The sequence below is a fragment of the Nonomuraea sp. NPDC003707 genome (genome assembly GCF_053587055.1).
This window is the reverse complement of the sequence record NZ_JBSFNK010000023.1, coordinates 1-55341: the sequence shown is the minus strand read 5'-3', so window position 1 is coordinate 55341 and position 55341 is coordinate 1. Positions and strand designations below refer to the sequence as shown.

Below are 55341 nucleotides of genomic sequence, written 5' to 3'. Positions count from 1 at the left end.
GCGACCAGGCCTGCTCGTAGGGGACGTCGACGCCGAGGCGGACGATGGCGAGTGCGTGGGGATCGTCCCCGTCGATGGGGCGCATGAGCCTATTGTGCCGGTCCCGCCCCCGCGAAGGGTAATCAGGGGGTAAGGAGTCGAGGCTCGATCCTGAACTCCTTGACCCCGCCGGCCCCGTCGCTCTCCACCCGGTACGCGTAGCCACCCGGCTCGACGGTCACCGCCTGGATGAACTCGGTGCCGACGTAGTGGAGCCCCACGCCCTCGTCGGCGGCGTATCCGGACGGGAGCTCGCCGCCGGCCACCGACTCCTGCAGCAGCGGCCGGCGCTGCGGGTCGGAGTCGTAGTGGACGCCGCACGAATAGGGGAGCAGTGCCATGCCCTCGGCCCACACACGCAGGTCGGGTCCGAAGGAGTCGGTGTTGCCGCCGACGTGCCAGCACAGCGCGCCCGCGCTCTGGCCGGAAAGCACCACCCCGGCCCGCCACGCCTCCTCGAACGCCTCGTCAAGGCCGTGCAACCGCCACAGGGCCATCAGGTTGGCCACACTGCCGCCGCTCACGTAGATCATGTCCTGTTCGAGCATCCACGCCCGGGGATCCTCGACATTGGGCATCGGGAACACGGTGAGATGGCTCAACTCGACGTCCCACCCGGCGAAGGCGCCGTACATCTTCAGGATCCAGTCGTCCGCGTCGCCCACCGCGGTGGCGACCAGGCCCAGCTTCGGCCGGTCCTGCCCGGTCAGGTCGAGGCCGTACCGCAGCAGCGCGCTGGCCTCGAGGAAGCTGTAGCGCCTGCTCGGGCGGAAGGATCCGCCTCCGATGGCGAGGATGTGTGACTGTCCTGACCGGCTCATGTCAAGATTCTCCCACCTGTTGAAGACGGACGGTTCACTACAGTACGGCGCTCAGCGCCTCGTCGAGGCGGGTATGGGCGAACACATAGCCGCTGTCGAGCAGCTTCCTCGGCTCGACGCGGTGGCCGGGCAGCAGCGCCTCGCGGGCGAACTCGCCGAGCCCCGCGGACAGCGCGAAGCCCGGCACCGGGATCGGCACTGTGCCCTTGCGCAGGGCTTTTCCGAGGGTGCGGGTGAATTCGGCGTTGGTCACGGGCGAGGGCGAGGTGAAATTGACTGGTCCTGTAATGTCACGATTTTTCAAGACATGCACCGCGGCCCCGACCCAGTCGTCCACGGCGATCCACGACCAGTACTGTTTCCCCGACCCGAGCGGCGCCCCCAGCCCGATCCTGAAGATCGGCAGCATCCGGCCGAGCGCCCCGCCCTTCTCGCTGAGCACCAGCCCGGTCCGCATCTGCGCGGTCCTGACCCCGGCCTCGCCCGCCCGCCTGGCCTCGCCCTCCCAGCGCCCGCACAGATCCGCCAGGAAGCCGCTGCCCTTCCCCTGGCTCTCGTCGATCACCCGGTCGCCGGTGTCGCCGTAGAAGTCGACCCCGGAGGCGGACAGGAGCACTTCAGGCTTGCCGGACAGCGCGCCGATCGCGTCCACGAGCACCCTCGTGCCCTGGACCCGGCTGGCGACGAGCTCCCGCTTGTACGCCGGGGTCCACCGCCGGTCGCCCACGGACGCGCCCGCCAGGTGCACGACCGCCTGCGCCCCTTCGAGCGCGGCCTGGTCGATCTCCTGCTCGGCCGGGTCCCAGAAGGCCTCGTCGGCTTCGCGCGGGCGGCGCCGTACGAGCCGGACGACCTCCCACCCCTCGGCCCGCAACGCCGGCACCAGCGCCGACCCGAGCAACCCCGACGCCCCCGTCACGATGATCGCCATAGCCCCACAGTACGCCCGCCCCACGTCACCGAGGCGGCAGCCGCGCCAGGCCCAGGGCAGGCAAACGGCCGGGCGGCCCCGGAAGGGGAGCCGCCCGGCCGCAAACGCCAGGATCAGGCGAGGCCGAGCTGGGCCTCGAAGCGGCCCTCCTCGAGACGGCGCTTGACCGTCGTGAGGAAGCGGGCCGCGTCCGCGCCGTCCACCAGACGGTGGTCGTACGTCAGCGCCAGGTAGACCATCGACCGGACCGCGATGACCTCGCCCTCAGGCGTGTCGATCACGACGGGCCGCTTGACGACGGCGCCGGTGCCCAGCATGCCGACCTGCGGCTGGTTGAGGATCGGCGTGTCGAACAGGGCCCCACGGCTGCCGGTGTTGGTCAGCGTGAAGGTGCCGCCGGTGATCTCGTCCGGGGTCACCTTGTTGCCGCGCGTGCGCTCGGCCAGGTCGGCCGTCTTGCGGGCCAGCCCGGCGAGGTTGAGGTCGCCGGCGTTCTTGATGACCGCCGCGATCAGGCCGCGCTCGGTGTCGACCGCGATGCCCAGGTGCTCGACGTCGAAGTACGTGACCTCCATGGTCTCGTTGTTGATCGTCGCGTTGAGCTTCGGGTGCTGCTTGAGCGCCTCGATGGCGGCCAGCTCGAAGAACGGCATGAACGACAGCTTCACGCCCTCGCGGCGCAGGAAGTCGGCCTTCGCCTGGTCGCGCAGCCGCGCGATCTTGGTGACGTCGACCTCGACCACGGTGGTGAGCTGCGCGGCTGTCTGCAGCGACTCGACCAGCTTCTTCGACATCGTCTGGCGCAGCCGCGTCATCTTCTCCGTGCGGCCCCGCAGCGTCGTGTCGACCTCCACGGGCTCGGGACCCGCGGCGATCGGCGCCTGCGCGGCGGGAGCGGCGGCGGGCGCCGGCTGGGCGGCGGCCGGAGCCGGAGCCGCGGCGGGGGCGGCCTGGGCCGCGGCGGCCTTCTCGCGCTGGGTCTTGGCGGCCTCGAGCACGTCCTGCTTGCGGATGCGGCCGCCGACGCCGGTGCCGTTGATCGCGTCGAGGTTGACACCGTGCTCGTTGGCCAGCTTGCGCACCAGCGGCGTCACGTACGGGCTCTCACCCGACGGCAGCGGCGCGGGCTCCGCGACCGGGGGAGCGGCCTGCGCGACGGGAGCGGGGGCCGCGACCGGGGCGGGCGCCGGAGCCGGGGCCGGAGCGGGCTGCGGGGGAGCCGGCTGCGGGATCGACGAGACCGGCGGAGCCGGGGCGGGCTCGGGCTCGGGCTGCGGAGCCGGCGCGGGGGCCGCCGCCGCCTCGGGCGCCGGGGCGGCGGCGGCCGCCTGGCCCTTCTCGTCGATGACGGCGAGCTCGGCCCCGACCTCGACCGTCTCGTCCTCAGCCACGACGATCTTCGTGAGGACACCCGCGGCCGGCGACGGGATCTCGGTGTCGACCTTGTCGGTCGACACTTCGAGGAGCGGCTCGTCGGCCTCGACGCGCTCGCCCTCCTTCTTCAGCCAACGGGTTACGGTGCCCTCGGTCACGCTCTCGCCGAGCTGGGGCATTTGTACGGAGACCGGCATCGTTATTCTTCTCTCGCGTTCTGATCTCGAGGGCTTGGACTAGTTGTGTACGTGCAGCGGCTTGCCGGCCAGGGCCAGCATCGCCTCACCCATGGCCTCGGACTGGGTCGGGTGTGCGTGGATGAGCTGGGCGACCTCTGCGGGCAGCGCCTCCCAGTTGTAGATCAGCTGCCCCTCCGTGACGAGCTCGCCGATGCGCCGGCCCACCATGTGGACACCGACGACCGGGCCGTCCTTCTGGGCGATGACCTTCACGGCGCCCGAGGTGCCGAGGATCTGGCTCTTGGGGTTTCCCGCGAGGTCGTAGACCTGCTCGACGATCTCGATGCCGCGCTCGGCCGCCTGCGCCGACGTGATCCCCACCGAGGCCACCTCGGGGTCGGAGTAGGTGATGCGCGGCACGCCCGCGTAGTCGATGGGCGGCGGGTTGAGGCCGGCGATGTGCTCGGCCACCATGATCCCCTCCGCGAACCCGGCGTGGGCGAGCTGCAGGGTCGGGATGAGGTCGCCGATGGCGTAGACGCCGGGCACGGAGGTCTGGCAGTGCTCGTCGACCACGACCGCGCCGCGCTCGATGGCGATGCCCTGCTCCTCGAAGCCCATGCCCGCCGACACCGCGCCGCGGCCGACCGCGACGAGCAGCAGCTCGGCGTCGAGGGTCTTGCCGTTGGCCAGCGTGACGACCACGCCCGTCTCGGTGGTCTTGGCGGTGTCGAAGAAGACGCCCAGCTCGTACTTGATGCCGCGGCGGCGGAAGGCCCGCTCCAGCAGCTTGGAGCTGGACTCCTCCTCGGTCGGCAGCAGGTGCGGCAGCGCCTCGACGATCGTGACCTCGGCCCCGAACGAGCGGTAGACGCTCGCCAGCTCGACGCCGATCACGCCGCCGCCCAGCACGATGACGGACGTGGGCACGCGGCCCATCTTCAGGGTGTGCTCGCTGGTGATGACGCGCTCGCCGTCGATCTCCAGACCCGGCAGCGACTTGGGCGCCGAGCCGGTGGCCAGGACGAGGTTGCGGCCCTCGACGACCTCCGAGCCCACCTGGATCCGGTTGGGGCCGACCAGGCGGCCCTCGCCCTCGACGATCGTCACGCCCGCGGACTTCAGCAGGCCCTGCACGCCCTTCCAGGCCCGCGTCACGATCTTGTCCTTGAACGCGTGCACGCCCTGCACGTCGATGCCGTCGAAGCGCGCCTTGACGCCGTAGGACTCGCTCTCGCGGGTCTCGTCGGCGACCTCGGCGGAGTGCAGCAGGGCCTTCGTGGGGATGCATCCCCTGTGGAGGCAGGTGCCGCCGATCTTGTCCTTTTCGATCAGCGCGACCGACTTGCCCAGCTCAGCCGCCCGAAGCGCGCAGGCGTAACCGCCGCTGCCGCCACCTAGGACGACGATGTCATAGGCCACAGGAAGGCTCCTTGTCGGGGTGTTCGTGATGCCGTCATCTTTTCATTTGTTTCAGATGCTCGCGTGCCGCTCTGCGAGTCCGATGAGGGTACGGGTGATGGCACCCGTGCCGCCCTTCGGGGTGTAACCGTACGGCTCGCCCTTGTTGAAGGCGGGGCCGGCCATGTCGATGTGGGCCCAGCGCACGCCGTCGGGCACGAATTCCTTCAGGAAGATGCCCGCCGCCAGCATGCTGCCCCATCGCTCCGGCTGGAGGTTGGCGATGTCGGCGATCGGCGAGTCGAGGCCCTTGCGCAGCTCCTCCGGGAGCGGCATGCCCCACGCGCCCTCGCCCGCCGCCTTCGCGGCCTCGACGACCAGCTCCCTGGCGGCGTCGTCGTTGGCCATGACGCCGGCCGTGCGCCACCCGAGCGCGACGATCTGCGCCCCGGTGAGCGTGGCCACGTCGACGATCAGGTCGGGCTCGTCCTGCGCGGCCCTGGCGATGCCGTCCATGAGCACCAGGCGGCCCTCGGCGTCGGTGTCGAGCACCTCGACGGTCTTGCCGCTGTAGCTGTGGATGACGTCGGAGGGGCGCTGGGCGGTGCCGCTCGGCAGGTTCTCGGCCAGGCAGAGGTAGCCGACGGCGTTGACCGGCAGGCCGAGCCGGGCGATGCCGATCATGGCGCCGAGCACCGCGCCCGCGCCGCCCATGTCGGACTTCATCCAGTCCATCGAGGCCGACGGCTTGAGCGACAGGCCGCCGGAGTCGAACGTGATGCCCTTGCCCACGAACGCCAGCCGCTTGCCGGCCTCGGGGTGGGTGTAGGAGAGGCGGACCAGGCGCGGCGGGTTGGCCGAGCCCTGGCCGACGCCGATGAGGCCGCCGTAGCCGCCGTCCTTGAGCTGCTTGTCGTCGAGCACCTCGACGCTCAGCCCGGCCTTGTTGCCCTCCTGCTCGGCGATCTCGGCGAACTTCGCCGGCCACAGGTCGGACGGAGGCGTGTTGACCAGGTCGCGGACCAGGGCGACCGAGTCGGCCAGCACGCCCGCGCGCTCGGCGACGCCGTCGGGCTGGCCCGAGACCACGGTGAGCTCGGCGACCGGGGCCTTCTGCTCGCCGTTCGTGCGGTAACGGGCGAACGCGTACGCGCCGAGCAGGCCGCCGAGCGCGACGGCCTCGGCCTCCTCGGGCGTGCCGGTGGGCAGGGCGAGCGCGGCCCTGGAGGTGCCGGCGAGCGACCGTACGGCGGCGCCGGCGGCGCGGCGCAGGCCTTCGGCGTCGGGCGAGTCGCCCAGACCCACCGCGACCAGCAGCGGGGCGGCGATGGCGCCGAACGTGGGAAGCTTGGCCACCTCGCCGGCCTTGCCGGTGAAGGCGACGGCGCGGAGGGAGTCGGCGAGCTTGCCGCCGAAGGCGGCCTCGAGCGACTCGGCGCCCGTGGCGGCGCGTGGGCCGTCCTGTCCTGACCTGAAGCCGACGATCAACGCGTCGGTCGCGATGGAGACTGGATCTGCTGAGTTCAGCCGCACAGTGGTCACGTAAACCGATGCTATCCAGGTCTTCTGCGTACTCACAAACAGGGGTTCATCCTACCAATCGCGAGCCATGCGGAATGGTGCTAGTGTCATTAGCATCATGCTGCTGACGCTCGATCTCAACGACGCCCGGCCCCTGCACGAGCAGGTGGCCGGCGCCATCCGCCGCGCCATCGGAGAGGGCTCCTACCGGCCCGGCGACCGCCTGCCGCCGGCCCGCGACCTGGCCCAGGTGCTCGGCATCAACCCCAACACCGTGCTGCGCGCGCTGCGCGACCTGCGGGACGAGGGGCTGCTGGAGTTCAGGCGGGGCCGGGGGGTCAGCGTCGCGGGGCGCGCCGACGGTCGCGCCCTGCTCGCGCAGCGGGCGCGCGAGCTGCTGGACGAGGCCCGCAAGTACGGCTACGGCCGCGACGACCTCATCGCCATACTGGAGGACCTGCCGTGAATCCCCGAATCACCGCCGTCATATGGGGGCTGTTCATCCTCGCCGCCCAGATCGGGCTGCCGCTGACGCTGCGCGACCGGCTGCCCGACCCCCTGGCCACGCGCTGGGGTCTGGGTGGACTGGCCTCCCGCTCGATGTCCTTGACCACGTACATCGTGGTCACGTTCCTGCTCTGGGCGGTGCTCTGGCTGGTCGCGCTCGCCGCGGCCGAGCGGGCCACGGCCCGCAGGCCGAGCCGGACGGTGTGGTGGGGCGGGCTGTTCGGCCTGGGCGCGCTCGCGCTCGGCGTCAACGTCACGACCGTGCTCGCCAACCTCGACGCGCCTGACTGGGCCGCGGCCCGGTTGCCGGGCTGGCAGGTCCTCGCGGTCATCGCGGCCGGGACCGGCGTCGCCGTCCTCGTGGGTTATCTGCGCAGGGGCGCGGCCGACCAGGATGCCGCTCACCGGATCCCGCCCCTTCTGCGGCTCAGGCCCGGCCGGCGCACCGTGTGGGTCGGCCACGCCGCCAACCGGTGGCTGGCGCTGCTCCCGATCGCCGCCCTGGTCGCCGCCCTGGTGCTGGGCCTGCTCTACGTCACCGGTCTGGTGCCCGGCGGGCAGGCGACGTCGGTCCTGCCCGGGCTCGTGCTCGTGCTGGCGGCCGGGGTGCTGACCTCGTCCGTGTCCGTGCAGGTCGGCGACGGCCGGGTGGCCGTCCGGTTCGGGCCGCTCGGCTGGCCGGCGCGCAGGATCCCCCTGTCGCTGATCGAGTCGGCCTGGTCGGAGACGCGCCATCCGGCCGCGGTCGGGGGCTGGGGCATCCGCGGGCTGCCCGGCAGCTCGACCATCATGCTGCGTGGCGGCGAGTGCCTGGTCATCCGCTACCGCTCCGGCGGTCGGCTCGCGATCAGCATCGACGACGCCGAACGCGGCGCATCCCTCATCAACGCCCTCATCGCGGAGCGAGTGGAGCTATGAAACGACCTCTCCTCATCTTCATCGTCCTGGCCTTCGGGCTCTCATGGGCGGCGGCGCTGCCCCTCTGGTTCGCCGGCGGGATCGGCTCGCCGCTGCTGCGGCCGCTGGCCACGCTCATGATGTTCACCCCGTCGGTGGGGGTGCTCGGCGTCTGGGCGGTCACGCGCACGCCGTTCCGCGAGTGGGCCAGGCAGACCGGGCTCACGCTGGGCGAGCGCAAGGGGCGCACCGGCGTCCTCATCCTGACCGCCTGGCTCGGGGTGCCGCTGCTGCTGCTCCTGGCGGCGTTCCTCAGCGCCGCCGTCGGGCTGTTCTCGCTGGACCTCGACCAGTTCAGCCTGTTCAGGGCGGTGCTGCGGGCCCAGGGCGTGGGCGTGCCCGAGAGCCTCACCACGGCGGTCGTGCTGCAGATCGGGATCGCCGTGGTCGCCGGGCCCGTGCTGAACGCGATCCCCGCGCTCGGGGAGGAGTGGGGCTGGCGGGGCTGGCTGCTGCCCCGGCTCGTCTCCACCAACGGCATGCTCCTCGGGCTGGTCTACACCGGCGTCATCTGGGGCCTCTGGCACGCCCCCCTCACCCTCCTGGGCTACAACTACGCGCGGCTCAGCTCCTGGGCGGCGCTGTTCTTCGTGGGGTTCTGCGTCCTGTTCGGGGTGCTGATCGGGTGGCTGCGGCTGCGCACGGGCAGCGTGTGGCCGGCCGTCGTGGCCCACGGCTCGCTGAACGCCGTCGCCCAGTCCGTCATGCTGCTCGGCGACGCCGCCGCGCCGCCCAACGAGGTGCTGGCCGGCCTGACCGGCCTGGTGGGCTGGGCCCTCATGGCGATCGTCGGCGCGGCCCTGCTCCGCTTCTATCCGGTACGCGTGCCGCAGCCGGTCGCCTCACCCTCCTGATCCCGGGGGCGCTCAGCCGAGGATCGCGCACACTGCCAACGTGGTGGCCGTGGCCGTCTCGACCAGCGCCCCCAGCACGTCACCGGTGATCCCGCCGAGGCGCCGCCGCGCGTGCCCGAGCAGCAGCAGGGCGGCGCCGAGCCCAGCGACCAGGCCGAGCGGCAACACGGGCTCCCTGGCGAGGCCCAGGCAGACGGCGGCGGTGCCGAGGAGGGCGGCCAGGGTGACGAGCAAAGAGGCGGGGCGGCGTACCGTGCCCGCGACCATCGCGCCGAGCCCGTCGGGCCGGGCGGCGGGGACACCCGCCCGGCAGGCCCAGGTCAGCGCCAGCCGCCCGGCCACGCAGGCCGTCACCAGCGCCGCGTACCCGGCTCCGGCCGCCGCGGCGACCTGGACGAGCAGCGTCAGCACCAGCGTCATCACGCCGAACGGCCCGATGTCCGACTTTTTCATGATGTCGAGCGCCTGAGCGGCGGGCTTGCCGCTGCCCAGCCCGTCCGCCAGGTCGGCGAGCCCGTCCAGGTGCAGCCCCCGGCTCAGGACGGCCAGCAGCCCGACCGCCAGCGCCGCCCCCAGCAGCGGCGGCCCGGGCAGGAACAACGGCAGCCCGGCGACCAGCCCGAGCGCGAGCCCGACCACCGGGGCCAGCGTCATCGCCCGCCCCGCGACCTCCCGGTCCACCCGCTCGACCCGCACCGGGAAGACGCTGAGAGTGCCGATCGCCAATGACAGGCCATGCGGAAGGCGCATATCGGACGATCGTAGGCCCACTAGTGTGGCGGGATGCACGTGGTTGAACTCGAAGGCGTAGGTGTCCGAGTTGTCGGCAAGGCGCTGCTGGACGGCGTCGATTGGCAGGTGGACTACGGCGATCACTGGGTGATCCTCGGCCCCAACGGCGCGGGCAAGACGACGCTGCTCTCCCTGGCGGGCGCCGTCCGGCATCCCAGCGAGGGCGCGGTCAAGGTGCTCGGCCACAAGCTCGGCCGGGTGGACGTGCGGGAGCTGCGCCGCCACATCGGCCTGGTCGCGGCCAGCCAGCGGCTGATCGACGAGGAGCTGATGGAGGAGGAGGGCGCGACCGCGCACACCGTGGTGCTCACCGGGCACACGGGGACGAGCGTTCCTCTGTGGGACAAGTACGGCGAAGGCGAGCGCGACCGGGCCCACCGGCTGCTGGCCGACCTGGGGTGCAAGGACCTGGCGGACCGGCCGTTCCGCGTGTGCTCGCAGGGGGAGCGGGCCAGGATCAGGGTGGCCAGGGCGCTCATGGCGGACCCGGCGGTGCTGCTGCTCGACGAGCCGTTCGCGGGGCTCGACCTGCCGGCCAGGGAGGACCTCATCACCGCCGTCGAGGACCTGGCCACGACCCGGCCCGTCCTGACCACCGTGACGGTGACGCACCACCTGGAGGAGGTGCCGGCGACGACCTCCCACGCGATGCTCATGCGCGACGCCAGGGTGCTGGCCGCGGGGCCGGTGGAGGAGGTGCTCACCCCGGACAACCTCTCGGAGTGCTTCGGCCGCCCCCTCCACGTGGACCGGCTCGACGGCCGCTGGTACGCCCGCGCCGTCCGCCCGTAGCGGTCACAGCTCCAGCAGGCGCCCCGCCACCACCAGCGCCACGTACTCGGACTCGGCGGCGAGGCGTTCGTTGAGACGGCCGAGCGCGTCCCGGAAGGCCCGCCCGCTCGGCGTGGCGGGCACCACACCCATCCCCACCTCGTCGGAGACCGCCACGAGGCGCACGGGTGTCTGCCGCCAGGCCGCCACGAGCTCGTCGCAGCGTTCGCGGACGGGCGCGCGGTCGCCCTCCCAGGCCCCGTGTTCGTCGAACACCGCCGTCAGCCACGTCCCGAGCCCGTCGATCAGCAGCGGCGCGGTGGCCTGCCCGATGGCCGAGACGAGGTCGGCGGTCTCGACGGTGGCCCAGTGCGCGGGCCGCCGCTCGCGGTGCGCCCGCACGCGGGCCGCCCACTCGCCGTCCCCCGCGCCGCTCGGGCCGGTGGCCACATAGGTGACGTACGGCTCGGCCGCCAGCCGCAGCTCGGCCTCGGCCGACTTCCCTGACCGCGACCCGCCCAGCAGCAACGTCCGCCACGGCGCCGTCACGCCACCGTCGCGGGGTTGCCTCCCGATGGCCGTCCCGGGGAGCGCCCGGCCGGTCTCCAGCACCGTCCCGTCGGGAACGGCCGACGCGCCCCACAGCCGCAGGAGCCTGGCCAGCTCCTCCGCCGAGCGGACCCGATGGTCCAGCCCGACGGCCACCACCGCGGTCCGGTCGTCCGCCAGCCCCGCCCGCCGCAGCTCCCCTAGCCGCTCGGGCCGGTCGAGCAGGTCGATCAGCACCACGTCGTAACTGGCGGGCCCGTCCACCGGCACCGGCCGGCCCCGTGGGAGGCAGAGCAGCCGGGAGCCGTCAGGGCCGGCCAGCCCCAGCCCGCCCGCGCGGGCCCGGTAGCCGCTCGGCGGATCGTCGAAGGGGAAGCGGGCCACGCCGTCCACGACCAGCTCGAACGGGCGTCGGTGGCCGGACGGGAGCCCGGCGCACGAGGCGCACCGGCAGCCGGGCTCCGGCCATCCCGCGCCGCCCGCCGTACCGGAGACAAGGATTTTCACCGCGCCGAGCGTAGCGTCATGGGCCGGTCGGTGGATGGAACGTTCCAGGTCAGACGCGGGTCCTGGAGCGGCGGCGGGTGGCCGCCACGGCGCCGCCCGCCAGCAGGGCGATGGCGCCCGCGCCGGCCGCGGCCAGCGTGATCGGCAGGCCGCTCCCGGACGGCGCGGCGGACGTGGCGGCGGCCGTCAGGTCGGTGCCGCCTCTCTCCCTGAACGGATAGTCCGCGACCGCCACGACGGCCCCCTGGGCGTTCACCCGGACCTTGGCGGTGGAGGCGAGGAGCTGGGCGGCGGTGGCGTTCTCGGTGCCCGCGACGCACTTCGGCGCGCTCTGCCCGGGAGTCCGCTCGCCGGGGTAGGCGTCGGCCTCCCCGTCGCCGAAGTCCACCGCGACCACCACGCGCTTGTGCCCGGATCCGGCCGCGTCCCGGCCGCACACCGCCTGGAACGACGGCAGGTCCCCGCCGGGAGACTCGCCCCTCGCCCCGTCCGGGGCCACGGAGAAGCGCCATCCGATGACGGAGCCGTCCGGCGGGGCGGCGTCGGCCGTCACGGCCAGCCAGGCCGTCCCGTCGCTCTGCCACGCGCTCCATGTCCGCGGGACCCCGGGGTCGGCGAGGGCGGAGGAGGAGAGCGAGAGGAAGGCGGCCGCCCCGAGGGCGACCCCGGCCGCAACACGATACGCGCGCAGCATCGATTGACCTCCAAGCTCGGGAGTAGGGTTCCAGTGCCTGCGGAGGGTGCGCCGGCGAACCCGCGGAAAAGGAGCGTATGGCATGACATGGCGGTGGCGTTATGAAAATGCAAATGGTGGTGAGGTAACGGATCGCCCTTTGCCGCGAGAAGTTTTTCCGAGCCAGGCGGACGCGGAGTCCTGGCTTGGCGAGAACTGGCGTGACCTGCTCGAATCGGGAGTTGAGCAGGTCGCCTTGCTCGAAGAGGACCGCGTGGAGTACACGGGTTTGTCATTGCGCCAGGAGTGATCTGCGGTAAATGAAAAGCCCCTTGAGCGCCATTGTGGCTCAAGGGGCTGTTTCTCGGGTGGGGACGGGTTACGGGCGGGTGCGCGGGCTCTGCGTCTTGGCCGGGTCGCGCTCCACGACCGGGTCCAGCACGTCGTCGATCCGCTTGAGCACGTCGGCGTCCAGCTTCACGCCCGCGGCCTTGACGTTGTCACGCACCTGCTCGGGGCGGCTGGCCCCGACGATGGCGCTGGAGACGTTCGGGTTCTGCAGCACCCACGCGACGGCCAGCTGCGCCATGCTCAGCCCGAGGTCGGCGGCGATCGGCTTGAGCTCCTGGACGCGGGTCAGCACGTCGTCGTTCATGAACCGGGCGATCATGGCGCTGCCGCTGCCGTCGGTGGCCCGGGAGCCCTCCGGCGGCTGCTGCCCGGGCAGGTACTTGCCCGTGAGCACGCCCTGGCCGATGGGCGACCAGACGATCTGGCCGATGCCCTCCTTCTCGCTCAGCGGCACGATCTCGCCCTCGATGATCCGCCACAGCATCGAGTACTGGGGCTGGTTCGAGACGATCCGGTCGAAGCCCATCTCGTCGGCGATCTTCAGCGCCTGGGCGATCTGGTCGGCGCTCCACTCGCTGACGCCGATGTAGAGGACCTTGCCCTGGCGTACGAGGTCGTCGAACGTCTTGAGCGTCTCCTCCAGCGGCGTCTCGTGGTCGAACCGGTGCGCCTGGTACAGGTCGACGTAGTCGGTCTGCAGGCGGCGCAGCGAGCCGTTGATGGACTCGGTGATGTGCTTGCGTGACAGGCCGCGGTCGTTCTGGCCGGGGCCGGTCGGCCAGTAGACCTTGGTGAAGATCTCCAGCGACTCCCTTCGCACGCCCTTCAGCGCGCGGCCGAGCACCTCCTCGGCCTTCGTCGCCGCGTAGACGTCCGCGGTGTCGAACGTGGTGATGCCCTCGTCGAGCGCCGCCTGCACACACTGCTTGGCGGCGTCCTCCTCGACCTGGGAGCCGTGGGTGAGCCAGTTTCCGTAGCTGATCTCGCTGACTTTGAGACCACTACGACCGAGGTGTCGGAATTCCATGGATCCGACCTTAATCCCGGTCCATGGGGTGATTGGTTTCGGGATAGGGTGCGCGACGTGCTGAAGCTCGTACGGCTGGCGCTGACGGCGGCCATCCTGACCGCGATCGGGGTACGGCTGCGCCGCCGCGCCCGGATGCCCGTCAAGCCGCCCGCGCCTCCGGCCCCGCAGGCGGTCGCACACACGCGGATGGACCTGGCGTGGGTCGCCATCGCGGGAGTGGTGGCGCTGGCACTGGGCGCCGCCCTCATCCCCACGGGGCCGCAGGCGGCGTCCGAGGTGCGGTCGGCCGTCTACCAGATTCAGCAGTCGGTCATGGGCGTGACGATGGGCGCCGACGGAAAGAGCCCGGCGCCCACGCCCACGCCCACGCCCGTCGCGCCCACGCCGGCCACCACGGCCCCGGTGCCGCCTCCGGGCATCCCGGCCGCGTGCATGTTGAGCGGTCAGGCGACGGTACGCCCGATCAGCCCCCGCGTGCGGGCGGCGGTGAACCGGCAGTGGCGGCGCATCGAGCGGTGGCTGCGCGAGCACGCGCCCCGGACGTACGCCTCGCTGGGCGCCCCCGGCAGGGCCGGCACCGTCGCGCTCGCCGAGGCCCAGACGGGCCTGGAGTTCCCCGACGACCTGAGGGCCTCGCTGCTGCGCCACAACGGCATGTCCGGCCCGCCCGGGGCCCGCTTCAGCTTCGGCGAGGAGCGGGTGCTCGGCGTGCGCGAGATCCGCGACCAGTGGCGGGAGAGCTGCGCCGCGCGGGTCGGCAGGGGCGACCCGATCGGCCGGCTGATCCGCGTCGGCACCCTGATCGAGGTCGACGCGGACAGCGGCCACGTGGTGGCGTCGATGGTGGGGCCGGAACCGATCTGGCCGTCGTACCACGCGATGCTGCGCGACATGGCGGACGCGCTGGAGAAGGGCCGCCCCATGTTCGGGGCGCGGGCCACGGTCAAGGGCGGCCTGCTCCGCTGGTCCGACGCTCTGTGAGCGAGCCGTCCCCGGAAGTCGGGGACGGCTACTTCTTGAGCACCGGCTTGCCGCCCGGCAGCACCGTGGGCGGCGGGAAGCGCAGCTTGCGGATCTGCAGCGCCCGCATGGCCGCGTAGAAGCCCACGCCCCGGGTGCTCTCCTGGGGCAGCTTCTCCGCCACCAGGCGCTTCACCTTCCACGCCACGTAGACGGACGTGAACAGCACGCCGATCATCATGATCGGCCAGCCGATGGTGACCGTGTATCCCAGCACCGCGGTGCGGATCGACATGGGCCACGGGATCCACGTCGCCAGCAGGATCAGTAGCGAGAACGGCAGGAAGTACTGGCTCGGCAGCCGCCGGGAATCGACCCACTCACGCGCGAACTTGCGCGCTGCGCCCTTGTCACGAGCAGGAAAATACCGCTCGTCACCTGCGAGCATGCCCTGGCGGGCCCTGTCGCGCTCGGCGGCCTGCTTGGTCCGCATCTGCCGATAGGCCTCTTTGCGGTCTTTCGGTGCATGGACCGGCTGGCGCCGTTTGCTCTCCTGATCACGGCGCTTGGGAGTGGGACGACCTTTACCCTGGGGCTTAGGATCGTCATCGGGGACGGGGGTGTCGTCCACGGAGGTTTGGGAACGGCGTCGCAACACGACGTCAACCCTACCTGGACTGCAACTTAGTGACGCCCTCGTGCGTTATGCGTAGGGTAATCCCAAGGCGGCTGCGCTGCATTGGGTGAACACCAGCACGACCTAGAAGGGGACGGCCGACGCGCATGAGCGTGATGAAGAGACTTTCGATGATCTTCAAGTCCAAGGCCAACAAGGCCTTGGACAAGATGGAGGATCCGCGCGAGACCCTTGACTACTCCTATCAGCGGCAGCTCGAGCTGCTGCAGAAGGTGCGCCGGGGTGTGGCCGACGTCGCCACGTCGCGTAAGCGGGTCGAGCTCCAGGTAACCGGCCTCGAGAAGCAGGCCCAGCGCCTTGAGGAGCAGGGCCGCAAGGCGCTGTCCGTCGGGCGCGAGGACCTCGCCCGCGAGGCGTTGCAGCGTCGCTCCAATCTGCAGACGCAGATGGCCGACCTGAAGCTGCAGCACGACAACCTGCAGGCCGAGGAGGAGAAGCTCACCACTGCTTCCCAGCGGCTGCAGGCCAAGGTCGACGCCTTCCGTACGAAGAAGGAGACGATCAAGGCCACCTACACCGCCGCCGAGGCGCAGACCCGGATCAACGAGGCCTTCTCCGGCATCTCCGAGGAGATGGGCGACGTCGGCCTGGCGATCCAGCGCGCCGAGGACAAGACGGCGCAGATGCAGGCCCGCGCCGGCGCGATCGACGAGCTGCTGGCCAGCGGCGCGCTCGACGACTACACCGGCTCCCGCGGCGACGACATCCAGGCCGAGCTCGACCGCATGGGCGGCGGCATGGACGTCGAGCTGGAGCTGGCCAGGATGAAGGCCGAGCTGGGCCAGGGCCCCGCGCCCAAGAGCGCCATCGAGCAGGGCCAGCCGCAGCAGCAGCCCCAGCCTCAGGCGCAGCCGCAGCAGCACGGCGGGACCCAGCAGCTTCGTCAGCCTGGGGAGCCGGCATGATTGTCAGGATCATGGGCGAAGGCCAGGTACAGATCTCCGCCGACGACATCGCGGTGCTCAACGAGCTCGACACCGAGCTCGAGGCGGCCATCGAGGTCGGCGACGAGCCGATCTTCCGTACGAAGCTGCACGCGTTGCTCGACAAGGTGCGCCAGGTGGGCAAGGCGCTTCCCGACGACAGCCTTGAGCCGTCAGAGCTGATCCTTCCCCCCGCGGACGCCTCGATCGAGGAGGTCCGGGAGATGCTGGGCGACCAGGGCCTCATCCCGGGCTGAGCCGTGGGTACGCGGTTCGCGTCCGACCGCGGGCTGACCACCCGCATGGTCGTGACGATGTTCTTGCTCGGGCTGCTCTATGTCGTGTTCATCGGCGTCCTGATCGCCCTGGGCGTACGGGCGCTGAGCGTGCTGGTGATAGCCGGGGGCCTGCTGTTCGTGCAGTACTTCCTGTCCGACCGCATCGCGCTGTTCGCGATGCACGGGCGGGAGGTCTCGCCTCAGGAGGCCCCTGAGCTGCACGGCATGATCGACCGGCTGTGCGCGCTCGCGGACATGCCCAAGCCTCGGGTGGCGATCGCGGATTCCGACGTCCCCAACGCGTTCGCCACCGGCCGCAACCAGAAGAAGGCCGTCGTCTGCGTGACGACCGGCATTCTGCGCCGCCTGGAGCCCCAGGAGCTCGAAGGGGTTCTCTCGCACGAGTTGTCGCACGTCGCCCACCGCGACGTCGCCGTCATGACGATCGCCTCGTTCCTGGGCATCGTGGCGGGGCTGATGACCAGGTTCGCCCTCTACGCGGGGCTGGGCGGCCGCCGCAACGGCAACCAGGGCGGGGTGCCCGTCGGGCTGATCATCCTGCTCGTCTCCGTCATCGTGTACGCGATCAGCTTCCTGCTCACCCGCGCCCTGTCGCGCTACCGCGAGCTGGCGGCCGACCGCGCCGGGGCCCTGCTCACCCAGCGCCCTTCGGCCCTGGCGAGCGCGCTGGTCAAGATCACCGGCGACATGGCCAGGATCCCGACCCAGGACCTGCGCGAGGCGGCGCCGTTCAACGCCTTCTACTTCGCCCCGGCGGCGGCCCCGGGCCAGACGCTGGCGAACCTGTTCTCCACCCACCCGCCGCTCGAACGGCGGCTGGCACAGCTGTCGGACATCTCCCGGCAGCTCGGAAGGGGCTGAGCCTCGGCATGGGCTGGCTGGACGCCCTGCTAGGCCGGTCGAAGCCGGTCAAGCCCAACCTCGACGCGCTGTTCGCGCTGCCGTCGGCGGCCGTGACGCTGCAGGCCGCGACCGGGCTGGTGCCCACGGGCCTCGGCTCGGTGGCCTTCAGGGCCGCGGAGGGTGGGGCGTTCGCCACGCTGGAACGCGACGTCAAGGAGCTGCTCGGCGAGCGCGTGGAGGAGTCGCGCGACTCCTACGGCTACACCTGGCTCCTGGTGCGCCGCGAGCCCGACGCGCTCGGCGACCTGGTCACCGAGCTGCACGCCGTCAACTCGTCGCTGGAGTCGGCCGGGTTCGGGCCGTCGCTGCTGTGCTCGCTGGTGTCGTTCCGGTCCGAAGGCGACGGCCGCCGGCTGGCCGTCGTGTACCTCTACAAACGCGGGACCTTCTACCCGTTCGCCCCGCTCGCCGCCCAGAGGCGGGACAACGCGCTCGAACTGCAGGTCAGGGGCGCTCTCGAGGGCGAGCTGCCGCTGGAGAAGGATCTCGGCCGATGGTTCCCGGTCTGGGGCGCGCCCGGCCTCTGACCGGACACCCTGGGTGATCTAATGATCACGTGGAGCGAAGGTTGTACGTCCTCGCGGCTTCCGCGTTCATCGTGGCGGCCGTGCTGGGCAGTGCGTGGATCACCGGCCAGTTCACCACGCCGGAGGTCGACAGGACCGACGGGTACGTCAGCGAGCTGGCCGCCCGCGACCAGCCGTGGACGCGGCTGTTCCGCACCAGCGACGCGCTGGCGGGGCTGGCCTGCGCGGCCGGGGTGGCGCTCGTGCCGAGGGTGGCCCGCGAGTGGCAGGCCTGGCTGGCGCTGGCGGCGTTCGGGGTGTTCACGTTCGCGGCCGGGCTGTTCCCGCTGGACTGCGCCACGCTGAGCGACCCGTACTGCGGGCGGCGGGTCATGTCGTCCGCGCACCACGTGCATCAACTGGCCGGGGCACTGGGCACGGCCGCCCTGCTGGCCGCGATGGTGCTGCTCAGCGCGCGCTGGCGGTCGTGGGTGTCGTGGCTGTTCACGTGGCTGGGGCTGGCGGCCACGCTGCTCACCGCCGCCGCGCTCGCCGACCGGCACGGGGTGGGGCTGGCCCACCGGGCGCAGCTCACGCTGTTCGCGGTCTGGCTGGTGTACGTGGCCGTCCACCTGCTCATCACCGACGACCCGCCCGTCCCGCCGATCACGGCCGAGGCGGTCGATCACGACGGCGGATACGCCGGGCCGCACGTGGTCGAGCAGGGGGCCGGGCCCGTCGTGCTGATCACGGCCGAGCTCGGGGGCGCCTGGTTCCACTGGGGCGCGGTGGCCGGGCTGCTGGCCGGGACCCGTCACGTCATCCGCTTCGACCGCTGCGGCCTCGGCCTCAGCCCGCACGCGACCGCCCCGCCCACCCTGTACACCGAGGTGGCCCGCCTGGCCGCGCTGGCCCCGTCCCATCCCGAGCAGGTGACCCTCGTAGCCCACGGCGTGGCCTGCTGGCACGCGGAGGCGTTCGCCAGGCTGCACCCGCTGCGCGTGGCCAAGCTCGTCCTGGTGGATCCGGCCCCGGTCACGGAGCGCAAGCCGTCCGCGCCGGCCAGGACCGCCGGCCAGTGGCTGCCCGCCCTGGGCGGCACGTGGGGCGCGACCGCCGTGGCCCGCCTCGCCGGGCCCGCCGCCCACCGGCTGCTCGTCGGCGTGCCCGACCCGTACGGCGTCTACCGCACGGGCAAGGTGCTCACCGCGGCGGCGGGGGAGTGGCTGGCCCGTCGCGACATGGTCGCCGACCTGCTGCGGGTGCGGGAGGAGACGCAGTTCCCCGGCGTGCCGGTCACCGTGATCAGCGCCGGTGGGCGGGACCTGGGCCACGCGCGGCTGGCCGGGGCCCTGTCCGCCACACTCGTACGCCTGCCGGAATGCGGGCACCAGATCCAGCTCGAGAATCCCGGGGCGGTCGCGGAGGCCGTCCTGGACGCGACGGGCATCGGCCGGGCGGGATGACGCCGGGCGTTCTAGGATCGATGCGGGACCCGTTCGAGGGAGTAGGCGTGGACATCACCGTCGTCGGCGAGGGCGCCGTCCTGGCCGCACCCGACATCCTCCGGCTGCACGCGGGCGTCGAGGTCCGCCGGGCCTCCGCCGCGGATTCCTTCACCGCCGTCCGGGCCGCCGCCGCCCGGCTGGCCGAGGCCCTGGCCCGGGAGGGCATCGCCGCGCAGGACGTGCGCACGGTGGAGCTGTCGCTGGGCCCGGAGTACGAGGTCTACCCGAAAGTGGCCGCCTACCGGGCGGTCCAGGGGGTGGAGGTGATCGTCCGCGACCTGTCCAGGGCCGACCACGTCATCGACACGGTCGCCGGGGTGGGGGAGGAGGCCCGGCTGAACGGCCTGGCGTTCGAGGTGTCGGACCCGTCGGGCGTCCTGAGGGAGGCGCGTACCCGGGCCTTCCGCGACGCCGCCGCCAAGGCCGCCCACTACGCCGAGCTGGCCGGGCGCCCGCTGGGCCGGGTGGTCTCGGTGAGCGAGGACGTCAGGGGCGGCGGCCCCCAGCCCCTCACCATGGCCGCCGCGGTGGCCGAGACCAGCGCCTCCATCAGTCCCGGCCGCCAGTCCCTCACGGTGACCGTCCGGCTCGGCTACGACTTCGCGTGACTGGGGGGTGCCTGAGGTCGGCGCCGTGGATGAGACGTGCGCCCCGGTGACGGGGCGCACGGGTCTCACATGGGGTTGCGCTTGAGGAAGGTGTGGGCGGCCTCGCCGACGGCCACCGGGTTCATGCTCTGCAGCCCGTGCGTGGCGTTGGGGATGCCGCACCGCTCCGCCTGCGGCAGCCAGTTCATGAGGAAGCGCTGCGCGTCACGGAACCCCGGCATCGCCGACTCGCTGTCGAGGCCCATCACCGCCAGCACCGGCATGTCCGGCTTCCGCGTGACCAGCCGGTCGGCCTCCGACGGCTTGAAGCCCCACTGCGAGATCGCCGGGAAGTCGACGGTGAAGGTCGTGTCGACGCACGCCTCGACGCGGTCCCACACGTCGAGCGGCCCGGTCATCTCCACGGCGGGCAGGAAGCTCGGCCCGCACACCGCCTCCATGTAGAGCTGCGCCGCGCCGAGCTTGTCGCCCGTCTCGTACAGCTTCATCGCGTTCATGTAGGCGTCGATGTTGGCCTGGATCGCGTCCGGCGCCTCACGCGGCAGGTACGGCTCCAGCAGGATCGCGCTGTGCGCCCGCTCCGGGTACGACAGCAGGAACTGGAAGGCGATCACGCCGCCGAACGAGAAGGCCATGATGTGCGCCTTCTCGATGCCCAGGTGGTCGAGCAGCTCGGCGACGTGCTGCGCGCCGCCCTCGATGCTCAGCTCGGGCTTGTCCAGCGTGCTGCCGTTGTAGCCGGCCCGGTAGTAGCTGATGAGCTGGTAGTCCTGCAGCAGCGGGGGGTAGAACCGCATGGGGGTGATGAGGCTGTCGGCGATGCTGGTGCCGTGGATGCACAGCACGGGCTCGCCCTCGCCGAGCACGGTGTACCTGAGCTCGGCGCCGGTCACCGGCGCCCGCAGGTTGTGCTCGACGTTCCATTCGCGCCCGATGTAGAGGGCGTTTCGCATCATGGCTTGTGCTCCAATCCGACCAGCAGGCCGGTCTCGTCGAGGCTGGGGACGAGGTCGAAGACGAGGAACTCCAGGTAGTACCGGCCCCACAGCAGGCCCCAGAGCGGGAACCGCTCGTTGAACTCCTCGCCGCGCTCGTGCGCCAGCCGCCCCTCCAGCTCCCAGATCAACGAGTTGAACTCCTGCGCGGTGAACGGCTGCCCGGCCGCGGCGGCGGCCGCGATGACCTCGTCCTTGGACTTGTCCTTGAGCCGGTCGACCAGGTCCGGCCGCTCGGCCAGACCGCGCAGGAACCCGATGACGTTGGCTTCGCTCATGCCAGCTCCTCGCGGGAGTAGCGGGCGACCACGTGGTCGACCAGGTAGTCGAGGTAACGCGCGCCCCACATGTGCCGCCACAGGGTGCTGCTCCCGTCGAACGGCTCCCCGTCCTTGTGGATGACGACGTCCGCCTCCAGCCGGCCGATGACCCGCTCGGCGTCGTCCTCGGTGAAGGCGAACCCGTCGTTGCGGGCGTGGAACAGGACCCGGGGAAGGTCCATGGGGGAGTAGCGGGCCAGCAGACCGGGATCCGACCGGGCCGCCTCCAGGAACCTGACGAACTCCGCCTCGGCCACGGCTAGCTCTCCAGCGCGTGTCTGATGACGTCGTCGATGGCCTTCACGTCGGGCTCGGCCAGCCCGAACGTGGCCAGATGGCCGTAGACGCTGTCGATCTGGCGGAACGTCGCGCCGGGGATCCACTCGGCGTACTGCCTGAGCTCGTCCGGCGGGAACAGCGCGTCGCCGGTGAAGCCGGCGATCGTGGTCTTGGCCTTGATCCGGCCCAGGACCTCTCGCAGGGACTCGCCTTCGGCCCCCGGCCAGGCGGCGCGGGCCTTGCGGGCCTGGGTGACCACGTCGTTGGGGTCCTGCGGGAGCCAGAAGCCCTCCCAGAAGCCCTCGACGAACGCGTCCACGCTGTCGAAGCCCAGGGTGCGCCAGACGTCGGCGCCGGCGTAGTAGAACGTGCGGGGCGGGGCGGTCAGCGCCGAGCCGTGCCCGACCCGGGCCAGGCCGCCGCTGACGCTCGCCGCGTCCGTGTAGGCGCCCCCGGCGTAGTTGGGGTCCGCGGTGATGGGCTCCTCCACCACCGTCTTCAGCCAGAGCTTGGTCCACGGCGGCGGGGTGGGCGCCCCGGCGATGGGAGCGATGCTCCGTACGAGGTCGCCGAAGCGCAGCGCCCACTCGTACACCTGGATCGCGCCGATCGACCAGCCGAGCGCCAGCCGGATCTCGCGGACGCCGAAGACCTCCTCCAGCAGCCGCTGCTGGGCGATGACGTCGTCGGCGATGGAGACGACCGGGAAGGGCCGCGACGGGGTGTTGCTCGGCGCGGAGGACGGCGGGAGGCCGAAGTGGCCGGGCAGCACGATGAAGTGGGTGCGGGGATCGAGCGCGCGGTTCTCGCCGATCCAGCCGTTGAGCACCTCGGCGGGGGCGCCGAGGAAGGTCGGGAAGACGACCACGTTGTCCTTGGCCTGGTTGAGCTCACCGAAGGTCTGGTACGCCAGCCGGGCGCCGGGCAGCGTGTCACCCGAGGTGAGCGGGAAGTCGCCGAGCTCGAAGATGTTCATTCCTGGCTCCAAACGTCGTTCACGCGTCGAACCGCAGAATCGTCTTGATGTTCTTGCCGGACCTGAAGTCGTCCGCCGCGGCCTGGATGTCGGCGAAGTCGTACTCCTTGATGAGCGGCTGCACGGGCAGCCGGCCGCCGCGGATCAGCCGCGCCAGCAGCGGGATGAGCCGGTCGGGGTCGCTGTCGCCCTCGCAGACGCCCAGGATCCGCCGCCCCGGCAGCAGCCGGTGCACGTCGACCGAGACCTCCACCCCGTACGGCGGAGCGCCCACGACGGCCACCGCGCCGCGCGGTGCGAGCGCCTCGATGCCGGCGCGCAGCACGTCGGGGTTGCCCACCGCCTCGACCACGTAGTCGACGCCGGCGCCGCCGGTGATCTTCCGCAGCTCGTCGGCCAGGTCGAGGCCGGTCGAGTCGACGGTGTGGGTGGCGCCGATCTTGGCGGCCAGCTCGAGCTGCGCCGCCTGCCGGCCCACGGCGATGATCTGGCTGACCGGGGTGAGCGCCGCGCCCATGATGGCGGCCAGGCCCACCGCGCCCGTGCCGATCACCGCGATGGACGTGCCGGCCTCCGGGCGCAGCGTGTTCCACACCGCGCCGGTGCCGGTCTGGACGCTGCAGGCCAGCGGGGCCAGCAGCTCGAACGGCAGGTCCGGGTCGACCTTGACGACGCTGCGCTCGTCGGCGATGGAGTGGCGGGCGAACGACGACTGGCCGAAGAACCGGCCGCCGAGCGCGACGCCGTCCCTGCTGATCGGCGAGCTGCCGTCGCGCCGCTTGCCGCCGATGAGGTTCTGCGGGATCCACGTGGTGCAGTAGGCGGGGTGGCCGATCCGGCAGGAGGCGCAGCTCCCGCACGAGGTGAAGGTGAGCACGACGTGGTCGCCCGGCTTGACCTTGGTCACGCCCGGGCCCGTCTCCTCCACGACGCCGGCCCCCTCGTGCCCGAGCACGCCCGGCAGCGGGAACGGGATGTGCCCCGCCGCCACCGTGAGGTCGGTGTGGCAGATGCCGGCGGCCTTCATCCGGACGAGGATCTCGCCCTGGCGCGGGGCATCCAGCTCGACGTCCCGGAGGGTGAACGCCGCTCCCGGCGATTCGACGACTGCGGCTTGGGTGGTGGTCACGAGTGTCTCCGATCGTCGGGGGTGAGGGTGTACGAGCTCGTGACGTGGGTCCACTCCGCCGGCCCCCACTCCGCGCCATCCCCGACCTGGGGCGGAGCTCCGACCACGCGGACCACGTAGTAGTCGAGCAGGCCCGGGGCCCGGCGGGTCCAGATCGAGCCGAGCTCGTCGTGGTGGCGCTGGCCGAAGTAGAGCCGATCCTCGTCCCGGCCGTGCGAGCGGGCCAGGCCGAGCAGGTCGTACTCCCGCGGGCACTCGTCCACGCCCGGCAGGTCCAGGATCGAGCAGCCGCCGTGGGACACGTCCTGCCACTCGCCGGGCTGCCAGTTGCCGTCGCCCGCCTTCACCTCGTCGGCGCCGGCGACGAGCCCGGTGTCGAACAGGCGCAGGCAGACCTTGGTCCGGGAGAAATCGGCGTCGCGCGCGCCGGGCGTTCGTTCGCTGGGGCCGAGGAGCTCGAACATGCCCGTGATGATGAGCTCGAAGAGCCGGCTGTCGCAGCCGGGGTCCTTGTAGGCATTGAAATGAATGGCCCAGAAAGGACTGTGCAGCCAGAAGTCGTCCACCCCGAATATTCCCGGGAATACTTCGGCGGCGACCGGGCTGCGCCATCGGCCGGAGAGTTCGGCGACCGTGAATTCGGCGCTGGTTTCCATCACACCTCGCATGAGTCAATTCTTTTTCCGGCGGCCCGGCCGACGTCAAAGAGCCGGGTCGTACATTGGCAAGTCGGCCGGGCGGCGCGAGGTAATTCGTGAAGTCCTACGACGGGAGCAGTGCCGGCGGCACGTGTGCGCGCACCCGCTCGGCCAGCTCGGCCGCCCGGACGCCGGCCGCCGCGGCGGCCGCGGACGCCGGTCCGCCGGCCTTCTCGGCGGCCCTGCAGCGCTCCACGAGCACTCTCATGCGCTCGTGCAGCAGCGCCCAGGAGGGTTCGCGCCAGGGCACGAAGTTGCTCATGGCGTAGTACATCTCGAACGCGAAGCCCGCCGTGCGGCCGGGGTGCTCGGGGCCGACGGGCATGGTGGTCATGGCGGTGGCCAGCGGCCGCAGCACCTCGGCCATCATGCTGATCGACGTGCCGACGAGCAGGCCCAGCTGCTCCTCGCTCTCGTCGGTGTGCGTGAAGAACCTGGTCAGCAGGTGCAGCACCAGCTCATAGGCCACCGCCGCCAGCTCGGCCGTGCGGCGGGTGCCGGGGTCGGTGATGAGCGGCTGGGGCTCCACGATGTCGTAGGGCTGCTTGAGGTAGGCGGCGAGCGCCGGTCGCGCCGGGTCGAAGCCCGGATCGAGCGCGCGCAGCTCCTCGTACTCCCGCCACACCGCGAGGAAGCGCCCGTAGTGGGCCTGCTGCCAGTCGCCACGCGCGCCCTCGCCCTGCTCGATGATGAGATCGATCGCGGTGAACGCGGACTTCAGGTCCGTGACCGCGACGAGCTGGGGCCAGCGGAACAGCTCCGGCGTGGCCTGGGCGCGCGGGGACCCGACGAACACGGCGCGCTCCCCGAGCTCCGCGCAGAGCGCCCGCAGCCCTTCCTCGATCCCGCGGTACAGGTGGCCGATCGTCGCGTACTCCTGACCCCTGGGCATGAGGTCGGCGGGGTCGAGCCGGACGCGGCTGGGCGGCACCGGCTCGAACTCCTCGGCGTCCTGCAACTGCATGCCCTCGGGGCGCTCCAGGTACAGGAAGTGACGCAACGCCTGCTCGCCGAAGGGCAGCAGATCGAGCTGGATGCCCGACGGGAAGTATCCCGAGCGCTGCGGGAAGTTCGGGCGGGTGAAGGTCGGCGCCGCGCCGATGGCGGCCAGCAGGTTGGACACCAGCGCCAGGTGGAGCATCTCCTCGACCGCGATGGAGTGCAGGACCCTGCGCCAGCGGGCGACCGCGTCCGCCTGCTCGGCCGTCAGGCCGTCCTCCGTCCCGTTCTTGAGGCTGGCCTCGGCGAAGAGGTACTGGCTCAGGATCATGTGTTCCAGCTGTGAGGCCTCGTTGAGCAGCCACCACAGGTGCTCCCGGTTCGCTATGACGATCGGGGGCTCGGACATGCGGGGATCCTCCTCAGTTGGGGGTGAGTACGGCGCGGTAGCGCACCTGGCCTGCCTCCACCCGCTTGAGCACCTCGTTGACCTCGGCGAACGGGTAGGTCTCCACGCGCGGCCTGACCTTGCCCGCGGCCATCAGCGTGAGCACCTCGACCAGGTCGGAGCGGTTGTTGTGGGTGCTGCCCTTGATGGAGCACTGCTTGAACAGCAGCGTCATCATGTCGTCGATCTTCAGCGGGCCGGTGACGCCCATCGTGACCAGCCGCCCGCCGTAGCGCAGGCCGGACAGCACGCGGGCGACCAGGTCCGCCGAGGTGGTGGTGGCCAGGATGATGTCGGCGCCGCCGGCGTCGGCCAGCGCCTTGCCGGGGTCGTCGCCGACCACGACGCCCTCCGCGGCGCCCAGTTCCTTGGCGTACTCCGCCTTGTCGGGCGAGGTGGTGAGCACGACCGTCTCCAGGCCGATGGCGGCGGCCAGCTGCACCGCCATGTGCCCGAGCCCGCCGACGCCCAGCACGCAGACGCGCTCGCCCGGCCGGGGGTCGGCGTTGCGCAGGCCGCTCATCGAGGTGAAGCCGGCGCAGAAGGCCACCGCCGCGTCGGTGTAGTCCAGGCCGTCGGGCAGCAGCGTGCACCCCGACTCCCAGGCCACCATCAGGTCGGCGTAGCCGCCGCCCATGTCCATCCAGGTCGTGGTGTGCGAGCAGGCCACCGGATGCCAGCTCTGGCACTGGATACAGCGCCCCTCGCCGCGCTGCATCCACGAGACGCCGACCCGGTCGCCCACCCGCAGGGTGGTGGCGCCGGGGCCGAGCGCCACCACCTCGCCCACCGGCTCGTGCCCCGGCACGATCGGCAGCCGCACCGGCCAGTGGCCGCGGTGGACCAGTACGTCGCTGAAGCACATGCCGCACGCCTGGATGCGTACGACGACCTGGCCGGGCCCGGGCTCGGGATCGGGGAGGTCCTGGAACTCCCATGGGGAGTTGAGTTGCGTGATGACGGCTGCGCGCACGGTCTCCTCCTCGGCGAGACACGTCAGGGAGGCCCACAATAAATATCCGGCCCGCGCCGGCGGCACCCTGACTTAACGGAAACCACGGTGCTTTTGTCAGACGCGGACCTGACGAAATCCCGGCGTTCGGCGGCCGAAACGGGCCATATTCCCGGGGCGAATGGTACGAATAAGTCACCGCCCGTTGTCCTTGGAGGTTGCCATGCCTTCTATTGCCGCCATCGCACTGGCCGGCGGCCGCGGCCTCCGCGCCCGCCCGCTCACCCTCGAAGGTTCCGGTCACATAAGGAGCAAGGCCGCCGTCCCTTTTCTCGGGCGGCCGGTCATCGAATGGCTCGTCGCGGGCCTCCGCGACCAGGGAATAACGAGTTTCCACGTGGCGGCCAACGGCCGGGAGAATCGTTATCAGGTCAAGGAGGCGCTGGGGTACGGCGAGCGGCTCGGGGTCTCGGTGCGCTATTCGCGGCCGCGTACGGACCGGTTCAACACCGGCTCCGGGCAGGCGACGCTCAGCGTGATCGAGGAGCACGGCCTGCTCGGCCACGCCCTGGTGCTGCCGACCGACTCGCTGTTCGAGTTCGACCTGGCGGCACTGGTGCGCGACCACCTGGCGAGCGGGGCGGTGGTGACCGTCGGCCTGGTCCATCGGACGGCGGCGGAGGTGGCGGGCACGTACGGGCTGGTGCTCGCGGACGGCGCCGGCCGGATCCAGCGGTTCATCGAGAAACCGCCCCTGGAGACCATCGCGGCGGTGACCGCCGACCTGGACAGGGTGCCCATCAACGCCGGGCTCTACCTGGTGGACTGCGCCAGGCTGCGCGCTCTGGGCGCCACCGACGAGCTGGCGGCGCTGGCCGGGCGGGGGCTCGACTGGGGCGGTGACCTGCTGCCGTGGCTGGTGTCGCGCGGCCACCGGGTCATGTGCTCGCCCCTGGCCAAGGTGGGCGACCTGGGCAACCCCCGCGACTACCTGCTCACCATGGCCGAGGCCCTGGCCGGCGGCTACCCGAGCCTGCGGCTGCCGGACGGGCCCGTGATCCACCCCTCCTCGCTGGCGCGCCGCGACGAGGTCAGCGGGCTGACGCTGGCGGAGAAGCTGGCCGCCGGGCTCGTCCACGTGGGTCCCGGCGCGTGGATCGGCCGGGACGTCGAGATCGGCCCCGGCGTGGTGCTGCGCGACTCGTACGTCGGCGACGAGGCGGACCTGCACCCGTGGTGCCGCCTGGAACGGGTGGCCTGCCTGGACGGCGCGATCATCGGGCCGGGCGCGCGGCTCAGCGACGCGTACGTGGGCGTGATGGCGAGGGTGGACTCGTCGCTGGAGCGCCCGGCCGTCATCGACGGCTTCACCGCGCTCGGCCACGAGGTACGCGTCGCCGAGGGCGCCGGTCTCAGCGGCGTCATCGCCTATCCGGGACAGACCGTGACCGGGGCCGGGCACTCCGGCGGGCGTCAGTCGCCGACGTCGTCCGGCTCCTCGACCCGGTCGTAACGGAGCCGGGTCTCGATGGCGTAGGCGTGCGGCGCGTACCCGGTGCGCAGGTCCTGGAAGACGGTCCACGCCTCCATCGGGTCGCGCTCGGCCGGCAGCCCCGCCTCGTGGGCCAGCAGCAGCGTGTCGGAGAAGTTGCGCTCCTCCCGCCCCTGCAGGCTGACCGGGATGGGCGGCAGCGTGATGCACAGCCCGTGGGTCAGCCGGTGCATGCAGCGCGTCCCCGTCGCGAGCAGGGCCCTCGTGTGCGCCGGAGCCCAGCTCGGCGCGAGCGCCTCGATGAGCGCGGCCACGTCCAGGACGATGACCGCGGCCTTGAGCCAGTCGAGGTCGCCCGCGGGGCGGCGGAACGTGAGCGCCGGATGGGCGAGGTGGGAGTGCTCCACCTCGGCCATCCACACCGTCCACTCGGCGAACATGGTGTCGAGGTGGTCGCGCGAGCCGGTCTTGAGGTAGGACGCGAGCATGGTGTCGGCGTCGCGCGGGTTGCACACGCTGCCGGCCAGCCTGGCCACCAGCCGTTCCCGCCGGGAGTAGGCGGCCAGGAAATGCCCCAGGTACGTCGTGATGGCCGCTACCATCAGCAGCCTGGACGCCCACTCGGCCTCGCGCAGCGGCGTGCCCTCCAGCAGCGCGAACCCCGCCGAGGACACGCCGAGCCAGATCGCGGCCACCGTGACGACGGCCAGCGGCCCGCACAGGTCGAGCAGCGGCTCCCGCAGGACGGGCGGGACCCGGCCGGCCATCGCGAGCATGGGACCGGCGAAGGCCCGCAGGACGCCGCGGACCAGCCGGGTCGGCCTGCCCCGGGGGGTGAACACGGTCAGCACGACGCTCAGCCACACCGCCGCCACGAGCGCGGCGCCGGCCAGCGTTCCCAACACGGCTGTCACCATGCCCGTATCCTTCCGGCTCTTGACTGGAATGCCCAAGAATTAGTTAGTGCTAGCAGTCGGAATGCCACCTTCAAAAGAGCGGAGACGAGGCTCCGGACGACCCGGAGCCCCGTCTCGACAGCGGCGGCCGCGCCTCACACGGTGGCCGCCGAGCGTAATTCGGTGGTGAGGTCGAGCAGCGTGCCCGGGCCGAGCAGGCTGCGGACCGGCACATCCACGCCCAGCTCGCGCCGCACCCGCTCGCGGAACCTGGTCGCCAGCACGGAGTCCAGCCCCAGCAGGGTGAGCGGCACGTCCATCCCGATCTCGTGTCCGGGCACCGCGAGAACCTGGGACGCCAGGTCGGTCACCACGGCGGTCAACTCCGTCTCCGAGAGGGCCGCCAGATCCGGGCGTCCGGCCTGCGCCGGTTCACGGGCCGGTTCGCGGGCCGGTTCGCGGGCCGGCTCGGGAGGAATGGGGGAGGTGGCCGAGCCGGGCCAGAACCGCCGTCGCTGCCAGGGGTAGCCGGGCAGCCGGACGTACTCGCCCTCGGGGTGGACGCGGTCCCAGCGGGGACGGCAGCCCAGCACGTACGCCTGGCCGAGCGCCGCGCTGAGGGCCGCCGCGTCCGGCACGTCCCGCCGCAGGCAGGGCACCACGCTCGCGGTCGCGCCCGCCGCCTCGACCTCCTCCTCCAGCGCCGTCTGCAGCACCGGATGCGGGCTCATCTCGATGAACACGGTGGGCCGGGCGTCGGCGAGCGCGGCCTGGCAGGCGGCGGCGAAGCGCACGGGCAGCCGCAGGTTCTCGAACCAGTAACCGGCGTCCAGCTCCGTGCCGTCGACGACCCGGTCCCGGGCGCTGGAGTGGATGGGCACGGCGCAGGGGCCGGGCTTGACGCTCGACAGCGCCTCCAGCAGCGCCTCGCGCACCGGCTCCACCTGCGGCGCGTGCGAGGCGTAGTCCACGTCCACCTGACGGCAGAAGACACCGTCGCGGCGCAGCGGCGCGACGATCCGCTCCAGCCTCGCGGGGTCGCCGGACAGGACCGTGGAGTGACGGCTGTTGACCACCCCCACGCTCACCTGGCCGGAGTGCTCACCGATCGCCTCCTGGGCCGCCTCCTCGCCGAGCGCCACGGCCCACATGGCGCCGGGCGTGCGCAGCTCGCGCAGCAGCCGGCTCCTCCTGGCGACCACGGCCGCGCCGTCGGCCACGCTCAGCGCGCCCGCGGTGACCGCCGCGGCGATCTCGCCCATGCTGTGGCCGATGAGCAGGTCGGGCTCGACGCCCCACTCGCGCCACACGGCGGCCAGCGCCACCTGCATCGCCCAGAGGGTCGGCTGCACCTCGTCCACGCGCGACAGCCGCTCCCCGCGCAGCAGCACGTCCACGGGGGACCAGCCGAGCTCGGCGGCCACCGCCCGCGCGCACTCGTGCAGGCGCAGGGCGAAGGCCGGCTCGGCGGCCAGCAGCTGCCTGCCCATGCCCGCCCACTGGCCGCCCTGGCCGGGGAAGACGAACACCACCTTCGGCCGCCGGGCCGCGCGGCGCTCGCCGGCGTGCACCGACCGCCCGTCACCCCGCCCGTTCGCGCGGAACTCCCGCAGGGACGCGGCCAGCGAGCGCGCGTCGTCGCCGACCGCGGCCAGCCGGTACTCGTGGTGCGAGCGCCGGGCGCCCGCGCTGAAGCACACGTCGTGAAGGCCGGGTCCCGCGTCCTCTGCGACAGTGTCGAGCATCTCGGCGTACGCGCCCGCGAGCTCGTCGAGCGCCCTCGGATCCCGCGCCGACAGGGGCAGGACGTAGCTGGGCCGGCCCTGGCCGAGCCGGGGACGCGCCGCCTGCGGCGCCTCGGAGAGCACGAGGTGGACGTTGGTCCCCGACATGCCGAAGGAGTTGACGCCCGCCAGGCCCGGCGTCCCCCGGTCCGGCCAGTCCTGGGTGAGCAGCGCGAGCTCGACGGCCGCGGTCGGCTGCCGCAGGACGGCATGCGGCTCCACCACGTGCAGCGTCGCGGGTATGGTCCGGTGCCGCAGCGCCAGGGCCGTCTTGAGCAGCCCCGCCATCCCCGAGGTGAACTCGGTGTGGCCGATGTTGGACTTGAGCGAGCCGACCAGGCAGCGCCGCTCAGGGTCCCGCCCCTCCCGCATGACCAGGTCCAGCGCGGCCAGCTCGGTCGGATCGCCGGCGGGGGTGCCGGGCCCGTGGGCCTCGACGTAGTCGACCTCGCCAGGGGAGACCCCGGCGTCGAGATAGGCCTTGCGCAGCATCGTCTCGTGCCCCTCCAGCCCGGGGGAGACGAGTGAGCCGCCGGTGCGGCCGTCGTGGGTGGCGGCGCTGCCCAGGATCGTCGCGTACGGGTGCTCCCCGTCCGCGAGGGCCCGCGAGAGCGGCTTGAGTATCAGGGCCACCACGCCCTCGCTGCGCACGTACCCGTCCCCCGACACGTCGCCGAACTTGCACCGGCCCGAGCTGGACAGCACGCCGGCGTCCGCGAGCGCGAAATACAGGTCCGGCACGATCTGCAGGTTCGCGCCGCCGACGATGGCCAGGTCGATCTCGCCCGACCACAGCGCCCGGCAGGCCATGTGCACCGCGAGCAGCGACGTCGCGCAGGCCGCCTCCACGCCCATGCTGGGACCGCGCAGGTCGAGCTGGGTGGAGACGCGGCCGGGGAAGATGCCGCTGACGGCCGCCCCGAGCGCGGCGTGCATGTCGTACATCCCCGAGCGGCGCAGCAGGTCCCAGTACCCCGAGGACAGCAGGCTCGTGTAGACGCCGGTGTCGCTCCCGGCCAGGCTCTCGGCCGGGATGCCCGCGTCGTCGAGCGCCTCCCAGGTGACCTCCATCAGCAACCGCTGCTGCGGGTCCATCCGCAGGGCCTCGAACGGCGTGACGCCGAAGAAGCGCGCGTCGAACCCGGTGATGTCGTCCAGGTAGCCGCCCGCGCCCCGCAGCACATCGGGCCGGCGGCGGCCGGAGGTGGTTTCGATGTCGAATCTTTCCGGAGGGATCACGCCGATCATGTCCCGGCCCCCGCTGACGATCTGCCAGAGGTCGGCCGGGTTCTGCGCACCGGGCAGCCGGCAGGCGGCGCCGACGATGGCGATGGGATCTCGCCCGCTGTTGTTGTACATGGGGCCCCGTTCCCGTTCTCGCCCGGGTCATCGGGAATTCGACGATGCCCGGGCGCCCTTGTTGGTTGGCCGAACGACATCACCTAAGGTCCGGCTCGCCCACGTGGGTGTCAATTAACAGATGACGAAATACCGGGGCGGTGAAAACCGCGTTATTCGCCCGCGTGCATCGGAAAATGGATCACGAGCCCGACCAGCGGCTCGTCCGGGGTGATCATCAGCGCCATGCGCAGGGTCTGCAGGCCCAGCCGCGGATGCCGGAACCGGCGCGTGAGGCTGCGGTGCTCCTGCACCTCGTGCTTGCGCCACAGGCCGGCGAACAGCGGGCTCAGCTGGGAGAACTCGGCGATCTTCGCGGTCAGCCGCTCGTCGTGCGGCCACCTGGCCAGCTCGGAGCGCCACCGGGCGATGACGTCGCAGGTGACGCGCTCCCAGTCGGGCAGCCGCTCCTTCGCCGTGGGCGAGACCAGCAGCCAGCGCAGCATGTTGCGGTGCTCGGGCGTGTAGCTGCCCCAGTCGTCGTACCACTCGGCGGCGGCGTCGTTCCAGGCGGTCAGGTCGCAGTGGATGTCGGTGGCGTAGACCGGATAGGCGCTGGCGCTCATGAGGCTGACCAGCGGGCCCATCACGTCGCCCGACCACGTCTGCCCCTCGAGCGGCTGCGGGTTGGTGACCTGGCCGTGCACCAGCGTGTGCATGTAGCGGCGCTCGTCCTCGCTGAGGTCGAGCACCCGGGCCAGGCTGTCGAGCACCTGGATGGAGGGCCTGATGTCACGCCCCTGCTCGAGGTACGTGTACCAGGTCGGGCTGAGGCCGGCGAGCACCGCCACCTCCTCCCGCCGCAGCCCCTTCGTCCTGCGCCCCCCTTCGGGGAAGCCCACCTGCCCCGGCGTGACCCGCGCGCGCCTGCTGCGCAGGAATCGCGCGAGCTCCTGCCGGCTCCAGCCGTCGCCTGACACCGAACCCCCCGTGAGTGCCTCCACCGCGTCAGCAGATCAGGATCGCAAGGCTGAGTCTAGAAGCCTCACGGAATATTTGTCACCTCTACCCCGATTGCGTCATTTCGGCATTGACGTTACGGCATTGTTCCCAAAGCATGAATTTAATCCATTCAATTGAGGGGATTAACCAGATGAAGTGGCATTTCATCGACCGGAGCGAGCAGATCGCCGCGATTCGGTCAGCCCTCGGGGCTTCCGGAGCAGGCCCGATTGTCCTGGCCGGAGAGCCGGGCTCGGGCCGCAGCAGGCTGGTGGAGCGCGTGCTCGAATCGTCCGAGGCGGCGCGCTACGACATCGTCCGGCTGCGTCCCGCGGACGGTCCCGGTGAGGTCGCCGCCCGCGTCGAGGCGGCCGCCGGGGGCCGTCCGCTGCTGCTCGTCATGGACGACGCGCAGGTGAGCGAGGACGAGAGCCTGATGGCGCTGCGCACGGCCGCGGGCGGGAGCCCGGGGGCCAGGGTGCTGGTCACGACGCTGTCCGGGCCCGCGGCGCGGCGCCCCGATCCGGTGGACTGCCTGCGCTTCGAGCCGGGCGCGTACACGGTCGAGGTGCCGCCGCTCGCGGCCGAGGAGGTGGCCGCCCTGCTGGCCGAGCTGGCCGGCGGCCACGTGCGGCAGGCCACCGCCGGCGCCCTGCACTCGGCGACCGGCGGCAACCCCCGCCTGCTGCACGACTTCCTGGTCGGGCGCCGGCTCACCGAACGCCTGACCCGGGGCGCCGCCGGGTGGGAGTTCCAGTGCGCCACCGAGTGGCTGCCGCCGATGGACCCGTCCGCGGCCACCCCGCACCTGGTGAAGGCCACCTGGGACGCCTGGGCGGCGCTGGCCTTCGACCGGGCCTTCGAGCTGTGCAAGGCGGCGGCGTGGTGCGGCGAGGGGCACACCGTCTCGGTGCCGCTGGCGCACCTGCTGCTGCTGCGCGGCAGGGGGCGCGACAGCACGTCGTTCCTGGACTCGCTGCCCGAGGGGATGGTGGAGAGCACGCCACACCTGGCGCTCGCCCGAGCGGTCAACCTGGCCTGCGGGCAGGGCCGGCCGGAGGCCGCCGCCGAGTTCCTGCTGCGCGCGGCGGTGGCCGCCGGGCCGGCGCAGCGGCCGCTGCTGCTCGCCTACCGGGCCTGGATCATGGCGTTGAACGGCCGCTCCGCCGACGACGTCGGCACGATCACGCGTACCGACAGGGAGACCGCCCTGTTCGTGCACGCGGCGCAGGCCATGGCCCGCCTGCGGACCCGGCCCGAGGAGGCGGTCTTCCACCTGCGGCGCGCGCTCGCGCTCACCGCCGGGGGAGCGGAGGCGGGGCCGCCCTGGCTGGCGGCGCATCTGACGGCGTACCTGATCGACGCGCTGCTGCTGGCCGGGCGGGCGGATGAGGCGACGCTGCTGGCGGAGGGCTTCCACGGCGGGGAGCCCGCCTCCGGCTGGGACGTCGCCGTCGCCATGTCGATGGTCGCCGCCTGAGAGGCCCGGACCACGTGCCGCGGCCGTGGTCCGGGCCTGTCCCCTCAGGAGGGGTTCCTGCTCAGCGCCAGAGTGGTGATGTCGTCGGACTGCTCGGCGGCCCCCACGAACGTGCGCACCGAGGTGTCGACCGCCGCGAGCAGACCGGAGGCGTGCCCCCCGGCCCCGCCCAGCACCTCCTGGAGCCGGGGGGTGCCGAACAGGCCGTGGGCGGAGTTCCTGGCCTCGACCACCCCGTCGGTGTAGGCGAACAGCGCGTCGCCGGGCCCCAGTTGCACGTGACCCAGGGTGTAGGAGCTGTCGGCCAGGATCCCGACCGCGGGCCCCGTCGGCGGCAGCATCGTCTGGCGGCCGTCGGCCCGCACCACGACGGGCGGATTGTGCCCGCCGTTGATGTAGACCAGGTCCCCGGAGTACGGGTCCAGCACCCCGAAGAACATCGTCGCGAAATACGCCTGCTTGATGTGATTTCGGGCCATGTACCGGTTGGTCCCGACCACCGCCTGGATCAGCGGCCCCGCCCCCAGCGACAGCAGGGGCAGCGCGGACTCTCCCGGCGAGCCGTCCAGCGCCACGGCGGCGTCGTCGCTGACGTCCTGGACGAACCCGGTGTGCTCGGCCGTGTGCCGGAGCAGCGTTCTGATCAGCGCCATGAACAGCGCCGCCCCCACGCCCTTGTCGCACACGTCGGCCACCACCAGCGCCAGCCTGCGCCCGTTGACGAGGGTGAACACGTCGTAGAAGTCGCCGGCCACCTGCCGGGCCGGCCGGAAGCTGGCGGCGATCTCCCATCCGTCCAGCCTCGGCAGTGACTCCGGCAGGAACCCGGCCTGGATGTCGCGGGCGATGCGCAGTTCGCGCTCGTACTCCCGCAGGCTGGCCAGCGCCGCCATCTCCTCCACTGTGGTGCTGAGCTGATAGCGCTCCCAGCAGGAGTTCGCCCTGCTGCGCAGCAGGCCGGGCAGGAACGGGCGGGTCACGTAGTCGAACCCGCCGCGCACACACTCCTCCAGCGCGGCGATGTCGTCGTCGGGGAAGGCCACGATCGTGGGCATCCGCCCGTCGACCAGGAACCGCTGGCTGACCAGCGCCATCCGCTGCAGCCCCAGCGCCGCCGAGATCAGCAGCAGATCGGGGTGCGGGTGGCGCAGGACCAGGTCGTCCGGGACGGCGAGCTGGACGTCGAAGCCCTCTTCGCGCAGTGCCCCGTCGAGTTCGAGCACCGCGGTGGACGTGGGGTTAGCCGACTCGGCAACCACCAGAGCCGTCGGCATTCGCGCCTCCAAGCAGTCGCATGATCAGGGTGTTGCGGTTGCGTCCGCCGACGTACTCGTAGCGGAACTCGTCCACCTTGCCCATGGCGAGGAGCAGCCCGTAGCCGCCTTCCTCGCGCAGCGCGGGCGGCAGCGCCAGCCGAGGCGCGGGATCGTATCCGGCGGGATCGAACGGCGGAGCGTCGTCCTCGATGCTCACCTGCAGCCGGTCGTCCTCGATCTCCCCGGACAGCTCCACGACGCCCGCCCCGCCCCGGTAGCCGTGCTGGGCGATGTTCGTGGTGATCTCGTCCGTCGCCAGGCGCAGCCAGTACGCCTGGCGGGAGGTCAGCCCCGCCCCGTCTGCCAGCGCCTCGATGAAATCGGCCACCACACCCGGCAGGGACACGTGCTGGACATCGATCTTGAGCCGGCAGGCGAGCATCACTGCATCACGATGCTGCGGTCGAAGCCGGTGAGCCGGATCGTCTCGGCCACCTCCGGATTGGTCCCCACCAAGGTGATCTCCGAGCCGCGCGGCAGCTTCTGGTGCGCGAACACCAGGCAGCGCACCCCCGCCGACGACATGTACGTCAGCTCGTCGAGGAGCAGCACCAGCTTGCCCACCTGCCGTCCCACGGCCTGCGACACCAGTTCGTTGAGCTCGGGGGCGGAGCTGCCGTCGAGCTCGCCGGCCAGCCGGATCGTGGCGGTGTCGCCCTCCACGCTCATCTTCATCCTGAAGGACATGACATGGTTCCCTTCGCTAATGCGTGACCAAGATCGCGACGCTTCTGGGGCCGATGGACAACTGTGACTGGTTGGCCAGCGGCGGTTCCGAGCCCGGCTCGAAGGCGTCCATCGGCGGGGCGGCGGCGGTGTCGGCGAACAGGTGCCAGGTATGCCCGCGCGGCGCGGGCGGCAGTTCGAGCGTGTGCGACTCCCAGTGGGAGTTGGCGGCGACGTAGACGCAGTCGTTCCCGCCCCCGTCGAACAGCGCGGCCAGCACCCGCGAGTGCGCCGACCAGTCCGGTGACCAGGCGCTCACGCCGTGCCAGTGGACCGATCCGGGAGAGCCGCCCCTCAGCACCGGGTGCGCCCGCCGGAAGGCGATGGCGTGCCGCGTGAAGCGGAACAGGTCGGCGTTCTCCTCCCGCAGCCCCCAGTCGAGCCACGTGACCGGCCCGTCGTGGCAGTAGGCGTTGTTGTTGCCGAGCTGCGTGCGGCCGAGCTCGTCGCCGGCCAGGAGCATCGGCACGCCCCGGCTGGCCAGCAGGAGCAGCAGCGCGTTGCGCTGCTGCCGGGCGCGGAGCGCCAGCACCGCCGGGTCGTCGGTCACACCCTCGTGCCCGCAGTTCCAGGAGTTGTTGGCGTCGTCGCCGTCCCTGTTGCCCTCGCCGTTGCCCTCGTTGTGCTTGTGGTCGTACGAGACCAGGTCCCGCAGCGTGAACCCGTCGTGTGAGGTGACGAAGTTGACCGTGGCCGCGGCGCCCCTCCGGCTGTACATGTCGGGCGAGCCGACCATGCGGGTGGCCAGCTCCCCGGTGACGCCGATATCGCCCTTGACGTACCTGCGCACCGTGTCGCGGTAGCGGCCGTTCCACTCCGACCAACGGCTGTAGTGGGGGAAGCTGCCCACCTGGTAGAGCCCGGCGGCGTCCCACGCCTCCGCGATCAGCTTGCGGTCGCGCAGGATCGGGTCGTACGCCAGCGACTCCAGCAGCGGCGGGTTGTGCAGCAGCTCGCCGTCGGACCCCCGCCCGAGGATCGCCGCCAGGTCGAACCTGAAGCCGTCCACATGGCACTCGGCGGCCCAGTAGCGCAGGCAGTCCAGCACGAACCCGCGCACCACCGGATGGTTGCAGTTGAGCGTGTTGCCCGTGCCGCTGAAGTTGTAGTAATGCCCGTCGGGGGTGAGCATGTAGTAGGTGGCGTTGTCCAGTCCCTTGAAGCTGATCGCCGGGCCGCGCTCGTCGCCCTCCGCGGTGTGGTTGAACACCACGTCGAGCAGCACCTCGATGCCCGCCCGGTGCAGCTCCTTGACCATGTGCTTGAACTCGTCGACCTGCATGTGGTCCCGGCCGGTGGCCGCGAAGGACGCCTTGGGGGCGAAGAACCCGATGGGGCTGTACCCCCAGTAGTTGACGCCGGTGAACACGTTGTCGGTCTCGTCGAACTCGAACACCGGCATCAGCTCGACGCAGTTGACCCCCAGCTCCAGCAGGTACGGGATCTTCTCCACGAGCCCCGCGTACGTGCCGGGCGCCGCGACCCCGGAGGAGTCGTGCCTGGTGAAACCGCGCACGTGCAGCTCATAGATCACCAGGTCCTCGTGCGGCAGGTGCGGCGGGCGGTCGTCCTCCCAGTCGAAGTCGTCGAGCGTCACCCGCGACCTGTGCCGGTAGGGGCCGTGACCGGTCAGCATCCTGGCGTACGGGTCGCTGAGCACGAGGTCCGGGTCGAAGCGGTGGCCCTCCCACGGCCGGCGGGGGCCGTCCACGCGATAGCCGTACTCCAGGCGCTCGACGTCGAGGCCGAACACGGTCATCGCGTAGACGCTGCCCACCCGGAACGTCTCCGGGAAGGGCAGCTCGGCCATCGGCTCGGGCTCGCCCTCCCGATAGAGCACCAGCGTCACCGAGGTGGCGTGGTTGGAGTAGACCGAGAAGTTGACGCCCCCGGGCACCCGCGTGGCGCCGAACGGCAGCGACCGCCCAGCGCGCACGGGGTATCCGGCGATCCGCTGCGTGGGGTAAGCGTCGATCGGCTCCAGGATGGTCATACAGTCAACGCCTCCACGCCCTGCTCCACCGACTCGACCACGGTGAAGAATCCGAGGAAGCCGGTCGCCTCCATGATCGCGCGCACGTCGGGGGACAGGCCCGTCAGCGCGAGGCGTACCGTGCCGTGCTGGGCCTGCCGGTAGACCAGCAGCAGCACCCGCAGCCCCGCGCTCGACATGTACAGGGTCCGGGACAGGTCCAGGACCACCAGCCCGTCCTCGGGGAGGAGCGCCCGCAGGTCCTGCTGGACCTGGGGCGAGGTCTCGCTGTCCAGCTGGCCGTCCAGGCTGATGACGGTCACCCCGCCGCGCAGCTCTTTCCGCAGTCGCATGGCCATGTCACTCCTCTACGGGCGCGAGATGGGCGCGCACCGTCATCGGCGAGGCGGAGTCGGGCAGCTTCACCGTCATCGCCGCGGCGTCGAAGAGCTGGTACGGCGAGCCGTCCACCTCCACCCACTCCAGCCGGACCCGGCCGGGCGGCAGCGCGTCGGGCGCCACCCGCAGGACGCGGTCGGTGAACCCGTCGGGCCGTGGCCGGAACCACAGCGTCAACGGCTCCTTGTCGATCAGCAGTCGCTGGTAGACGGTCGCCAGGAAGCACAGCTCGGCCGCGTGGCACATGCTCATCGAGTGGCTGCCCTTGAACCGCTCGTTGCCGAGCAGGTACGGGTGGCCGTCGGCGAGCACGTTGAAGTAGATCCCGCCCTCGTCGTGGTCGAGGAAGAAGGCGCTGTAGAAGGCGGCCGACTCCCGCGCCCTGCGCGTGAACTCCTCCTCGCCCACCAGCCCCGCCAGGATCTGGTAGGCGAGGATCGCCTGCTCCTGCTGCCACCAGGCCTTCCTGTCGTGCCAGACGAACCGGTGGACGTGCTGGCCGGGGGCGAGCCTGCGCTCGACCACGTCGTACCAGCCGCCGCGCTGCGGGTCGCTGCCGAAGCCCGGCATCTTCTCGCCGATCTCGGTCGCCAGCGTCCGGTAGCCGTCCTTGGGCCGGATCGACATCATCCGCATGAGGTTCCAGGCGATCTTGAGGTTGTGCCCGACGACCGCCCGGTCCTGCTGCCAGTGCCAGGTGGTGTCCGGCGTCCAGTCGGCGTGGAAGCGCTCCTGGACGTACGGGCTGTCCTTCCTGGGCATGTGCTTGGCGATGAGGTCGAACGTCTCCTCGAGCATGTCGGCGTGCCGCTCGTCGCCGGTGGCCAGGAACAGGTTGATGAGGTAGGCGGGGGCGTGGTCGCCGACGGAGTTCCAGTTCTTCCTCGACCGGTTCGGGCCCAGCGACTCGTGGTGCGGGCTGAGCAGGATCGGGTCGATGTGCGAGTAGTAGCCGCCCCGCTCGGGGTCGTGGAAGAACTTGTTGAACAGCCGCAGCGTGCCGTCGATGTCGGAGGCGATGCGCGGGTCCCCGGTGAGCCGGTAGAGCTGGGTCGGGCCGGCCAGGGCGTAGATCTGCTCGTACATCGGGATCGCGTCGTAGTCGTCGCCGAACTCGGAGGTGAACAGCTTGCGCTCGACCCCGTCGCGCACGTCGATGCCGTGGTACCAGTACACGACGTCCTCGTCGCGGTCCACGAAGCGCATGTGCTCGCGCAGGTAGGCGGTGCCCTGCTCGGCCACCTCCAGGAAGTCCTCCTCGCCCGTGAGCATGTAGGCCGAGGACATCCCGTAGATCATCCGGGAGATCGTGTCGGTCTCCTGCACGTCCTGGCCGGCCTTCTCGCCGCCCAGCCGCAGCATGGTCCGGTAGGCGGAGTAGTCGATCGGGCCGTCGGCCCCGAACTGCGCCTTGCGGTAGAACCTGCCCAGTTCGCGGATCTGCTTGACCCACCAGTCGGGCTGCTCGAAGGCGTACTGGCCCGGCTGCCTGCCCAGGAAGATCAGCGTCTTGGCCTCGATCGTGTAGGCGCCGTTCTCGTGGTAGAAGATCCCCTTGACGAACACGTAGGTGCCCGGCGTGAGCAGCTGCTCCAGGTGCGCCGAGGCGTCGAGGTACGGCTCCGAGAGGTTGCGCACGAACTCGGCGGAGGTGGTGCCGGTCAGGCGCACCCGCACCGGCCGCCCGTCGTTGGTGCGCAGGCTGATCTCGCCGTGCTCGAAGCCGGTGACGTAGCCGGCCACCAGGTCGGAGAAGGTGAAGTCGGGCCGGTAGACCGTCTCGGAGCCGCGGTCGGCGGCCACCAGGTCGATGATCATGCGGGCGAAGGCGGCGCAGTGCTCGGCCGTCCGGCCGGTCACCAGGTCGCGGTCCACCACGACGTCCTGGTCGGTGTAGACGGCGCCCATGTTGCGCACGTCGCCGACCAGGTTGTTGTGACACGTCACGCGGCGGCCCTTGACCGCCTCGGCGATGGGCGCCGCCAGCCAGAGGCCGTGGCAGATGATGCCCTTGACGATCCGGTGGTCGTCGAAGGCCTCCTTCAGCAGCCGTACGGCGGGGGCGAGCTCGTGGACGTCCTCGGTGTAGCGCAGCCGGTCCGAGACCATGCCGGACGGCACGATCAGCACGTCGATCCGGCTCAGGTCGGCGCTCTCCAGGTCGCCGCTCACCGTGAACGGCTCCTTGAACTCATGGCCGTGGAAGGTCAGCGAGTCCTGTCCCCACAACCGCGTGAGGAACTCGACCCGCGCCCCCTCCTCGGTGAAACGCCGCTGGTAGTAGTGGAGCTCCTGCTCGACGTAGTCGCTCTCCATGAGGATCGCGACGGTGCGCCCGGCCAATCGCTTCTCACGCACGGTGTACCTCTCAGGTGGTAATCAGATCGACGAGGAACGGCCCCGGCGTCGCCAGCATCCGCTGGACCGCCGCCTCCACCTGGGCGGGCTTGCTCACCTTGACGCCGGGGACACCCAGGCTCGCGGCCAGCTTCACGAAGTCGATCTGGGGATGGGACAGGTCGAAGCCCTGGGGGTGGGGGTGCGCGGCGATGCCGCGCTCGCGCCAGTACTGTTCGAGGTTGTCGTCGAGCAGCTGGTAACGGCGGTTGTCGCAGATCACGAAGCGGGCGGCCACGCCGTACCGGACGGCGGTCCAGAGGGCCTGGATGGTGTACATGCTGCCGCCGTCGCCGGTGAAGGCCACCACCTCGTCCTCGGGGCGGGCCAGCTTGATCCCGATCGCGCCGGGGATGCCGACGCCGAGCGAGCCGCCCCTGGTCTGGAAGTAGGTGCCGGGCCGGCGCGGCGGGAGCCGCCTGAGCAGCGCGGGGGCGGAGGTCAGCGCCTCGTCGAAGACCACCAGCCTGTCACCGGCCCGGGCGGCCAGCTCGCCGGCGAACAGGTCCATCATGGTCTCGCCGTACACCTCCGCCGGCTCGCGGGCCGACTCGAGGGGGGACTCGGGGCGGGCGGGGCCGAGCAGGCGGGCCAGCGCCGCCAGGGTCGGCTTGGGATCGGCGACGAGCGCGACGTCGGCCGGCAGGTTCTTGGCGATCTCGTAGTCGTCCAGGTCGATGTGGACGATCTTCGCCGCCTCCGGGAAGGGGCTGGTCAGCAGCGGGAACACCTCGGGGAAGAGGTACGTCCCGACGACGAGCGCGGCGTCGGCCCCGGCCAGCGCGGCGGCGCTGTGCTCGCCGAACATGTGCCCGAGGTCGCCCCGGTGCAGCGGGTGGGTGGTGTCGATGGTCAGCTCCGAGGAGTTCACCGTCCACACCGGGGCGCCGAGCGCCTCCGCCACCCTGGCCAGCTCCTCCTGCGCGCCGGACACCGAGACCCCGTCCCCGGCCAGCACCACGGGCCGCCGGGCGGCGCGCAGCACCGCCGCGGCCCGCTCCAGCTCCTCAGGCACGGGCACCGTCGCCCGGCTGGGGATCGTGCTGGCCACGGCGGGCTCGCCGGTGTCCTCGTCGAGCACGTCCATCGGCAGTGCCACGAAGACGGGCCCGCGCGGCGGCGTCATCGCGATCTTGACCGCGCGCCGCAGCACCCTCAGCACCGAGCCCGGGTGGGTCACCCTGGTCGCGTACTTGGTCACCGGCCGGGCCATCGCCACCAGGTCCACCGCCATCTGGCCGTCCAGGGCCTCGTAGCGCACCCCTGCCTCGCCGGCGATCACCACCAGCGGCGAGTGACCGCGCTTGGCCTGGTAGAGCAGGCCGACCCCGTTGCCGAGGCCGACCCCGCTGTGCAGCTGGACCAGCGCGGGCCCGCCGGTGGCGCGGGCGTAGCCGTCGGCGATGCCGAGCGCCGCCGACTCCTGCAGCGCCAGCACGTACTGGAAGCCCGGCGTCTCCTCCAGCACGTCCAGGAACCCCTGCTCCACGGTCCCCGGGTTGCCGAACATCACCGAGATGCCATCGGCCGCGAACTGCTCGAAGATCGCCTCTTTGGCGGGACGGGTCGCCATGGTCACCAGCCGTACCGGCGCAGGCCGGACTCGAGCACCTCGACCAGCTTCTCGCCGGACAGGTACGAGTCGGGGGTCGAGCGGCCCGTCACGAACGGGTGGTCCACGATGACCGACGTCTCCTTGCCCACGTTGCCGTGGTAGCGGCCGTCGGGCGCGGTGGCGTCGCGCAGGATGTACTCCAGCGGGTACGGCGGCGGCCCCATGTTGAAGTCCACTCCCAGGAAGCCCGTGCCGTCCTTGTAGTCGTACTCCTTGCAGTGGCCCGTCACGTGCTTGCCGCGCAGGATGCTCGCGCGGTCCTCCCAGTCGCGGGCGAAGGCCAGGCAGGCGACGCCGTAGCACTCGGCGAGCACCGGCTTGTCCGCCCGGACGAAGGAGAGGATCAGGTCGTGCACCCGGCCGTTGTTGGCCAGGTCCACGATCGGGCCGCTGCCGCCCACGAGGACCAGGGCGTCGTACTTGTCGACGTCCCGGTCCAGCCGGCCGAGCTCCCGGTGGTAGGCCTCGACCTTGCGGAGGTATCCGTCCTCGCTGTTGTAGGGGCGTTCGGGGATCCACTCGGCGAGGCTGACCGGGGAGTCCAGCCGGTCCGACTCGTCGAGCTGCCTGGCGGCCACGGCCACCTCCGGCGTGGTCACGGAGCGGCCCAGCGGCGGATCCACGTACCCGGGGTCGAGACTGGGCGGCAGTGCCCGCGCGCGCTTGCCGGTGGGGGTGGCGAACACGCTCCGGTAGCCCTGCCGGTCGAAGGCGGCCAGCGGGCCGACGAGTTCCTCTCCCCAATATCCGTACTCGGAGAGAACAATAAGAATGGTGCGCGTCATGCGTGGATTCAAACAATATGTGGTTTTCCAGGACAAGCCCGGCCCGCCTATTCCGTCAAGTCCGTGAAAGCCGCCGGCACTTCGTCAGGTGCCGGGGGCGGCCGCCCGGAAAATGACGGAACAATGGCCGTAGCCGATTCTGGAGGCTCGTGATGCCCGAGCAGCGGCGGCCGGTTCTGCTGGCCGTGGACGACGACGATCACGTGCTCCGCGCGGTGCGGCGCGATCTGTCCCGCGCCTACCAGGAGCGCTACCGGGTGGTGGCGTCGAGGTCGCCGGTGGAGGCCACGCGGATCCTCGACCGGCTGCGCGAGCGCCGTGAGGAGGTCGCGCTGATCCTGTCCGACCAGCGCATGCCCGAGATGACCGGGATCGAGTTCCTGGTGGAGGCCGGCCGGCGCTTCCCCGCTGCCCGCCGCGTCCTGCTGACGGCCTACGCCGACACGAGCGTCGCCATCTCGGCGATCAACGAGGTGCGGCTGGACCACTATCTCGTCAAGCCGTGGGAGCCGCCGGAGGAGCGGCTCTACCCCGTGCTCGACGACCTGCTGTCGGACTGGGAGTCCGCCCATGAGCCCCCGTACCAGGGGATCCGCCTGGTCGGCCACCGGTTCGCGCCCGCCACGCACCGGCTGCGCGACCTGCTGACCCGCTACCGCCTGCCGTTCAGGTTCGAGGAGGCGGAGCCGGGCGCCCCGGAGGTCCCCGAGGTCGTGCTGCCCGACGGGCGCCGGATGGCCCGCCCCGGGCACGGCGAGGTGGTGGCGGCCCTGGGCCTGGCGACGGAGCTCAGCCACCCGCACTACGACGTGGCGATCGTCGGAGGCGGCCCGACCGGGCTGGCCGCGTCGGTCTACGCCTCGTCCGAGGGGATGGCGACGCTGCTCATCGAGGCCTACGTCCCGGGAGGCCAGGCCGGCACCTCCAGCCGGATCGAGAACTACCTCGGCTTCCCGTCCGGCATCTCCGGCGTCGATCTGACCAACCGCGCGATGGCGCAGGCCCGCAGGTTCGGCGTGGACGTGCTGGCCCCGGTCGAGGCCAGGCGGCTGAGCCGGGCCGGCCGGGCCTGCGTGCTGAACCTGTCCGACGGCAAGGAGATCACCGCGGCCACCGTGCTGCTGTCGCCGGGCCTGTCGTACCGCGGTCTCGACGCCGAGGACGCGGCCCGCTTCGAGGGGGCCGGCATCTACTACGGCGCGGCCCTGACGGAGACCGAGTCATGCGTGGGGCGGCAGGTGTGGATCGTGGGCGGCGCCAACTCCGCCGGCCAGGCGGCGCTGCACTTCTCCCGGCACGCCTGCCACGTCACCATGGTGGTGCGCGCGGACAGCCTGGCCAGCGGCATGTCCGCGTACCTGGTGGACGAGATCGCCGCGACGGGCAACATCACGGTCATGACGAACACCCGCGTGGTCGCCACCGGCGGCGTGGACCGGCTGGAGCGCATCACGCTGTGCGACACCCGCAGCGGCGAGCTGACCACGCGGGAGGCCGAGCACGTCTTCGTGTTCATCGGCGCCCGGCCGCGCACCGAGTGGCTGGACGACCTCGTGCGCAGGGACGCCCACGGCTTCCTGCTGACCGGCCCCGACCTCGGTCCGGTGGCGGGGCTGGCCAGCTGGGACCTGCCGAGGCAGCCGCTGCTGCTGGAGACGAGCGTGCCTGGCGTGTTCGCGGCCGGCGACGTGCGCGCCAACTCCGTCAAGCGGCTGGCCTCGGGCGTCGGCGAGGGCGCCATGGCGGTGTCGATGATCCACCGCTACCACTCGGAGAGCTGACCCCCTACTCGGGGACCCGGGCCAGCGGCAGCCGCACCACGAACCGCGTGTCGCCCGGCCGCGAGTCGACCTCCATCGTGCCGCCGTGCCGCTGCGCCACGATGTCCATGCTGACGTGGAGCCCGAGACCGGTCCCCTTGCCCAGGTCCTTGGTGGTGAAGAAGGGCTGGAACACGTTCGGCAGCGCCTCGGCGGGGATGCCGTGGCCCGTGTCGCGGAACTCCACCACGGCGTGGTCGCCCTCCCGCCTGGTGCTGATCGTCAGCTCGCCCTCGCCGCCCATGGCGTCCACGGCGTTGTCGATGAGGTTGGTCCAGACCTGGTTGAGCTCGCTGGGGAAGGCCTGGAGGTCGGGGACGCCGCCGTACTCCCGGCGTACGCGGATGTTGCGCAGCTTGGGCGCCATGAGGGCGAGCGTGGCCTCCAGGCCCTCGCGCAGGTCGGCGTCCCGCTGGGGCGCGCGGTCCAGGTTCGTGTACGCCGAGGTGCGCCGTACCAGCTCCACCACCCGCTCGGCGGCCTCGGCCGCGTCGCCGGCGAGCGTCCGGATGCGCAGCACCGGCACCAGGTACGCCAGCGCCGCGGCGAGCGCGTCCGGCCGCAGCCCGGCGGCCAGCTCGTCGAGCGCGGCGCGGTCCACACCGTGTTCGGCGAGGTCGTCGGCCAGCTCGACGGCCCGGTCGGGGCCGAGGCCCTGTTCGCGGAGCCAGTCGGCGACGTCGTCGGCCGCCTCCGCCTCGGCCAGCGGGTCCAGCGCGGCCCCGGAGCCCACCCGGTCCTGGAACCGCGCGACGAGCCGCATCTCGGTCTCCTCGCCCGTGCGCCCCCACTCGACCGCGGTGGCGGCCAGCCGGGGCGCGAGGTCGCGCAGCTCCCGCGCGGCCCGCAGCGCGGCCGCCGCCGGGTTGTTCAGCTCGTGGGCCAGGCCGGCCGCCAGCATGCCCAGCCCTTCCAGCATGCGGCTGCGCCCGGCCTGGCGCTCCATGGCGTTGATGCGCCCGGCCAGCACCGGCAGCAGCACCCGGCAGACCTGCGGGCAGCGCTCCAGCATGTCGAAGAACGCGTCCTTGCCGTAGGCCACGACCCGCGCCGGCCCCACGGCCAGCGCGGTGGCCAGGTACTCGTCGCTGGTGAGCAGCGGGAGCTCGCCGATGAACTGGTGCTCCAGCGCGTCGCCGAGGTGCCGGGTGAGCACCTGCTCCCGCCCGCCGACCAGCTTCGAGACCACGATCTCGCCGTCCAGCAGGATGTAGAAGCCGTCGGCCGGCGCGCCCTCGACGAACAGCGCCTGCCCGTCGCCGAGCTCCCTGACGGTCCCGGCGCACGCGAGCCAGTCGAGCTGCTCGTCCGACAGCCCGGCGAACAGCTCGATCGCGGAGAGCCGGGCGGTCAGCCATGCGGGCGCAGGCACAGTTCCTCCGATTCCCGTCCGTCCAGGCCGCCCAGCAGCCGGTACGCGTGGGCCACCGACACCAGCGTGACGTGGTGGTGCCAGCCCTGGAAGGAGCGGCCCTCGAAGTGTTGCAGGCCGGACTCGGCGGCGACCGACGCGAGCACGGACGCCGCCCTGTTGCGCAGCCCGACCAGTCCCGCCAGGTCGGAGACCCGGTTGCGGCCCAGGTCGGTCAGCCACATCGCCCGCGCCCCCGAGCGCGGATACCAGCGGTGGCCCTGCCCCTGCTGTTGGTACGGGGGCCGCGTGCCCGCCTGCCCCTGCACCACCTGCAGCCGGGGCCGTAACGGCTCCAGCACCGGGCGGGCGGGCAGACCGGTCCCGCCGGCCGGCAGCGTGCCGGGGGAGACGCGGACGAGGTAGGGCAGCCCGCGCTCGGCGAGCCCGGCGAGGAGGAGCTCCACGCCGGGCATCGACCTGCCGTCCACCACGATGGGCGCCGGAGGCAGTCCCCAGTCGACCACCATCTCGTCGACGGCCTGCAGCAGGTGCCGCCAGTGCGGCCGGCTGTGCTCGTGGGCCGGTACGCGGGCCCGGCTGCGCAGGCCGTCGTCCTCGTCCCACGAGCGGGGCAGCAGCAGCCGCCAGTTGACCGGGCAGCCGCCGTCCTCTCCCACCATCACGACCGCCAGGCCGATCTGGCAGTTGAGGAGGCGGCCCGCGGAGTTGGCGAACTGCCGCGCCACACCCACCGACTTGGACCCGTTCTTCGGGAAGACGACCTCCTCCAGCACCCACGCCTTCGGGCGGATCGCCTCGACGAGCAGCTGGGCCAGGCGCTGCCGTACGGGCGCCCAGTCCCAGGGGCTCTGGTTGATGAACTGCTGGAGGCACTGGTCGACGGGTCGCCCCACGACGTGGTTGGAGATCCGGCGGATCGACTTGCGGCCCGGGACGGAGACCAGGCCGTGGACGTAGACCTCGCCCCATCGGCGCTGATCGGAGCGTAGGAAGGACGTGAACAGGTCCTCACAGAAAGGAGAGAGCCAAAACTCTCGCGAATGCAAATCCGAGTAGATGGCCATGCGACCAACCCCTATAAATCGAACATCCCCCTTTCCTCGAATTATTGAAATGTTCCGGGCCGGCTGACAGGACGAGGTTGTGCTGGCACTCTCGCTGCTACTTATGGGACTTCTACCTGTTGGACTTCTACCCAGAGGTACGGACGAGGTCGGCCGCGCGCTCGCCGATCATCACGACCGTGGTGTGCGGATGCGCGTTGACCAGCGAGGGCATGACGGAGGCGTCGGCCACGCGCAGCCCCTCCACGCCGCGCACCCGCAGCCGGGGGTCGACCACGGCCGAGGCGTCGGTGCCCATCCGGCAGGAGCCGGCGAAGTGGTAGTACGACCCGGTGTTGGCCTTCACCCAGGCGCGCAGTTCCTCGCGGGTGGTCACGCCGGGCCCGGGGGCGACCTCGGCCAGCCCCCACCGGCCGGTGAACGCCTTGGTGCGGTAGATGTCCCGGGCGACCTCCACGGCGGTGACCGTGCGCTCCAGGTCGACCGGGTCGCCGAAGTAGTTGGCGTTGATCCGCGGGTAGGCGGTCGGGTCGGTGCCCGCCAGCCGTACCCATCCCCGTGAGACCGGCGACACCAGACCGGTCAGGCTGAGGATCACGTGCGGGTCCACCAGCTCCCGCACCGGCGCGACCGGCTGGCCGGTCTGCACGCGGCGGATGACGTTGGCGAAGAACTTCTCGCCGAACGGCGCGCGGTGCACCAGCGCGACCTCCAGGTCGGGGACGGGCAGCCCGTCCTGCGACCCGCAGAAGAGCGCGACCTCGGTCACGTTGCCGCGCGGGTCGTCGCCCGGCTCGGCCAGGTAGCCGATCGGCCCGATGACCAGCGGGTGGTCGTGGAAGTTGGCCCCGACCCCGGGCAGGTCGGCCACGACCGGGATGCCGAGCTCGGCCAGGTCGCCGGCCGGGCCCAGGCCCGACAGCAGCAGCAGCTTGGGCGACTGGATGGCGCCCGCGCACAGCACTACCTCGGCCTCGGCCCGCGCCGTGTGCGTGCGGCCCTCGCGCAGGTACTCCACGCCGACGCAGCGGGTCCCCTCGAACAGCAGCCGTGCCGCGAGGGCCGCGGTCAGCACCGTGAGGTTGGGCCGGTCGAGCGCGGGATCCAGGTACGACTCGCGGGCGCCCCTGCGCCGGCCGTCCTTGATGTTCACGTGGTGCCAGCCCGCGCCGAACAGGCCCGCGTTGAAGTCGTCCAGGCGCGGATGGCCGAGCTCCACGCAGGCCTCGATGAACGTCTCCGACACCGGGTTGCCCGTCTCGCCCGCGTCGGCCACGGTCATCGGGCCGTCCTTGCCGGCCAGCGGGTTGTGCCCGTCGCGCTGGTCCTCCAGGCGCTGCAGCCACGGCAGCACGTCGTCGAAGGACCAGCCGGGACACCCGTGGTAGGCCCAGTCGTCGTAGTCCTGGGGGCGGCCCCTGGTGTGCATCATGTGGTAGATGTTCGAGGTGCCGCCCAGGCCCCGGCCGGCGGCCGAGTAGACGCGGTTGCCGTCGAGGCCGGGCTGGGGCTCGCTCATGTACGCCCAGTCCAGGTCGGTCAGCAGCACCTCGTTCCACCGCCACGGCGTCGTCACCGCGTCGGTGACCTGTGCGTCGCCCGCCTCGAGGAGGAGAACGGAGGCGTCGGGATCCTCGCTGAGCCGGGCGGCCACCACCGATCCGGCCGCGCCGGCGCCGATGACGATGTACCTGTAGCTGTCTGGCACGGTCGGCTCCTTCATGTGAGCAGGTCGGCCGCGCGCTCCCCGATCATGACGGTGGCGGCGGCGGTGTTGCCCGCGGGGATGGACGGCATGATCGAGGCGTCGGCGACGCGCAGCCGCTCGACGCCGTGCACGCGCAGCGCCGCGTCGACCACGTCCAGCGGGTCGCGACCCATGCGGCAGGTGCCCACCGGATGCCACACGGTGGTCGCGGTGGCGCGGACGTAGGCGGGCAGGTCGGCGCCGTGGCCGGGCGCGCTCTCGCGGTCGTGCAACGAGCACATCGAGCTGCTGTGCGCCAGCTCCCTGGACAGCTCGATCCCGCGCACGAGCGCCGCCAGGTCGGCCGGCTCCTCGAGGTAATGGGGGTCGACCAGGGGCGCGTCGGCGGGGTCCGCCGACCGCAGGGCGAGCCTGCCCCTGCTGCGCGGCCGGGCGAGCACGGGGGCGAAGGTGAAGGCGGGCCCGTCGACGCGGTACTCGTCGGCCACGAACTGCACGGGGCCGAACAGCATCTGGAGATCGGGGTCGTCCGGTGGGAACAGCCCCGCCTCCGCCAGCAGCTCGGGCAGCGGCAGGATCGACCGCGCGGCGTAGGCCACACCGAGGATGAGGTGGTCGTGCAGGTTGGCGCCGACGCCGGGCAGGTCGGCGGCGACCGCGAGCCCGTGCTCGCGCAGGGCCTCGGCCGGGCCGATCCCGGAGAGCATCAGCAGCTTGGGCGTGGCGAGCGCGCCGCAGGAGACGATCACCTCGGCGCTCGCCCCGGCGCGGTGGAGCGCGCCGTCGCGCAGGTACTCCACGCCTGTGGCCGTCGTGCCGTCCAGCAGCACGCGGGTCGCCGTCGCGCCGGTCTCGACGGTGAGGCGGGGATGGCCGCGCAGCGGGTCGAGGTAGGCGGACGCCGTGCTCGATCGCTGGTTGTCCTTCGTCCTGGTGGACTGGTAGGCGAAGGCGCCCTCCTGCGCGGCGCCGTTGTAGTCCCAGTCCTCCCCGCCGGGGAAGCCCAGCTCGGAGGCGGCCTGGAGGAAGGCGCGCGACACCTCCGACATCGACGACAGGCGGGCCACCTTCATCGGCCCGTCCGCCCCGTGGTACGGCCCGGCGCCCTCCTCGTAGTCCTCGGCCCGTTTGAAGCAGGGCAGCACCTCGTCGTACGACCAGCCCTCGTTGCCCTGGGCGGCCCAGCCGTCGTAGTCGCGGCGGTTGCCCCGGACGTACAGCATGGCGTTGACCGAGCTGCCGCCGCCCAGCACCTTGCCCTGGGGCAGCGGGATCGTCCGCCAGCCCAGACCGGCCTGCGGGACCGTGACGTACGGCCAGGTGACGGCGGGGTCCTGCCACAGCGAGGCCATGCCGGGGATGCCCGTCTGGCGGATGGCCGCCAGGCCGGCGTCGCCGCCGGACTCCAGCAGGAGCACGCGTGCCTCGGTCCGCTCGACGAGCCTGGCGGCGACGACCGCCCCGGCCGCGCCGGCGCCCACGACGATGTAGTCGTATTCCCTCTTCTGGTCACCGGCGGACATCAGCGGCTCTCCGGCCCGATGACCCAGTGCTCGGTGACGGCCATCCGGTGCACGTACCTCGGCTCGACCAGCGTCTCCATGTCGGCCACGACCTTGGCGTACTCGGGCGAGGCGAGCGCGGCCTCCATGGCGTCCCTGTCGTCGAACCACAGGAGGTGGGCGGCGTCGAGCACCGCCTCGCCGATGGCGTACGCGCCGTCTCTGACGTGGCACTGGAGGTACCGGCGCAGCCCCGGCACCTGCGCGACCAGTTCGGCGTGCGGGCCGAGGTCGGCGCTCCTGAAGTCGGCCAGCGGCAGCCCTTCCTTCCGCTTGACCAGCACGATCAGCTTCACGCCCGACGGCGGGGCGAGCTCGGGCCCCGGCACCGGCTCGTGCGCGTCGGTGTCGAGCACGAGCGTGCGCCAGAACGCCGCCCAGCGCGGCTCGTCGGCCCGCGCGCCCTCCAGGAACTCGGGCGTCTGCAGCGACTCGAGCTGCTCCCGCTCGTCGCGCAGCCAGATCTCCGCGACGCCGCTCCACAGCGGCTCGCCCTCGTCGGGCCGGAGCGGGATCCGGGTGCCGATCAGGTATTTCCTGATCTGCGGGATCTTGCTCGCGTACCGGACGGCGTGCACGTTCAGCCAGTACTGCTGGAACTCCTCCTCCGTCATCCCGGGCTTGGGCGCGGCGAAGATGAGTTGATGGATCACGGTGTTCTCCTTCGTCACTCGGTGTGTCCGACGCTAGGAGCGCGCATCCGCGCCGGGAAGCGGACCCGGCGGCGCCGCGCTGACAAAGTCAAGTACGGTGCGGCACTTGGCCAGGTGCCGCCCAGGTGCTGCTACGGCAGCGAGACCGACTGCGCGTGCCGGAAGACGTCGCGGGGGTCGTAGGCCGCCTTGACCTGCTGGAGCCTGGTGTAGTTGCCCTTGTAGTACAGCGTCTGCCACGGCACGCCCGAGCGGTTGAACGCGGGGTCGGTGATGTCGGGGTCGGGGTTGTTGATGTAGCAGCCGTCGGCCTGGTCGCCGGGCACCGGGTAGCCGCCGGTGGCCGCCCACACCGAGCCGTACAGGTCGCGCAGCCAGCCGATGTTGGCGGCGTCGGCGGCCGGGTCCTGCCACTGGGCCTCGAACAGCGTCCAGAACGCGGCGTCGCGGTGCGCCAGAGCGGTCCGCGTGGCGGGGACGGCGTTGATCGCGCCGCCGCTGAACCCGGCCAGCGTCACCGCGGCCGCCGGGTTGGCGAAGTCCGTACGGGTGAGCGCGTCGTACATCGCGCCCGCCTGCTCGGCCGTGTACGAGCGCCGCAGGTAGGCCGACTTGGAGGAGCCGCGCAGCGTCGGGTTGATGAACGAGGGGATGCTGGCGGCGATCAACTTGACCGCGCGCAACCACGGGAGCCGCTGCGCCGGCTGGGCCGCCACCACGGCGTCGACGCCGAGCCCGGCGGTCAGGGCCCCCAGGTAGTCGCCGAGGATCCGCGCCGCGTCGGGGGCGGTGGCGTCGACCTGGGTCAGCAGGAAGACGTTTCCGCTCGAGCGGTGCGCCAGCGACGCGACGCCGGACAGGATCCTGGCGGGGGAGTCGGGCGCGGCGTGTCCCTCGTACCAGGCGCCCCAGTTCGTGACCAGGGTGGCGAACTTCGTGCGGTCCAGCATGCTCCACGGGATGCCGACGGCGCTGAGCAGCACGTCCTTGGGCGGGTTGACGAGTAGGCGGCTCGGGTTGGAGCCGGTCGTGCCCGGCGTCCGGAACCAGAAGCGGGTGACGATGCCGAAGTTGCCGCCCCCGCCGCCGGCGCACGCCCACCACAGGTCGCGGTTGGGGTCGCCCGGATCGCGCGAGGCCGTCACGGCTCGGGCGGTGCCCGAGCGGTCCACGACCACGACCTCGACCGCCGCCAGGTGGTCGATCACGGCCCCGAGCTGCCGGGACAGGAAGCCGTACCCGCCGCCGGTGGCGTGGCCGCCGATGCCGACCGTGGGGCACATCCCGCCGGGGATGGTCACGCCCCACTTCTTGAACAACGTGTCGTAGACGCCCGACAGCCGGGCGCCGCCCTCGACCGCGAACGCGCCCCGCTGCTGGTCGAAGTACACCTCGTCCAGCCCGGACAGGTCGATGACGACGTCCACGTCGGAGTTGAACACGAACGGGGCCAGGCAGTGGCCGCCGGACACCACCGAGATCCGCTTGCCCGCGTCGACCGCCTCCTGCACCGCGGCGACGACCTGGGCGGTCGAGCTGACCACGCGCACATAGTCGGGCGCGCCGACCCAGCGCTGGTTGTAGCCCACGGTCAGCTCCTGGTAGCGGGGGTCGCCGGGGTACACGGTGACCGGACCCGTGACCGGCCCGCCGGATGACACGGCGGCTCCGGCGGGGGGCGCGGGCAACGTCACGGCACCCGCCACCAGCGCGGCGCCACCCAGTAATCCCCGCCTCGACGGACGTTCCATGATCGCTCCTTCTGGAGATTCTCCACGTGGGAGCCCTCCGTGCGGTTCCGCGGAGGGTGATCGTCAGGACATCCTCATGGTGTCCCGGCCTCCTGCGGATGCCGCGAAAAAGGATCGGAGTCCGTTACCTCCGGCCGCCCACCTCACGAAGAGGGCGGCGGACGTCACGAAGTACGTGCCCGGCGGGGGTCGAGGCCTTCAGACGGCGGGGGCCTCGGGCAGGGAGTCGAGCCAGTCGAGCAGGCGGGCGCATTGGCGGGTCATGACGTCGGGGTCGCGCAGGGCGTTGGCCAGCAGGGACATGCCCTGGTAGGCGCCCACCAGCGTCAGGGAGAGGTCCCAGGGGTCAGGCTGGCCGAGCTCGCGGAACTGGCGCTCGACCCAGTCCAGCAGCAGCCGGATGACGCGGCCGGCCTCCGCGTCCAGGCCGCCCTCGGGGCGTTTGTCCAGCTCCGCGGCGAGTGTCCCGGTGGGGCAGCCGTAGCGGGCCGCGAGGTCGCGCTGGCTGACCCACCCTTCCACGAGGGCCTTCAGCCGCTCCCTCGGGTCGTCGAGCCCGTCCAGCCGGTCGGTGAGGAGCTCCAGCTGCCGCGCGTGCTCGGCGAGGGCGGCGGCGACCAGGTCGTCCTTGGTCTTGAAGTAGTAGTACACGTTGCCCACGGGGACGTCGGCGGCGTGGGCGATGTCGGCGATGGTGGTGCGCTCCGCCCCCTGCCGGTGCACGACCTGGGCGGCGGCGGCCATCAGCCGCTGGCGCTTGGCGGCCGCGGTCCTCGCCCGCGAACCCGTTGAGTCAGTCACCTGACTAACTATATGCGGCGGAGCCGTGCTATGGTCTCCCTCAAGTGAGTCAGCCGACTAACTAACAACTGGGAGAGATCATGATCGTTGTCACGGGAGCCACGGGGAACGTCGGGCGGACGCTGGTCCGGCTGCTGGCCGAGGCGGGGGAGCAGGTCACCGCCGTGTCCCGCCGCATCACCGACGCCGACGTGCCGCAGGGCGTGCGGGCGGTCGCCGCCGACCTGGCCGATCCCGGCAGCATGAGCGCGGCGCTGGAGGGCGCGGACGCGGTGTTCCTCCTCACGGGCGGCGACCTGTTCGCCGTCGAGCCCAAGGAGATCGTCGCCGCGGTGAGCGGGCCGGGCAGGATCGTCCTGCTCTCCTCGCAGGGCGTGGTGACCCGCCCGGACAGCGCGTCCCACGGCCGCTTCGGGGCGGAGGTGGAACGCGCCGTCGTCGACTCGGGAGCGCGGTGGACGATCCTGCGGCCGGGCGGATTCGCCTCCAACAGGTACGCCTGGGCCGGGTCGATCCGCGCGGACCGCACGGTCGCGGCGCCGTTCGGCGACGTCGGGCTGCCGATCATCGACCCCGACGACATCGCCGCGGTGGCCGCCGCCGTGCTGCGGGAGCCGGGCCACGACGGCCGGACCTACGAGCTCACCGGGCCGGAGGCGGTGACCCCGCGGCAGAACGCCGAGGCCATCGGCCAGGCGATCGGCGAGCCGGTCGCGTTCGTCGAGCAGACCCGCGAGGAGGCCCGCGCGCAGATGCTGGCGTTCATGCCCCCGCCGGTCGCGGACACCACGCTGGACATCCTCGGCGAGCCGACCGAGGCCGAGCGGCGGATCAGCCCGGACGTCGAGCGCGTGCTGGGCCGGGCCCCTCAGCCGTTCGCCGCCTGGGCCCGGCGCAACGCCGCCGCCTTCCGCTAATGGAAGCTACCGGGTCGGTTGATCAGGCAGACTCGGTGCCTGGTAGCCGCTGGTGAGTGAGCACTTCCTTCCGCTGGACCATCGTGAGTCC

General features: G+C 71.9%; 53 protein-coding genes (1 of these 53 only partly in view). 16 read left to right on the top strand and 37 right to left on the bottom strand.

The annotated features are described in order from the left end of the window. The 6 genes from lipB to ACWDRB_RS42795 all read right to left on the bottom strand — a co-directional run. A protein-coding gene (gene lipB, locus ACWDRB_RS42820; protein ID WP_449903910.1) for a lipoyl(octanoyl) transferase LipB crosses the window boundary here: on the bottom strand, positions 1-85 show its 5' end (the start). 608 nt of this gene lie to the left of the window's left edge; 85 of the gene's 693 nt are visible here — the first part of the coding sequence; its start codon is at positions 83-85; the stop codon falls past the left edge of the window. Positions 86-122: 37 nt separating this feature from the next. Further along, on the bottom strand, positions 123-860 hold the full coding sequence (locus tag ACWDRB_RS42815; RefSeq protein WP_449903907.1) for a Type 1 glutamine amidotransferase-like domain-containing protein: 738 nt from the start codon (positions 858-860) through the stop codon (positions 123-125). A 37-nt stretch (positions 861-897) separates the two neighbouring features. Further along, a complete protein-coding gene (locus tag ACWDRB_RS42810) occupies positions 898-1791 on the bottom strand; it encodes a TIGR01777 family oxidoreductase (protein WP_355206103.1) in 894 nt (297 codons plus the stop codon). A gap of 113 nt (positions 1792-1904) precedes the next feature. Continuing rightward, entirely contained in the window at positions 1905-3362 is a 1458-nt protein-coding gene (gene sucB / locus ACWDRB_RS42805; protein WP_449903903.1) for a 2-oxoglutarate dehydrogenase, E2 component, dihydrolipoamide succinyltransferase, read from the bottom strand. A 39-nt stretch (positions 3363-3401) separates the two neighbouring features. Then, on the bottom strand, positions 3402-4766 hold the full coding sequence (gene lpdA, locus ACWDRB_RS42800; RefSeq protein WP_350728843.1) for a dihydrolipoyl dehydrogenase: 1365 nt from the start codon (positions 4764-4766) through the stop codon (positions 3402-3404). A 51-nt stretch (positions 4767-4817) separates the two neighbouring features. Further along, positions 4818-6287 carry a leucyl aminopeptidase gene (locus tag ACWDRB_RS42795; protein WP_449903900.1) on the bottom strand — a complete coding sequence of 490 codons (1470 nt, stop codon included), beginning with the start codon at positions 6285-6287 and terminating at the stop codon, positions 4818-4820. A gap of 97 nt (positions 6288-6384) precedes the next feature. Between ACWDRB_RS42795 and ACWDRB_RS42790 the strand changes: the two genes are divergently transcribed. Genes ACWDRB_RS42790 through ACWDRB_RS42780 form a run of 3 tightly spaced genes read left to right on the top strand, consistent with a single transcriptional unit; the run spans position 6385 to position 8584 of the window. After that, positions 6385-6732 (top strand): GntR family transcriptional regulator, encoded by a 348-nt coding sequence (locus tag ACWDRB_RS42790; RefSeq protein ID WP_185072825.1) that lies wholly within the window; start codon positions 6385-6387, stop codon positions 6730-6732. After that, positions 6729-7691 carry a hypothetical protein gene (locus ACWDRB_RS42785; RefSeq protein WP_449903897.1) on the top strand — a complete coding sequence of 321 codons (963 nt, stop codon included), beginning with the start codon at positions 6729-6731 and terminating at the stop codon, positions 7689-7691. The genes ACWDRB_RS42790 and ACWDRB_RS42785 overlap by 4 nt, the downstream gene beginning before the upstream one ends. Beyond that, positions 7688-8584: a CPBP family intramembrane glutamic endopeptidase gene (locus ACWDRB_RS42780; RefSeq protein WP_449903895.1), complete on the top strand. Its 897-nt coding sequence runs from the start codon at positions 7688-7690 to the stop codon at positions 8582-8584. Before ACWDRB_RS42785 ends, ACWDRB_RS42780 begins: the two co-directional genes overlap by 4 nt. Before the next feature lie 12 nt (positions 8585-8596). On the opposite strand, the gene ACWDRB_RS42775 is transcribed toward ACWDRB_RS42780, so the two are convergent. Further along, entirely contained in the window at positions 8597-9334 is a 738-nt protein-coding gene (locus ACWDRB_RS42775) for an adenosylcobinamide-GDP ribazoletransferase (protein WP_350728851.1), read from the bottom strand. A 33-nt stretch (positions 9335-9367) separates the two neighbouring features. Here ACWDRB_RS42775 and ACWDRB_RS42770 point away from each other — a divergent pair, with 33 nt between their 5' ends. Further along, positions 9368-10168 carry an ABC transporter ATP-binding protein gene (locus tag ACWDRB_RS42770; protein ID WP_350728852.1) on the top strand — a complete coding sequence of 267 codons (801 nt, stop codon included), beginning with the start codon at positions 9368-9370 and terminating at the stop codon, positions 10166-10168. A gap of 3 nt (positions 10169-10171) precedes the next feature. On the opposite strand, the gene ACWDRB_RS42765 is transcribed toward ACWDRB_RS42770, so the two are convergent. Both ACWDRB_RS42765 and ACWDRB_RS42760 read right to left on the bottom strand, forming a co-directional pair. Next, a complete protein-coding gene (locus ACWDRB_RS42765) occupies positions 10172-11203 on the bottom strand; it encodes a bifunctional adenosylcobinamide kinase/adenosylcobinamide-phosphate guanylyltransferase (protein WP_449903891.1) in 1032 nt (343 codons plus the stop codon). 49 nt (positions 11204-11252) lie between these two features. Beyond that, positions 11253-11897: an SCO2322 family protein gene (locus tag ACWDRB_RS42760; protein WP_449903888.1), complete on the bottom strand. Its 645-nt coding sequence runs from the start codon at positions 11895-11897 to the stop codon at positions 11253-11255. An 82-nt stretch (positions 11898-11979) separates the two neighbouring features. Between ACWDRB_RS42760 and ACWDRB_RS42755 the strand changes: the two genes are divergently transcribed. Then, the gene (locus ACWDRB_RS42755; protein WP_185072832.1) at positions 11980-12186 is read left to right on the top strand and encodes a hypothetical protein; all 207 of its coding nucleotides are present in this window, start codon (positions 11980-11982) and stop codon (positions 12184-12186) included. A 69-nt stretch (positions 12187-12255) separates the two neighbouring features. On the opposite strand, the gene ACWDRB_RS42750 is transcribed toward ACWDRB_RS42755, so the two are convergent. Continuing rightward, on the bottom strand, positions 12256-13254 hold the full coding sequence (locus ACWDRB_RS42750; RefSeq protein ID WP_449903885.1) for an aldo/keto reductase family protein: 999 nt from the start codon (positions 13252-13254) through the stop codon (positions 12256-12258). A 57-nt stretch (positions 13255-13311) separates the two neighbouring features. On the opposite strand from ACWDRB_RS42750, the gene ACWDRB_RS42745 reads away from it, so the two are divergent. Next, complete coding sequence (locus ACWDRB_RS42745) at positions 13312-14238, top strand: hypothetical protein (protein WP_449903883.1); 927 nt, start codon at positions 13312-13314, stop codon at positions 14236-14238. 28 nt (positions 14239-14266) lie between these two features. Here the strand turns inward: ACWDRB_RS42745 and ACWDRB_RS42740 are convergent, their stop codons facing one another. Then, the gene (locus tag ACWDRB_RS42740; RefSeq protein ID WP_350728862.1) at positions 14267-14848 is read right to left on the bottom strand and encodes a DUF3043 domain-containing protein; all 582 of its coding nucleotides are present in this window, start codon (positions 14846-14848) and stop codon (positions 14267-14269) included. 152 nt (positions 14849-15000) lie between these two features. On the opposite strand from ACWDRB_RS42740, the gene ACWDRB_RS42735 reads away from it, so the two are divergent. Genes ACWDRB_RS42735 through ACWDRB_RS42710 form a run of 6 tightly spaced genes read left to right on the top strand, consistent with a single transcriptional unit; the run spans position 15001 to position 19661 of the window. After that, a complete protein-coding gene (locus tag ACWDRB_RS42735) occupies positions 15001-15819 on the top strand; it encodes a PspA/IM30 family protein (protein ID WP_350728863.1) in 819 nt (272 codons plus the stop codon). Next, a complete protein-coding gene (pspAA, locus tag ACWDRB_RS42730) occupies positions 15816-16094 on the top strand; it encodes a PspA-associated protein PspAA (RefSeq protein ID WP_185072836.1) in 279 nt (92 codons plus the stop codon). Before ACWDRB_RS42735 ends, pspAA begins: the two co-directional genes overlap by 4 nt. A gap of 3 nt (positions 16095-16097) precedes the next feature. Next, positions 16098-16997 carry a zinc metalloprotease HtpX gene (gene htpX, locus ACWDRB_RS42725; protein WP_363963404.1) on the top strand — a complete coding sequence of 300 codons (900 nt, stop codon included), beginning with the start codon at positions 16098-16100 and terminating at the stop codon, positions 16995-16997. Between the two features lie 8 nt (positions 16998-17005). Further along, entirely contained in the window at positions 17006-17566 is a 561-nt protein-coding gene (gene pspAB, locus ACWDRB_RS42720) for a PspA-associated protein PspAB (RefSeq protein ID WP_357729220.1), read from the top strand. Positions 17567-17595: 29 nt separating this feature from the next. Beyond that, a complete protein-coding gene (locus ACWDRB_RS42715) occupies positions 17596-19011 on the top strand; it encodes an alpha/beta fold hydrolase (RefSeq protein ID WP_449903878.1) in 1416 nt (471 codons plus the stop codon). Positions 19012-19058: 47 nt separating this feature from the next. Continuing rightward, the gene (locus tag ACWDRB_RS42710) at positions 19059-19661 is read left to right on the top strand and encodes an SIMPL domain-containing protein (protein ID WP_350728870.1); all 603 of its coding nucleotides are present in this window, start codon (positions 19059-19061) and stop codon (positions 19659-19661) included. Positions 19662-19726: 65 nt separating this feature from the next. Here the strand turns inward: ACWDRB_RS42710 and ACWDRB_RS42705 are convergent, their stop codons facing one another. The 8 genes from ACWDRB_RS42705 to ACWDRB_RS42670 form a co-directional block, all read right to left on the bottom strand. Then, positions 19727-20617 (bottom strand): alpha/beta fold hydrolase, encoded by an 891-nt coding sequence (locus ACWDRB_RS42705; RefSeq protein WP_350728872.1) that lies wholly within the window; start codon positions 20615-20617, stop codon positions 19727-19729. Next, complete coding sequence (locus tag ACWDRB_RS42700; protein ID WP_397365906.1) at positions 20614-20934, bottom strand: Nif11 family protein; 321 nt, start codon at positions 20932-20934, stop codon at positions 20614-20616. The genes ACWDRB_RS42705 and ACWDRB_RS42700 overlap by 4 nt, the downstream gene beginning before the upstream one ends. After that, a complete protein-coding gene (locus ACWDRB_RS42695) occupies positions 20931-21233 on the bottom strand; it encodes a Nif11-like leader peptide family natural product precursor (RefSeq protein WP_350728876.1) in 303 nt (100 codons plus the stop codon). Before ACWDRB_RS42695 ends, ACWDRB_RS42700 begins: the two co-directional genes overlap by 4 nt. Positions 21234-21235: 2 nt before the next feature. Next, on the bottom strand, positions 21236-22231 hold the full coding sequence (locus tag ACWDRB_RS42690) for an alpha/beta fold hydrolase (protein ID WP_449903873.1): 996 nt from the start codon (positions 22229-22231) through the stop codon (positions 21236-21238). A 19-nt stretch (positions 22232-22250) separates the two neighbouring features. Then, positions 22251-23360 (bottom strand): NAD(P)-dependent alcohol dehydrogenase, encoded by a 1110-nt coding sequence (locus tag ACWDRB_RS42685; protein ID WP_355191482.1) that lies wholly within the window; start codon positions 23358-23360, stop codon positions 22251-22253. Then, positions 23357-24016, bottom strand: coding sequence for a hypothetical protein (locus ACWDRB_RS42680; RefSeq protein WP_449903870.1), 660 nt, complete (start codon positions 24014-24016; stop codon positions 23357-23359). Before ACWDRB_RS42680 ends, ACWDRB_RS42685 begins: the two co-directional genes overlap by 4 nt. Positions 24017-24122: 106 nt before the next feature. Beyond that, on the bottom strand, positions 24123-25406 hold the full coding sequence (locus tag ACWDRB_RS42675; protein ID WP_350728883.1) for a ferritin-like domain-containing protein: 1284 nt from the start codon (positions 25404-25406) through the stop codon (positions 24123-24125). A gap of 13 nt (positions 25407-25419) precedes the next feature. Then, entirely contained in the window at positions 25420-26418 is a 999-nt protein-coding gene (locus ACWDRB_RS42670) for an alcohol dehydrogenase catalytic domain-containing protein (RefSeq protein ID WP_449903868.1), read from the bottom strand. 202 nt (positions 26419-26620) lie between these two features. On the opposite strand from ACWDRB_RS42670, the gene ACWDRB_RS42665 reads away from it, so the two are divergent. After that, positions 26621-27910, top strand: a complete 1290-nt coding sequence (locus ACWDRB_RS42665; RefSeq protein ID WP_449903866.1) for a sugar phosphate nucleotidyltransferase — start codon at positions 26621-26623, stop codon at positions 27908-27910. Here ACWDRB_RS42665 and ACWDRB_RS42660 read toward each other — a convergent pair. The 3 genes from ACWDRB_RS42660 to ACWDRB_RS42650 form a co-directional block, all read right to left on the bottom strand. Further along, complete coding sequence (locus ACWDRB_RS42660) at positions 27871-28806, bottom strand: hypothetical protein (RefSeq protein WP_449903864.1); 936 nt, start codon at positions 28804-28806, stop codon at positions 27871-27873. The two genes, ACWDRB_RS42665 and ACWDRB_RS42660, sit on opposite strands and share 40 nt — an antisense overlap. Before the next feature lie 134 nt (positions 28807-28940). Further along, the gene (locus ACWDRB_RS42655) at positions 28941-31928 is read right to left on the bottom strand and encodes a type I polyketide synthase (protein ID WP_449903862.1); all 2988 of its coding nucleotides are present in this window, start codon (positions 31926-31928) and stop codon (positions 28941-28943) included. A 152-nt stretch (positions 31929-32080) separates the two neighbouring features. Beyond that, positions 32081-32911 carry a helix-turn-helix transcriptional regulator gene (locus tag ACWDRB_RS42650; protein ID WP_350728889.1) on the bottom strand — a complete coding sequence of 277 codons (831 nt, stop codon included), beginning with the start codon at positions 32909-32911 and terminating at the stop codon, positions 32081-32083. A gap of 149 nt (positions 32912-33060) precedes the next feature. On the opposite strand from ACWDRB_RS42650, the gene ACWDRB_RS42645 reads away from it, so the two are divergent. Continuing rightward, positions 33061-34389: a hypothetical protein gene (locus tag ACWDRB_RS42645; protein WP_449903859.1), complete on the top strand. Its 1329-nt coding sequence runs from the start codon at positions 33061-33063 to the stop codon at positions 34387-34389. Between the two features lie 44 nt (positions 34390-34433). Here the strand turns inward: ACWDRB_RS42645 and ACWDRB_RS42640 are convergent, their stop codons facing one another. The 8 genes from ACWDRB_RS42640 to ACWDRB_RS42605 are packed head-to-tail and all read right to left on the bottom strand — an operon-like array spanning position 34434 to position 43599. Continuing rightward, a complete protein-coding gene (locus ACWDRB_RS42640) occupies positions 34434-35663 on the bottom strand; it encodes a PP2C family protein-serine/threonine phosphatase (protein ID WP_449903856.1) in 1230 nt (409 codons plus the stop codon). After that, positions 35629-36087: an ATP-binding protein gene (locus ACWDRB_RS42635; protein ID WP_449904198.1), complete on the bottom strand. Its 459-nt coding sequence runs from the start codon at positions 36085-36087 to the stop codon at positions 35629-35631. Before ACWDRB_RS42635 ends, ACWDRB_RS42640 begins: the two co-directional genes overlap by 35 nt. After that, positions 36087-36392, bottom strand: coding sequence for an STAS domain-containing protein (locus ACWDRB_RS42630; protein WP_350728893.1), 306 nt, complete (start codon positions 36390-36392; stop codon positions 36087-36089). The genes ACWDRB_RS42635 and ACWDRB_RS42630 overlap by 1 nt, the downstream gene beginning before the upstream one ends. A gap of 16 nt (positions 36393-36408) precedes the next feature. Continuing rightward, positions 36409-38424 carry a glycogen debranching protein gene (locus tag ACWDRB_RS42625; protein ID WP_449903853.1) on the bottom strand — a complete coding sequence of 672 codons (2016 nt, stop codon included), beginning with the start codon at positions 38422-38424 and terminating at the stop codon, positions 36409-36411. After that, a complete protein-coding gene (locus ACWDRB_RS42620) occupies positions 38421-38756 on the bottom strand; it encodes an STAS domain-containing protein (RefSeq protein ID WP_355191502.1) in 336 nt (111 codons plus the stop codon). The genes ACWDRB_RS42625 and ACWDRB_RS42620 overlap by 4 nt, the downstream gene beginning before the upstream one ends. A gap of 7 nt (positions 38757-38763) precedes the next feature. Then, positions 38764-41160: an AGE family epimerase/isomerase gene (locus ACWDRB_RS42615; protein ID WP_449903850.1), complete on the bottom strand. Its 2397-nt coding sequence runs from the start codon at positions 41158-41160 to the stop codon at positions 38764-38766. Positions 41161-41170: 10 nt separating this feature from the next. Further along, the gene (locus tag ACWDRB_RS42610; protein WP_449903847.1) at positions 41171-42772 is read right to left on the bottom strand and encodes a thiamine pyrophosphate-binding protein; all 1602 of its coding nucleotides are present in this window, start codon (positions 42770-42772) and stop codon (positions 41171-41173) included. A 2-nt stretch (positions 42773-42774) separates the two neighbouring features. Beyond that, positions 42775-43599 carry a type 1 glutamine amidotransferase domain-containing protein gene (locus ACWDRB_RS42605; RefSeq protein ID WP_449903844.1) on the bottom strand — a complete coding sequence of 275 codons (825 nt, stop codon included), beginning with the start codon at positions 43597-43599 and terminating at the stop codon, positions 42775-42777. Positions 43600-43751: 152 nt separating this feature from the next. Between ACWDRB_RS42605 and ACWDRB_RS42600 the strand changes: the two genes are divergently transcribed. Then, entirely contained in the window at positions 43752-45380 is a 1629-nt protein-coding gene (locus ACWDRB_RS42600) for an FAD-dependent oxidoreductase (protein ID WP_449903842.1), read from the top strand. 4 nt (positions 45381-45384) lie between these two features. Here the strand turns inward: ACWDRB_RS42600 and ACWDRB_RS42595 are convergent, their stop codons facing one another. The 7 genes from ACWDRB_RS42595 to ACWDRB_RS42565 form a co-directional block, all read right to left on the bottom strand. Further along, complete coding sequence (locus ACWDRB_RS42595; RefSeq protein WP_449903839.1) at positions 45385-46791, bottom strand: ATP-binding protein; 1407 nt, start codon at positions 46789-46791, stop codon at positions 45385-45387. Then, positions 46770-47858 carry an IS701 family transposase gene (locus tag ACWDRB_RS42590; protein WP_449903837.1) on the bottom strand — a complete coding sequence of 363 codons (1089 nt, stop codon included), beginning with the start codon at positions 47856-47858 and terminating at the stop codon, positions 46770-46772. The genes ACWDRB_RS42595 and ACWDRB_RS42590 overlap by 22 nt, the downstream gene beginning before the upstream one ends. Before the next feature lie 127 nt (positions 47859-47985). Then, on the bottom strand, positions 47986-49566 hold the full coding sequence (locus ACWDRB_RS42585) for a GMC family oxidoreductase (RefSeq protein WP_355191513.1): 1581 nt from the start codon (positions 49564-49566) through the stop codon (positions 47986-47988). Positions 49567-49577: 11 nt separating this feature from the next. After that, positions 49578-51089: a GMC family oxidoreductase gene (locus ACWDRB_RS42580; RefSeq protein WP_449903834.1), complete on the bottom strand. Its 1512-nt coding sequence runs from the start codon at positions 51087-51089 to the stop codon at positions 49578-49580. After that, entirely contained in the window at positions 51089-51781 is a 693-nt protein-coding gene (locus tag ACWDRB_RS42575; protein ID WP_449903832.1) for an EthD domain-containing protein, read from the bottom strand. Before ACWDRB_RS42575 ends, ACWDRB_RS42580 begins: the two co-directional genes overlap by 1 nt. A gap of 131 nt (positions 51782-51912) precedes the next feature. Continuing rightward, positions 51913-53532, bottom strand: a complete 1620-nt coding sequence (locus tag ACWDRB_RS42570; RefSeq protein ID WP_449903830.1) for an FAD-binding oxidoreductase — start codon at positions 53530-53532, stop codon at positions 51913-51915. Between the two features lie 198 nt (positions 53533-53730). Next, on the bottom strand, positions 53731-54333 hold the full coding sequence (locus ACWDRB_RS42565; protein ID WP_449903826.1) for a TetR/AcrR family transcriptional regulator: 603 nt from the start codon (positions 54331-54333) through the stop codon (positions 53731-53733). Between the two features lie 80 nt (positions 54334-54413). Here ACWDRB_RS42565 and ACWDRB_RS42560 point away from each other — a divergent pair, with 80 nt between their 5' ends. Beyond that, positions 54414-55250 (top strand): NAD(P)H-binding protein, encoded by an 837-nt coding sequence (locus ACWDRB_RS42560; RefSeq protein WP_364251148.1) that lies wholly within the window; start codon positions 54414-54416, stop codon positions 55248-55250. The last annotated feature ends 91 nt before the right edge of the window (positions 55251-55341 follow it).

Excerpts from the sequence above, each read along its gene's own strand:
- ACWDRB_RS42815 (WP_449903907.1), bottom strand. The coding sequence starts at position 860 with ATGAGCCGGTCAGGACAGTCACACATCCTCGCCATCGGAGGCGGATCC.
- ACWDRB_RS42810 (WP_355206103.1), bottom strand. The coding sequence starts at position 1,791 with ATGGCGATCATCGTGACGGGGGCGTCGGGGTTGCTCGGGTCGGCGCTG.
- sucB (WP_449903903.1), bottom strand. The coding sequence starts at position 3,362 with ATGCCGGTCTCCGTACAAATGCCCCAGCTCGGCGAGAGCGTGACCGAG.
- ACWDRB_RS42790 (WP_185072825.1), top strand. The coding sequence starts at position 6,385 with ATGCTGCTGACGCTCGATCTCAACGACGCCCGGCCCCTGCACGAGCAG.
- ACWDRB_RS42780 (WP_449903895.1), top strand. The coding sequence starts at position 7,688 with ATGAAACGACCTCTCCTCATCTTCATCGTCCTGGCCTTCGGGCTCTCA.
- ACWDRB_RS42775 (WP_350728851.1), bottom strand. The coding sequence starts at position 9,334 with ATGCGCCTTCCGCATGGCCTGTCATTGGCGATCGGCACTCTCAGCGTC.
- ACWDRB_RS42770 (WP_350728852.1), top strand. The coding sequence starts at position 9,368 with ATGCACGTGGTTGAACTCGAAGGCGTAGGTGTCCGAGTTGTCGGCAAG.
- ACWDRB_RS42760 (WP_449903888.1), bottom strand. The coding sequence starts at position 11,897 with ATGCTGCGCGCGTATCGTGTTGCGGCCGGGGTCGCCCTCGGGGCGGCC.
- ACWDRB_RS42755 (WP_185072832.1), top strand. The coding sequence starts at position 11,980 with ATGACATGGCGGTGGCGTTATGAAAATGCAAATGGTGGTGAGGTAACG.
- ACWDRB_RS42750 (WP_449903885.1), bottom strand. The coding sequence starts at position 13,254 with ATGGAATTCCGACACCTCGGTCGTAGTGGTCTCAAAGTCAGCGAGATC.
- ACWDRB_RS42735 (WP_350728863.1), top strand. The coding sequence starts at position 15,001 with ATGAGCGTGATGAAGAGACTTTCGATGATCTTCAAGTCCAAGGCCAAC.
- pspAA (WP_185072836.1), top strand. The coding sequence starts at position 15,816 with ATGATTGTCAGGATCATGGGCGAAGGCCAGGTACAGATCTCCGCCGAC.
- pspAB (WP_357729220.1), top strand. The coding sequence starts at position 17,006 with ATGGGCTGGCTGGACGCCCTGCTAGGCCGGTCGAAGCCGGTCAAGCCC.
- ACWDRB_RS42705 (WP_350728872.1), bottom strand. The coding sequence starts at position 20,617 with ATGATGCGAAACGCCCTCTACATCGGGCGCGAATGGAACGTCGAGCAC.
- ACWDRB_RS42700 (WP_397365906.1), bottom strand. The coding sequence starts at position 20,934 with ATGAGCGAAGCCAACGTCATCGGGTTCCTGCGCGGTCTGGCCGAGCGG.
- ACWDRB_RS42690 (WP_449903873.1), bottom strand. The coding sequence starts at position 22,231 with ATGAACATCTTCGAGCTCGGCGACTTCCCGCTCACCTCGGGTGACACG.
- ACWDRB_RS42680 (WP_449903870.1), bottom strand. The coding sequence starts at position 24,016 with ATGGAAACCAGCGCCGAATTCACGGTCGCCGAACTCTCCGGCCGATGG.
- ACWDRB_RS42675 (WP_350728883.1), bottom strand. The coding sequence starts at position 25,406 with ATGTCCGAGCCCCCGATCGTCATAGCGAACCGGGAGCACCTGTGGTGG.
- ACWDRB_RS42665 (WP_449903866.1), top strand. The coding sequence starts at position 26,621 with ATGCCTTCTATTGCCGCCATCGCACTGGCCGGCGGCCGCGGCCTCCGC.
- ACWDRB_RS42660 (WP_449903864.1), bottom strand. The coding sequence starts at position 28,806 with ATGGTGACAGCCGTGTTGGGAACGCTGGCCGGCGCCGCGCTCGTGGCG.
- ACWDRB_RS42655 (WP_449903862.1), bottom strand. The coding sequence starts at position 31,928 with ATGTACAACAACAGCGGGCGAGATCCCATCGCCATCGTCGGCGCCGCC.
- ACWDRB_RS42645 (WP_449903859.1), top strand. The coding sequence starts at position 33,061 with ATGAAGTGGCATTTCATCGACCGGAGCGAGCAGATCGCCGCGATTCGG.
- ACWDRB_RS42640 (WP_449903856.1), bottom strand. The coding sequence starts at position 35,663 with ATGCCGACGGCTCTGGTGGTTGCCGAGTCGGCTAACCCCACGTCCACC.
- ACWDRB_RS42635 (WP_449904198.1), bottom strand. The coding sequence starts at position 36,087 with ATGCTCGCCTGCCGGCTCAAGATCGATGTCCAGCACGTGTCCCTGCCG.
- ACWDRB_RS42630 (WP_350728893.1), bottom strand. The coding sequence starts at position 36,392 with ATGTCCTTCAGGATGAAGATGAGCGTGGAGGGCGACACCGCCACGATC.
- ACWDRB_RS42625 (WP_449903853.1), bottom strand. The coding sequence starts at position 38,424 with ATGACCATCCTGGAGCCGATCGACGCTTACCCCACGCAGCGGATCGCC.
- ACWDRB_RS42620 (WP_355191502.1), bottom strand. The coding sequence starts at position 38,756 with ATGCGACTGCGGAAAGAGCTGCGCGGCGGGGTGACCGTCATCAGCCTG.
- ACWDRB_RS42610 (WP_449903847.1), bottom strand. The coding sequence starts at position 42,772 with ATGGCGACCCGTCCCGCCAAAGAGGCGATCTTCGAGCAGTTCGCGGCC.
- ACWDRB_RS42605 (WP_449903844.1), bottom strand. The coding sequence starts at position 43,599 with ATGACGCGCACCATTCTTATTGTTCTCTCCGAGTACGGATATTGGGGA.
- ACWDRB_RS42600 (WP_449903842.1), top strand. The coding sequence starts at position 43,752 with ATGCCCGAGCAGCGGCGGCCGGTTCTGCTGGCCGTGGACGACGACGAT.
- ACWDRB_RS42590 (WP_449903837.1), bottom strand. The coding sequence starts at position 47,858 with ATGGCCATCTACTCGGATTTGCATTCGCGAGAGTTTTGGCTCTCTCCT.
- ACWDRB_RS42580 (WP_449903834.1), bottom strand. The coding sequence starts at position 51,089 with ATGTCCGCCGGTGACCAGAAGAGGGAATACGACTACATCGTCGTGGGC.
- ACWDRB_RS42570 (WP_449903830.1), bottom strand. The coding sequence starts at position 53,532 with ATGGAACGTCCGTCGAGGCGGGGATTACTGGGTGGCGCCGCGCTGGTG.
- ACWDRB_RS42560 (WP_364251148.1), top strand. The coding sequence starts at position 54,414 with ATGATCGTTGTCACGGGAGCCACGGGGAACGTCGGGCGGACGCTGGTC.